This window comes from Microcoleus sp. PH2017_34_RAT_O_A (assembly GCF_020737885.1).
Lineage (GTDB): Bacteria > Cyanobacteriota > Cyanobacteriia > Cyanobacteriales > Microcoleaceae > Microcoleus.
Genome location: NZ_JAEQDD010000062.1, coordinates 1 through 48,308 on the forward strand (window position 1 = coordinate 1; position 48,308 = coordinate 48,308).

Annotated in this window: 25 protein-coding genes; 10 read left to right on the forward strand and 15 right to left on the reverse strand. The window is 44.3% G+C overall.

Translation table 11 applies throughout. The features are described from left to right. Nucleotides 1-77 precede the first annotated feature (77 nt). From dpdH to dpdF, 3 genes are read right to left on the reverse strand one after another with little or no spacing between them, the layout of a single operon-like run. Nucleotides 78-2,888, reverse strand: a complete 2,811-nt coding sequence (gene dpdH, locus JGK11_RS20655; RefSeq protein ID WP_293212654.1) for a protein DpdH — start codon at nucleotides 2,886-2,888, stop codon at nucleotides 78-80. Beyond that, nucleotides 2,885-3,769 carry a protein DpdG gene (gene dpdG, locus JGK11_RS20660; protein ID WP_293196931.1) on the reverse strand — a complete coding sequence of 295 codons (885 nt, stop codon included), beginning with the start codon at nucleotides 3,767-3,769 and terminating at the stop codon, nucleotides 2,885-2,887. Before dpdG ends, dpdH begins: the two co-directional genes overlap by 4 nt. Beyond that, nucleotides 3,766-6,132, reverse strand: coding sequence for a protein DpdF (dpdF, locus tag JGK11_RS20665; RefSeq protein WP_293212656.1), 2,367 nt, complete (start codon nucleotides 6,130-6,132; stop codon nucleotides 3,766-3,768). The genes dpdG and dpdF overlap by 4 nt, the downstream gene beginning before the upstream one ends. A gap of 426 nt (nucleotides 6,133-6,558) precedes the next feature. Here dpdF and JGK11_RS20670 point away from each other — a divergent pair, with 426 nt between their 5' ends. Both JGK11_RS20670 and JGK11_RS20675 read left to right on the forward strand, forming a co-directional pair. Beyond that, the gene (locus JGK11_RS20670; RefSeq protein WP_293181701.1) at nucleotides 6,559-7,338 is read left to right on the forward strand and encodes an ABC transporter ATP-binding protein; all 780 of its coding nucleotides are present in this window, start codon (nucleotides 6,559-6,561) and stop codon (nucleotides 7,336-7,338) included. Between the two features lie 60 nt (nucleotides 7,339-7,398). Further along, nucleotides 7,399-8,106, forward strand: a complete 708-nt coding sequence (locus JGK11_RS20675) for an ABC transporter ATP-binding protein (protein WP_293181702.1) — start codon at nucleotides 7,399-7,401, stop codon at nucleotides 8,104-8,106. A 454-nt stretch (nucleotides 8,107-8,560) separates the two neighbouring features. Here JGK11_RS20675 and JGK11_RS20680 read toward each other — a convergent pair whose 3' ends face one another. From JGK11_RS20680 to JGK11_RS20695, 4 genes are all read right to left on the reverse strand, one after another. Next, the gene (locus JGK11_RS20680; protein WP_293212658.1) at nucleotides 8,561-14,065 is read right to left on the reverse strand and encodes a response regulator; all 5,505 of its coding nucleotides are present in this window, start codon (nucleotides 14,063-14,065) and stop codon (nucleotides 8,561-8,563) included. A 524-nt stretch (nucleotides 14,066-14,589) separates the two neighbouring features. After that, entirely contained in the window at nucleotides 14,590-16,053 is a 1,464-nt protein-coding gene (locus tag JGK11_RS20685) for a hypothetical protein (RefSeq protein WP_293212660.1), read from the reverse strand. Nucleotides 16,054-16,086: 33 nt separating this feature from the next. Beyond that, complete coding sequence (locus tag JGK11_RS20690; protein ID WP_293212662.1) at nucleotides 16,087-17,379, reverse strand: glycosyltransferase family 39 protein; 1,293 nt, start codon at nucleotides 17,377-17,379, stop codon at nucleotides 16,087-16,089. Between the two features lie 445 nt (nucleotides 17,380-17,824). After that, nucleotides 17,825-18,697, reverse strand: a complete 873-nt coding sequence (locus JGK11_RS20695) for an alpha/beta hydrolase (RefSeq protein WP_293181706.1) — start codon at nucleotides 18,695-18,697, stop codon at nucleotides 17,825-17,827. 105 nt (nucleotides 18,698-18,802) lie between these two features. Between JGK11_RS20695 and JGK11_RS20700 the strand changes: the two genes are divergently transcribed. Further along, nucleotides 18,803-19,297, forward strand: coding sequence for a GAF domain-containing protein (locus JGK11_RS20700; RefSeq protein ID WP_293212664.1), 495 nt, complete (start codon nucleotides 18,803-18,805; stop codon nucleotides 19,295-19,297). A 78-nt stretch (nucleotides 19,298-19,375) separates the two neighbouring features. Then, nucleotides 19,376-19,909 (forward strand): hypothetical protein, encoded by a 534-nt coding sequence (locus JGK11_RS20705; RefSeq protein ID WP_293212666.1) that lies wholly within the window; start codon nucleotides 19,376-19,378, stop codon nucleotides 19,907-19,909. 536 nt (nucleotides 19,910-20,445) lie between these two features. On the opposite strand, the gene JGK11_RS20710 is transcribed toward JGK11_RS20705, so the two are convergent. Both JGK11_RS20710 and uvrA read right to left on the reverse strand, forming a co-directional pair. Next, entirely contained in the window at nucleotides 20,446-20,799 is a 354-nt protein-coding gene (locus JGK11_RS20710; protein WP_293181709.1) for a hypothetical protein, read from the reverse strand. Between the two features lie 385 nt (nucleotides 20,800-21,184). Further along, nucleotides 21,185-24,151 carry an excinuclease ABC subunit UvrA gene (uvrA, locus tag JGK11_RS20715; protein ID WP_293181710.1) on the reverse strand — a complete coding sequence of 989 codons (2,967 nt, stop codon included), beginning with the start codon at nucleotides 24,149-24,151 and terminating at the stop codon, nucleotides 21,185-21,187. Between the two features lie 347 nt (nucleotides 24,152-24,498). Between uvrA and JGK11_RS20720 the strand changes: the two genes are divergently transcribed. Further along, nucleotides 24,499-26,280 carry an SWIM zinc finger domain-containing protein gene (locus JGK11_RS20720; RefSeq protein WP_293212668.1) on the forward strand — a complete coding sequence of 594 codons (1,782 nt, stop codon included), beginning with the start codon at nucleotides 24,499-24,501 and terminating at the stop codon, nucleotides 26,278-26,280. Between the two features lie 244 nt (nucleotides 26,281-26,524). On the opposite strand, the gene JGK11_RS20725 is transcribed toward JGK11_RS20720, so the two are convergent. Continuing rightward, a complete protein-coding gene (locus tag JGK11_RS20725; RefSeq protein ID WP_293212670.1) occupies nucleotides 26,525-28,330 on the reverse strand; it encodes a serine hydrolase in 1,806 nt (601 codons plus the stop codon). 197 nt (nucleotides 28,331-28,527) lie between these two features. Further along, entirely contained in the window at nucleotides 28,528-29,262 is a 735-nt protein-coding gene (locus JGK11_RS20730) for a calcium-binding protein (RefSeq protein WP_293181713.1), read from the reverse strand. Nucleotides 29,263-29,545: 283 nt separating this feature from the next. On the opposite strand from JGK11_RS20730, the gene JGK11_RS20735 reads away from it, so the two are divergent. Continuing rightward, on the forward strand, nucleotides 29,546-30,901 hold the full coding sequence (locus tag JGK11_RS20735) for an AAA-like domain-containing protein (protein WP_293212672.1): 1,356 nt from the start codon (nucleotides 29,546-29,548) through the stop codon (nucleotides 30,899-30,901). Nucleotides 30,902-30,951: 50 nt separating this feature from the next. On the opposite strand, the gene JGK11_RS20740 is transcribed toward JGK11_RS20735, so the two are convergent. Together JGK11_RS20740 and JGK11_RS20745 are read right to left on the reverse strand one after the other, a co-directional pair. Beyond that, nucleotides 30,952-31,452 carry a hypothetical protein gene (locus JGK11_RS20740; RefSeq protein ID WP_293196939.1) on the reverse strand — a complete coding sequence of 167 codons (501 nt, stop codon included), beginning with the start codon at nucleotides 31,450-31,452 and terminating at the stop codon, nucleotides 30,952-30,954. A 251-nt stretch (nucleotides 31,453-31,703) separates the two neighbouring features. After that, the gene (locus JGK11_RS20745) at nucleotides 31,704-32,522 is read right to left on the reverse strand and encodes a hypothetical protein (protein WP_293190862.1); all 819 of its coding nucleotides are present in this window, start codon (nucleotides 32,520-32,522) and stop codon (nucleotides 31,704-31,706) included. Nucleotides 32,523-32,813: 291 nt separating this feature from the next. Between JGK11_RS20745 and JGK11_RS20750 the strand changes: the two genes are divergently transcribed. Next, the gene (locus JGK11_RS20750) at nucleotides 32,814-36,470 is read left to right on the forward strand and encodes an AAA-like domain-containing protein (RefSeq protein WP_293212674.1); all 3,657 of its coding nucleotides are present in this window, start codon (nucleotides 32,814-32,816) and stop codon (nucleotides 36,468-36,470) included. Between the two features lie 161 nt (nucleotides 36,471-36,631). On the opposite strand, the gene JGK11_RS20755 is transcribed toward JGK11_RS20750, so the two are convergent. Both JGK11_RS20755 and JGK11_RS20760 read right to left on the reverse strand, forming a co-directional pair. Further along, a complete protein-coding gene (locus JGK11_RS20755) occupies nucleotides 36,632-42,136 on the reverse strand; it encodes an ATP-binding sensor histidine kinase (RefSeq protein ID WP_293212676.1) in 5,505 nt (1,834 codons plus the stop codon). 226 nt (nucleotides 42,137-42,362) lie between these two features. Then, a complete protein-coding gene (locus JGK11_RS20760) occupies nucleotides 42,363-44,756 on the reverse strand; it encodes a GAF domain-containing protein (protein WP_293212678.1) in 2,394 nt (797 codons plus the stop codon). Nucleotides 44,757-45,462: 706 nt separating this feature from the next. Here JGK11_RS20760 and JGK11_RS20765 point away from each other — a divergent pair. From JGK11_RS20765 to JGK11_RS20775, 3 genes are all read left to right on the forward strand, one after another. Further along, nucleotides 45,463-46,242 carry a calcium-binding protein gene (locus tag JGK11_RS20765; RefSeq protein WP_293181720.1) on the forward strand — a complete coding sequence of 260 codons (780 nt, stop codon included), beginning with the start codon at nucleotides 45,463-45,465 and terminating at the stop codon, nucleotides 46,240-46,242. Nucleotides 46,243-46,457: 215 nt separating this feature from the next. Then, nucleotides 46,458-47,063, forward strand: coding sequence for a Uma2 family endonuclease (locus JGK11_RS20770; RefSeq protein ID WP_293212680.1), 606 nt, complete (start codon nucleotides 46,458-46,460; stop codon nucleotides 47,061-47,063). A gap of 164 nt (nucleotides 47,064-47,227) precedes the next feature. Next, a complete protein-coding gene (locus tag JGK11_RS20775) occupies nucleotides 47,228-48,259 on the forward strand; it encodes a trypsin-like peptidase domain-containing protein (protein WP_293212682.1) in 1,032 nt (343 codons plus the stop codon). Nucleotides 48,260-48,308 lie beyond the last annotated feature (49 nt).

Consider the following 48,308-nt stretch of genomic DNA (forward strand, 5'->3'; position numbering starts at 1 on the left):
GACAAGGGTATGGCTTTTCTAATTTTGATAATTTTAGAAATCGCGTATTAGCTTGTTTCTTGCATTAGATAAAATTATCACCATAAGTTCTGGAGAGCCACTCGTTTAAACTGTTCCAATACTAATTTTAGGTCATCGCCACTCTTTCTCCCTCGAAATACACCAGCTTCTTTTGAACTATCGATCGCCTTTTTGACTAAATCGATAACATTTTTTTTCTTGATGTCTTCTCCTAATTCAGATATGAGAGAATTGTAAACAGCAAGTTGCCGATCGCACTCTTCTTGAATCGCTGTTTCTAGCATTTCATCCGCAGCTTGACGCGCTTTATTGATTTCGGGAAACTTTTCTCGAACATCGACCGGAATTTCACATTGAAGTTGCCAAGATTTGCTAACCTGTTGCAATGGATCGAGGATTTGTACAACATCAATAATCTGAAATTGTTTAGAACTTCCTTTTGTGCAAGCCGTGCGGCTGGTAACAATTTCTAGTAAAGCCTCGCGCTGGTTTTTCAAGCTATTAAATAGCTTTTTCCAGTTAGCTGAACGATTTTCTAAATCTTTTGCTTCTAAGTCGAGAAACAAACTATTAATCAAATCTTCCATCGAATTTGCAGGATTTCCGGCCATTGTTGCTGCGATCGCCAGTAGCTCAACTGCCGCAGGTACAGGACTCCAGGGTTCCCCAGACTCGCGGGGATACAGGCGAATCTGGCCAACAACATACTGACTCCATCTTTCCAGTTGTTTGGCGTAGGTGCGGAAGTAGCGATCGCCCTCGGGGAACTTCCAATGCTTGTAATGATTGTACTGCAAAATGGCTTGAAAGGCGATCGCGCTTTCTCGAAACTCATCTGCATCATCAGGATTAAGGGGAAGAGATAATTTAACTCCAGAAATCGTCTCCCTTGTCACTTTTGGACTGAAAAAAGTAATATTTCTGCTTTTAAAGTATGTTGTCCCACTACTAGCAAAACTCCCCTTAAGCAGCATTTCTGTGTCCCATTCTATCCGCTCGCCGATCGCTGAGTAAATCAACGGTCGCAGTTCTCCACCGATATCTTGCGGGAGAATATCTTGGTTGTTCCAGCGATCGAGATTTTGGAGTTGTTTTGTCAGTTTTTCGGGAAATTTTTCAGTTTGAGATTGCGGCTCAACTTGATAATTATTAACCGAAGTTCTAGACTCTTTAGCCCGCGAAACAGATGGTGAAACTTTAGTCGAATGTACCTTCAGGCCCAGTGCAGGAAGATCGAATGCAGAGTGAATTTCCGGGTGCAAATCGCAAAGCTCGTTACTATCAGTCCACAAATCGAGGAGAATTTGGCGGCGATCGTAATTTTGTTGGTCTTTGGCTTTAATATCTGCCTGAACCATTGCACTCAGCCGCATCTTACCAAAATGTTCTCGCAGAGAAATAGCAGGAAAGTCTCCATGCTTAAGATCGGAAATAGAATTTTCTAGAGTCCACTTGAGAACATCTCTAATCAAAAATCGAGGTTTAAAAGTTTCGGGGTTTACCCTGGCAAGCATCTGCTCTAATGCTTCAGGCGTGAAGGGATACAAACCAAAACCGTCCGCTTCTCCAAAACCTGCATGACAAGCTAGTTTGTGTTCGCATTCACTGCAAGCACTACTTAAAGCTGCTTTATCTGAATCTTCATCATTGCGAGACTTAGCCCAATCTTGAATTATTTTATCCTCCAAACGCACCGCGTTGAGATATCGCGCCACAAATTGTTTGATATCTGAATAATTCACTAAAGATTGTTGTTTTCCAACTGTACCGACATCGAGATTAACGCTAAAAGTAATCCGTTGTTTTACAGTATCTAACCTCAAACCGTCAAAATAGCCCGTAGTACAAGCTAGCGCCGTTCGGATCGCGCACAAAGATTTACCTCCGGCTTGTTGCGGCCTCGCTAAAACTGCTTCTAAAACTTCGCGATCGATTCCTTGAAATTTCGCAAAATCTTCAATTAGCAAAACTAATTCTACTCCTTCTTCGGCTAAAGTTTCGCGAACTTCTCGCATTAATCTTTGCAAATCTTCCCGCCCGAGGCTCAAAACTTGAGCGATCGCTTCATCTAAATGTCGGTTCAACCAATCTACAGTTTCCTTTTGGATATCATCATCGCCGATTAACAAGCTATAAAATTCCCGCGATCTCTCCCCAGCTTTTTGCAAGTCTAAAACATTTAGAGGCAAGTCCTCAAGGGAAAATTGCCGCCGTTCTTCCACAATTTCTACCGTATCTCGATGTCCGAGAATGTGGATAACTAATTGATGAATAATTCCTCCATCCTTTAGCCAGTGTTCTCGGAAAAATGGATCGTATAAAAAAGAGTCAATTACATCAACTAGGTAATCTTGTGCATCAGAAAGATTAGTGCGATCGCCCCGACCATTTGGGCCAACCGCAGCAGCAAGCTGATTCAGAGTTTGTTCCCGCGCTTGTGCTTCAGTCAAGGTGCTAGTGGCTCGATTTAAACGCTGCCGATATTCATCGAAGGTGGCTCCTGCCATCCCTTCTAATATTAAACTGATAATATCTTTGAGATTCGTTCCTATTTTGGGAATCAGCAAAACTCGACGCTTTTGTGTCGATTCAATATTGGCGGCTAGCCACCGAATCAGGTGAGATTTTCCTGTGCCAGAACTTCCTAAAACTGGTACGAAAGCGAAATCTTGTTCTGCCAGAAAATCCTTCAGAAATTGTTCCTCACTGTAGCGAACTTGCGACGGTATTTCGATAAGTTCCTGGCGGTACATGGCGATCGGATGGTGAGTTGCCAGAAATATACTATCTGCCGTTTGGGTAGCTTCCACACCCATCACGCGGCGAACGCGATCGACATCCCAGCAAACAAATTTTGTAAAAGTCATAGTTCTACTCCCGTCCAAATAATATGAGAAAATCCTGCTTCTTTGTCACCAATTGGAAGGATGAATAAATCGGCATCCGACTCTTTTATAAGCTGGATGCAGCCATCATCCTGAAGGCGGAATAAAGCAAAAGCCGTGCTAGTTGATAAATGATTTGGCAAGCAAGAACCGATTTTATCCTCAACTTGTTCTCGAAATTTGCCAGTTTCAAACAGAGGACATTTTTCGGCTAAACGATCTACAAACTCTCCAAGCGAAAGTTTAGCTTTTACTTCTCCTTGAAATAACTCTTTTAAATTTCGTTTGAGATAAGCAGTTGGTTCGGCAACTATTCTTTTATTTCCTCCTAAAGCATGACTCCAAGCAAACCCAAAATAACACATCCAGTCCGCGAGTTGACCGAACAAAGTATTGCTGGATATTTTCAAATCTAAAGACTCAGCAACTCCCTGCTCTGCGACAAGCTGTTCTACTTTTTCCCATGTATCGGGAGCATCATAAATATCTTGGGCTAAATACCATGCTATTAACCTGCCTAAATCTGCTTCATCTTCATTATCAGAAGCGAAAAATAGCTGTACCAGCGTATCCGGCAACAACTTATCGCCAGTTTGAGGATGTCGAGCTTCTTCAGTAAGATTAAAATTTATAGCAATATCCTCGTTTTCTTCGATTAATAAACCGCACTTGATACTTTCTCGCAGTGCAGCATCAAACATCGGATGTTCCGCACCTTTGTTTCTCCCTTCTGATAATTTATCGGGAGAAAGCAACCCAGTGAGTTTTTCCCTGTTTTCTCGCTGTTTGGGTGCTTGAAGTAAATATCTAAATATGCCTCGCATTCGGCTAGGAGCAGCCAAAGCAGTTTTTAATACGCTCATAAATTCACCTCCGTACAAAAGTGGTTAAACATAAAATATTTACCTGGAAAAATATCAATTAGCTTGCGGTCATTGCGACTGGGATCTGGTGTATCTACCGGAAGCACGATAATCAGCGGCGCGTCAGAAGTTCTGTTTGGTGACATATATTTCTCAGGAATAGCCTTTCCTGGTGGATGAAAGATCAGGGTAGGAATGCGCGGCATCAGAATGGGTTGGTATTTTTCAAACAAAAATATAAAAGCATCTGAAATTAGATTTGGTTCTTTAATTAATGTACTATAAAATTCGCGAGTAACAACTAAATTCTTAATTCCTTGCTCCGTCAACCATTGAAAAACTTGAGGGCTTTTGCGTTTCCAACTTTTCTCCTCCATAGATTCATAGAAAATCAGCATTAAGTTATCTCCTGCTAGCAATCGTTCTAGTTCTTTACCTACAAAAAGTTTAGGGTTTTGCCATACAGATATCGGCGCGGGCATAATTCCCGAAAATATTGATTCCCGGTTTTTTCGGCAAACAGGACATCCGCCGCAAGCACGAGAAACTATCACCTGCTTTCTCTGTTCTGGTATTGTACGATCGCCTATTGTGTAAGCTTCAGCTAAGATTTCCGAAATACAGCGTTCGGGTCGCAAAGCCTCGCGCATCAATTCCAAGTTTTTATAGCTCCTGTTTTGGCTTTGCTGGCGAATTGGTTCTACTTTCTGTTCCCAGGTTTGTTTTTTCAGATGCGATTCATCTAGAATCCGAATAAAGCGGGATTCTCGGTGCAGTTCCCAAGCTTTTTGATAAGCGTCTTTCGATTCAAAATTTTTGATAAGCGGCGGTCGATCGGCATCCATTTCGATTAAACTTGCCCGACTCATCAGCGTTAAAGTGCGGATGTTCCAAGCCTGATTCTGTTCGCTGTTCATGTCAATATCTGCTAGTTGTAAAGATGGAGGAATATTGACAAGAACGCGAAACCGACCATCGATCGAGGGTTCTTTTTTGAGAAACATACTTTCCCACCGCTGCAAACCCCGTTCGATCGTAATTGCAGATTTTTCGTTAAGATACTTGGCAATTTTTAGGTCTTCATCGGTATGCAGTGCGAGGGAAATTGCAGCCTTGCCGTCTCGACCTCCGCGACCGACTTCTTGATAGAATCGATCGATAGTTTCGGGGATGCAGGCATGAATTACGGCTCGAACATCTGACTGATCGACGCCCAATCCGAAAGCCGAAGTAGCAACTACTATATCAACTCGTCTCTCGCGCAAGTCTTGAATCAGTTGAGAGCGTTCTGTTGTGCTAGATTCTCCGGTCATCATCGCACACCGCTTGAATCCAGCACGCAACAAATCCTGTTGCCACCGCCTGACATCTTCGCGTTTGGTGGCGTAAACAATCAGAGGGCGAGGGAGATGATAAACAGCTTCAATTAGTCGCTGTTTTCTGATTTCTGCACTTTGACACCAAGCAAACCAGTAAGAGGGTTCTGGTCGCAATTGCACGGCAGATATCACTTGAAACGGGCCGGGTTTTCCGAATAAAGTTTCCAGGGTATCTAAAATCAGGAAGCCCAAAGCGGCATTCGGGCTGACTCGATCGACATCCTCTACTGCAAGTACCTGGACGCGATCGGCAAATTCAGAGAGAAAGTCAGAGAGATAGAATTTATTTTCTAATTCTTGAAGCCACTGTTCCCGCAGGTATTGCGGTACAATTACCACTGCACGTCCCTGGGGTTCATCGAGGAGATACTGGCGCAGAATAGCACCTGCTTCGATCGTCTTTCCCAGTCCAACTTCATCAGCTAAAAGATAGCGTTGAATCGGGTCTTCGAGCACGCGGCGGACAACTTCAACTTGATGGGGATAAAGGTCAATATTGGCAGAAATCAGCCCTGTCATCCCGCGACTGACGGCGCCCTGTTGGATCAGACACCGGACAAAAGCTAAACGCCGATCGTGAAAGTAAGGCGTTTCCTGACCTTTCATCGCTAGAATTTCGATGGGATCATCGATGGGTAGGTTGCAGCGAACGTAAATTTCCTGTTCGGCAACTAATGCTATCTTTTTATCGGGTAGATCGATGCGATACAGACTTTTATCTTCGTCCCAGTCAAAAATTCGACCAATTATCCATGTATCCTGGTTTTCTGGCTGGATGTAACATCGTGTCTGAGGCGGGAGTCGAACTCTAGAAAGCGAAGTTAAGGGTAAGATTTTTTCTAGGCGTTGCCCGATCGAGCAGAAGTATTCAACCGTTGCTGTAGAGTAGGATAGCTCGGTAACTTTTCCGATTCCTAAGTCGTTGTTTGGAGATTTTTCTGCGGAGAGGTTTTGCGATCGCACCAGCAAACCAAGCTTCATCATAATTCCGACCTCAACAATACCCCCTACTATAGTAGCCGATCGCCCGCGACCAAATATCAGTGTAATTTAATTTTCCACCCTTTTTGTCGTCGTTAAGCTGAAACCCAGTTATAAAGCTTAGCCTAAGACTTTATGTAACGCATTCCGAGGCCCTAATTTTTCCTTGTCGTAACGAGCATCCCACCACAGCCAAGCTGACGCACTTTAACAGATCAGATTTGGTATTATATAGAATCCGAACTCTCTTACCAATTTAATGTGAAGTTGCACATATCCCGATCCCCCTCGCATCCCCCGAATAGTCGGGGGACTTTGAGTAACTCTTGGCCCCCCCGACTATTCGGGGGGTTAGGGGGGATCAGATTCTATGCACCCTCATAAAAAATTGGTATCACAGCTTAACTAATATTAGGAAACACAACCAAAATGTCACTATTAGAAGCACAGCAACTGACAATGCGATTCGGCGGCTTGACTGCGGTAAATCAAGTCAGCTTAACCTTAGAAAAAGGATCGATCGCCAGTTTGATTGGCCCCAACGGTGCGGGTAAAACCACATTCTTTAATATGCTGACCGGCATCTACAAACCGAGTGCGGGCCAGTTGGTACTGGAAAATAAAAATATCACAGGTTTACCGCCCGATCGCCTGACAACTTTCGGGATTGCTAGAACTTTTCAAAATATCCGATTGTTCAACAACATGACTGTGTTGGATAATATTTTAGTAGGCAGACATTGCCGTTTAAAAGCTGGTTTGTTGGGTGCAATCCTCCGCCCTCCGACTGTGAATTCGGAGGAACGGGAAGCTAAAATAAAAGCGCTGACTATGCTAGATTTTGTCGGTTTAGGCGTGAAGAAAGCGCCGGAGTTGGCAAAAAACCTTTCCTACGGCGACCAGCGCAGATTGGAAATTGCGAGGGCTTTGGCATCTGACCCAAAAGTTTTGCTGTTGGACGAACCGACTGCGGGGATGAACCCGAATGAAACGGCCGATCTAACTCGGTTTATTTACCGGATTCGGGATGAGTTGGATTTGAGTATTTTGCTGATCGAACACGATATGAAAGTGGTGATGGGAATTAGCGATCGCGTGAGTGTAATGGAGTACGGTACTAAAATTGCTGAGGGAACTCCCGATGAAGTTCGCGCAGATCCTCGCGTGATTGAGGCTTATTTGGGAAAAGAAGAAGATGCCAACGGGTAATGGTAAATATGTCCGTGTTTTGATTAAAATCTATATAAAGATAGCCGACAAAGAGTAATTATGCTAGAAATTCAAGATATTCATACCTATTACGGAAATATTCACGCCCTCAAAGGAGTCTCATTAACGGTTAAGGAGGGAGAAGTTGTGACTTTAATTGGTAGCAACGGGGCGGGGAAAACTACCACTCTCCGCACGATTCAAGGATTGCTGCGCCCGCGCAGCGGCACTGTATTATTTGAGGGTAAGCCTTTGGAATCGCTGTCTACAGAGGCGATCGTCCGTTTGGGCATTTCTCAAAGCCCGGAAGGAAGGTTGATTTTTCCGCGGATGACGGTGCAAGAAAACCTGGAAATGGGTGCTTATCTACGCAACGATACTCTGGGTATCAAGTCGGATATGGAAAAAGCTTTAAATTTATTTCCCCGTTTGCGAGAAAGAATTAGTCAAAAAGGGGGCACTCTCAGCGGCGGGGAACAGCAAATGCTGGCGATCGCCCGCGCTTTGATGTCCCGCCCCCGTTTGCTATTGTTGGACGAACCGAGTATGGGTTTGGCGCCGATGTTAGTGAGTCAAATTTTTGCGATCGTCCGCGATATTAATGCTGAAGGTACAACTATTTTACTCGTAGAACAAAACGCTCGCATGGCTTTAAGTGTAGCCCACCGCGGCTATGTGATCCAAACTGGTGAGGTTGTAGTCGCTGGTAGTGCTAGCGATTTGCAGTCAAATGAAACTGTTCGGAAAGCATATTTAGGTGAAAGTTAAATATGGGAATTGGGCATTGGGAATTGGGAATTGGGCATTGGTGATTGGTTATTGGTTAGGTGCATCTCAATTTTGTAAGGGCGAAGCATTCCGGCAGACAATTTATTAGCGATCGCCAGAGATTTACTGCCGGAATGCTTCGCCCCTACGAATATATTTGCAAAAAAGAGATGCACCCTATTGGTTATTGAAACTGGGAGCATCTCAGTTTTGCAAGAAGCATTTTTTATGGTAGTGCGAGCTTAAGAGCTCGCGTGCTTGTACAAGCACGCGAGCGGGGACAGCACTGTAAAAGCACGCGAGCGGGGACAGCACTGTAAATGCAAAACGGAGATGCTCCCATTGAAACTAACAACTAACAAATAACAACTAACAAATAACAACTAACAAATAACAACCAACAAATAACAACCAACAAATAACAACTAACAAATAACAACCAACAAATAACAAATTACCCCATTTGCGATCGCAAATTCCCCGTTTTCAATTCCGTCTCAAAAGCCGATCGCACCTTTTCCCACTCAGCTTCGGCTTCCAATAGGCGATCGCGCGCCGCCCTCGCATCAAAAACCTGTTCCCCTCCAGACTCAACCGCCACGCGGCCCATCAACTCCAACTCCTTGCATACTTCCGAAAAAGACACCGCTCCTAAATTGGCGCTGCTCGACTTCAGCGTGTGAGAAGCTAGCTTCAAACTGTCAGCGTCACCTAGAAAAATAGCTTCCTTAATTGTTTCTAAATGCTGCTGTGCGTCTAACAAATATATCTTAATCAACTCCCCCAAAAAATCCGGATCGTCCTCATCGTCTAGCTCGCGGAGATTGTGCAAAACCTCAAAATTAATCGGAGAATTTGCTGGCGGTTGAACGCTCGAATGTCTAGTAACATGACTGCCATTTTGATCGGAAATATCTGGATTTTTTGGTTCAGTAACGGCATTCAATTCATCCCGACGCAGAGGTTGGCACTTGCTGAGGGCGAGGGCCAACTCTTCCCGGCGCACGGGCTTAGTAATATAATCGTCCATACCCGCTTCTAGACACTTTTCGCGATCGCCCTGCATGGCATTAGCCGTCATCGCAATAATTCTCGGCTTCTTGTTAGCTGGCCATTCCGCACATATGCGGCGCGTCGTTTCCAAACCGTCCATCTCCGGCATCTGCACGTCCATCAGCACAACATCGTAAGATTGCCGCTTGCACGCCTCCAAAACCTCCAAGCCATTAGCCGCAATATCGGCCCGATATCCTATCCTGTCGAGCAAATGCGTAGCGACTTTTTGATTCACCACATTGTCCTCTGCCAGCAAAATCCGAATCTGATTAGCATTACTTGGATCGTGTGGGGCTGAATTGCTCGGAACCTGCCTCAAAACCGCAGGCGTCCGCTGCGCGCGGTGCTGTTCTTGAGAATTTTCAAAATACTTCAATCCCGAAGTCAAAGTCGCCACATTTGAAAGTTCTCCCTTGCTGCTTCTACCAGCAACATACCCAAAAACTTGCAGCAATACATTATAAAACTGGGACTGTTTTAGAGGCTTAGTTAAAAACGCCGAAAAATGTACTTCTGTAGTTTCAAGTTTTTTCCAAACTTCCGCCTTGCTCAAATAAGTAAACAGCACCAAAGGTAGCGTAACTTTGCGAGGGCTTTTAACTTTGATGACATTCGGATTTAGCGCGTCGCCATTAGATAAATTGCTCAGCTCAAATTTCCGAATCTCCACAGCCAAAGCCACACCGTCCATATCTGGTAGATTCATCGCCAAAATAGCCAAATCGATCGCCGAGTTTCCTTTGATGATTTCCAAAGCCTCAGCGCCTGAAGTTACAGCCACGGGTATCATGCCCCAAGCCTCAGCTTGCCGGATCAAAACTTGGCGGTTAATGGCATGATTCTCGGCAATTAACAAACGCTTCCCAACAGTAAATTCCGGTTTTTTTTCTTCAGCCGCGTTTTGATTAGCTTCAGCAATCACCGTGAAATAAAAAATCGAACCGGAACCCGATATCGACGGTGCAGAAAATCCCGCAGGTGGGATTCCTGCCGTACTTTGTCCGATCGCAGAAACAGCAGGTTGAGACTTGGAACTGCCCGGAGCTACCTGACTGACAACCCACATTTTACCGCCCATCATATCGCTCAAACGTTGGCTGATAGCCAATCCCAGCCCAGTCCCGCCGTAATGTCGCGTTGTCGAGGCGTCTACCTGCGAAAAAGCTTTAAACAGGCGATCGATCCGGTCTGGCGGAATGCCAATGCCCGTATCTTGGACACCAAATTGAATCTCGTATAGTCTCCTACCTGCCAACTTTCCCTGGTTAATTGCTAGCGGTTGCGGCTCTAGAATATTGCTAATTTCCGGCGAACTCTTAGCAGGTAATTGTTCAACTTTCCGAGCCGTACAGCAGACAACAATTTCTCCAGACTCTGTAAATTTAACTGCATTGCCCAGCAGATTTACTAAGATTTGGCGCAGCCTTGTGACATCTCCTAAAATGTTTTTCGGAACAGAATCATCAATAAAATAAGCCAACTCTAAACCTTTTTCCGACGCTCTAGGAGCTAGCAATTCCAGAGATTCTTCTATACAGTTTTGCAGATCGAAGGGGCTGCGTTCCAAATCCATTTTACCCGATTCAATCTTGGAAAAGTCGAGGATATCGTTAATAATAGTTAGCAAAGCATCGCCACTGGTGCGAATTGTCTCAACAAAATCCCGCTGTTCTGGAGTTAGTTGCATATCCAGCAGCAAACCCGTCATCCCGATTACCGCATTCATCGGAGTGCGGATTTCGTGACTCATAGTTGCTAAAAATTCGCTCTTAGCTCTGTTAGCTACTTCGGCCGCTTCTCGCGCTTGCTCCAAAGCTTCATTTTGCTCTGCTAACTGTCGCTGGCGCTGAACTTCCGTTTCTAAGAGTAGTGCTTGAGCTAAGGTAATTCCGACTTGAGCGGCAACATCTTCTAAGAGTTCAATTTCGTCGGGAGTCCACTGGCGAGTTGCATCGCACTGGTGCAAAGTAATAATGCCATTCGGTTCTCCTTGATAGGAAGTGCGAACCGCCAACATAGATTTTAATCCGATGCGGCGGCACATTGGTACGGAAGATTCGAGCAAAGGATCGGCAAACACGTCGGGAGATGCCAGGGCGATATCTTCTGCGAGTAGTTTTTCGGTGTAGGGGTTGTAAGTGACAGAAAGTTCTAAATCTAAAGCCGATTCGTGACCTGGTTCTAGGTATTCTGCGACGCAAGGAAGGTGGGGATAAGGTTGGGAAAGATAGGTGTGAATTGTGCAGCGATTGACGCCGAATACGCGGCCGATTTGGGTGGCGGTAGTCTGAAAAATTTCTTGAGTGTCTAAGGTCGATCGCACTTTTTGAGTAATTTGTTTGAGCAGCAAGACGCGCTGGTACTGTCGCTGCAAAGTTCGCTCTCGCTCTTCCCTGGCAATTTCCGCCCCGATGTAATTGCCCATCAGCTTTAAAATTTCAAAATTCAGCGGTTTTAAAGGAGATTTAGGGGTGCGGGAAGTAAAGCTCAAGGTGCCAAAAACTCGCCCTTGAACTATTACCCTGGTGCCGACAAAAGCCTCCAACCTCCGCACGGCGTAAGCGGGATGCTGCTTCCACTGAGTAGTGCCGGCTGATTCGATCGAAATAGGTTCGATCGATCGCAAAACCTCTCGCTCGAAGGTTCTGCTTAAAGAAAAACCGTCTCCTTTAGCAAATCCGAAGGGAAAATCTTGCGGTACATAAGCCGCGAGCACTTCGTAGCGATCGCCCAAAACCCTGCCCAACAGCCCGATATCCATCCCAAACTGACTGCAACCCATTGCCAGCAACCGGGCCGTTCGCTCGTCAAAAGAGCCGGACGAGCCTACCATTACCTCGTAGAGCGATCGAATTGCCCGCTCGCTTTCCCGCAGTTCCTCAACTCCTTCAACGCGGTTGCAGACATCGTGCAAAGTCCCTAAAATTCCCAGTATTTCACCTTGGGAATTCAGCCGGACTTGGGCAAATATTTCAACTGAAACAAAGCCTGAATCAATCTGAATTCCCAATTCGTTTTTGCCAGATTCCAACTTGTATTTAAATCGCAGTTCTCGCCGATAAAATGGTGAATTACCAGACAGCAAAGACTCCAATAAATTTTCACAATGCGAGCGCTCATCTGGATGCACCCAATCTAAAAAATTAGTTGTCAAACTTTCAGCCACCGAAAAACCCGTTATTTCAGTCCAAGCACGGTTGAGAAATGTCCAAATCCCCGCCGCATCCATCTGGAAAATTACTGTTGCTTTCAAAGCATCAAATACTTGGAATTCCTCGACGCCATCGGAGTTTTTGAGTTCTAACTGCTGGTTTGGAGTAATATCTGTATGAGTTCCGACTACCCGCAGCGGTTTGCCCGTAGCGCTACGCAAAACTTGACCTCGGTTCAGCACCCAGACAGTGCTGCCGTCTTTGCAGTACATTCGATATTCGGCTGCAAAATCCGCTGTTTTTTGTGCGAAGTGATCTTCTAAAGCTGCCTTTACTCCGTCAATGTCGTCTCGGTGGATGCGACTCCACCATTCCGATCGCCGATTCGAGATTTCCCCTTCTTTGTAGCCGAGCATTTCTTGCCATCGCGCCGAATAAAAAAACTCATCTGTTTCGAGATTCCAATCCCAAATCCCCTGATTGTTGACGGTAGCGGGGAGATTTGGGGGCTGCGCGACGCTACTGTTTTGAGCAATTTCTGCATCTGGGTAGGGATTGGCTGCCGGAATTTGTATTTGGGCCAAGAGTTTTTTGTACTGCGCGTTGCTAGATTCTAGCTGGCGCTGCAAAGCGAGCAAGCCTGAATGCAGAGATTTTGAGTCCAGTGCTTGTAACAGGATAGTTTGAGGATTGACAATCCCGATCGGGTGATTGCTGTCGTTGATGACTAATAGAGGTAACTGGCAGTAGTGTTTTCGCAGCAGGGCGATGGCTGCTTCGAGGGTAGAGTGCGATCGTACCAGGGCTGGCGAACTGCTGCAAATCGCTCCTGCTTTAATTCTGCTAGAGTCTCTCCCCGTGGCTTGCAACTGCACGATGTCCCGCGAACTTACCACCCCAACCAGTTTGTGGAGGTTGGGATTTGTAAATTTGGCATTTTGAGCTGCACCATTCGAGTTTGGTTCCGGGGTTTCAGTGATTAATACATAGCTAACATTGTGTCGGAACATCAGTTGCGCCAAATAGCGAACTGAAGCAGTAGCCGGAGCGTGAATAATTCGCGACGCTGCGATTTGAGGGATTTGATCGAGTTTAATTAAATTTGCGGGGATCTCTAATTTCGGATGTAAAATTGGCAGTGGCGGAGGAAATGGCAAGGGCGAAGCAGGTGGCGAAGGGCTGCTAATGGGTTGTGGCGATTCCCCAATTTCCTGCAACAGTTGTACCAAGCTTTGAGAGCTAATTAAACCGACAAGTTCTTCAGCGTCGTTGACGACTGGTAAATGCCCGATCAGATGTTTGTCCAGCAGATTGGCTAAGGCAAAAAAGTCGGGAATTTCCGATTCTCGGGCTACAGTTACGGTTCTGATCATGATTTGCTCGATCGCAAATCCCCTCAAAGCAGCGCCGATCGAATTTAGCTGTACGACATCTTGCGCTGTAAAAATCCCCAGCACCATCTGGCCACCGGTATCGTCGGCTTTTGAGCCGTTGAGGCCGTTGAGACTGAGCCTGTTAGCACCTGCGTGTAGCGCACGCGGTAGGCCTTTGTAGAAACCTAACTGTTCCCGCGACTGCGGGGAAGTCCCGTTGGTGGGATTTCCCAGTTGAAAATTTCCGCGCGGTTCTACCACAAGGACGTAACTGGCTCCTGTGCTGCTCATCAGCTCGATCGCCTCTTCTACGGGCGTCCCAGGGGTGACGGTGAGGGGATGGCGGTTAATGACCTGACTGAGAGAGGGAATAAACATCAGCGGGCATAAGAGTGATATTTGTTGGAAAAACCCGATCGCCGCGGGTAGCAGGTTGATTGAGAGGCTTTGCCCGCGAGGTTACCTGTGCGCGATCAAAGTTTCTGTAAGATTAAAATCACCCCTACTTCTAGCATCTTGGCATTAAAAATTAATTCCGTGCCAAATCCTGACAATTGACGGGCGCTGAAAGTCAGAACCAATGCTATCTAGCAGAGGGCGGACATGAAGACTGGCCGGCAATTCCTCGCCTAACCTAACTACTGCGGGTTTACGAGCAAGAATTTCTGCGATGTCTAGACTTCGGCTACCTTCTCGCGCTCAAGGGAATTCTCGATCGGATTCTGTTGGAGGCAAGATACTTACACGCTACCAATTTACCAGCGACAGGAGGGGAATCACAACACGATTTAGATATTTCAACTGTCTAATTAAGGGTTCGAGGGTTCGAGGGCACAAAATAAATAATTGCGATCGTAACTAATTCTATCTTATCCCAATTCTGAACTCCGAGAATTTGACATTCAATTCGGGCGATCCTCTTCGAGGGCTGCGCTAACGAACTTGATGAGAATAGCACTGTTCCCCGGCACCAAAAAAGTCGCCTTACCACCCTTCAGGGTCAAGCTGCTAACAACCTCATCCATTGACTTCAAACTAAACTCCCGCACCGTCCCATTACCAGCTTCGATTAAAGCTGAAATATCGGCACGAACAGTATAAGATTTTGCTCGATCGTTGACAGCCAGCAAGTAAACATTCTTACTAGAATCGAGAGTTGCAACTGCCATTAAATCGGAACTATTAGCGATCGGAAAAAAGCTAGCCCTACCCCCTTGCAAAGCCCGAATTCCCATCCGCAAAGCATAGTAGCTCACGCGCCGTTTTCCCCCGTCCCCCAGCAAACCTTCCGCCAGTGCCGGCTTTCCCCAGTCGTACAAACAGAATATGTGACTCCCGTAAATATAATTATCCCCCGGTTGGGAACCTCGGATCAAATTTTTAATCAAACTTAAAGCTAAAGGGAAATCGTTATAGCTAATTTGATAACTTCCCCATTCTCCCACCCAAACCTCCGAGTTAGCACGGACTGTCCCCTTCATCCAGCCGCGCACTTTGCGGGTGTAGTTAGAAATATCTGCATCGTAATTGTGGAAGTTGACAGTATCGAAATAATTAGGAATTTCTCGCAAAGCCTCAGCAGGCCAAATGCTGCCACCTACGCTTGTCGGGCTGTGGATGCGGTAAGCGCGCCCAGGCAAATAACTTTTGTACACAAAGTCGATCGCATCTTTGGTCACTTTCACCAACTCAAAATAGTCAGCCATAGTTCCACCCCAACCCTGTATGCGGTAGTCCGGTTCGTTGTGAATTTCCCAATCATCAACGCGGTAATCGTTGCGTACATTCAACCAATAAACCGTAGCAAACACGTGTTCCCACCACTCGTTCCAATCTTCTTTAGTTCGGGGCGGATTTAATTGCAGCGCCCAGGACGGATTCCAGCTACTGTCCACATTACGAATACTCACAACCGGGCGAATCTTAGCCTGTTTGAGAGCATTAAAAATAGTCCTAGCATTGCCTTCCCAAACTTTACCACGTTCTCCCGACCACGAATAATCGCTACCCCGGGGCGGATCGGTCATAATTTTATCCCAATGCGCCCAATTAATAATATTTGGATTTGCCTTAATTTGGGAGATTTCCGGCCAGCCGTATTTACCGTCATCGTCTTCCGGTTCCCATCGAGACATCCCGCCGTAAATGCGGTATGTATTAATTCCCAAATCTTGCAAATCTTTGAGATCAAAGTTAATGTTGCCCTCGACTGCACCGATGTAGCGAGTGCTGACACCCGCAGCAGTACCGGAGAATTTAATTGTTGCGATGTTTTGAGCAAAAGTTGTCGTTGGGCCAAACAACTCTAGGCCGATGGCAATTAAAAAGGCGAGGGTGAAATTCCGAATTAGAGTTTTTGATAACACTGGGTTAATAACTAAGGACTAACTGCTTAAGACCTACTGATTAATTAACTTCAACCGACGCTGAATCTGTCCTGCCGCCGCGGCGATTACGATCGCCAAAATCGGGTGCAGTGGCTCGCTGTGGCGAACTTCTGCATAAGTGAGCGCATGGATCAAAGTAAAATAGCCGCAGACTGCCAGCAGTGGCAAAAACTCCCGCCAGCGATGCCGCAAAACTATCATGCCCAAAGCCGCAAATACAGGCAAAATTCGCGACGCTAAAATGCCGACAATCCGTTGCGGCGAAAAGAATTTCCGCATTGCCTGCACATTAAACATAGCGTGATGAGGCCAGTCACTTATAGGGTTTCCCAACCACAAATAAACTGCCTTTTGCAAACAATACCAGAGATAGACAGCCGGCTCGCAGAGTATTGAAGCGATCGCCCGTTTGGTAAAATAGCGATCGCCCTCAATGGTAAAAACATCGTGTCCGCCATTCCGAGCCGGATTGAGTTCTTCCTGCCAAATTTTAGTGATATGGCGTTTTGGCAGTTGTTCGTAGGCAAAATGATAAAACTCTGGACTTCCTTGCCACAGCAGCCCCGTAGAAACACTGTAAATCAAAAAAGTCTTGTGAGTTCGATAATTGTGGTAAGTCCAAGGTGTGGTAATGATGATAATTGCGCCCAAATAAGCAAGAAACAAAGCAATCTTGCGCTTAAAAGACCATTGGCGCGGCATCAATAGTGGGACAATTACCGGAAACAACATCGCTGTCGGCCGACAAAGATTCGTAATTGCCAACAACCCACCTGCTAATGAAAAATTTTGCCACTCCGGCTGTTCCAATGCTCGCAGCAAGCCCAGTATTGTTAAAATCATTAAAGGCGCGTATAAAATCTCTGTTTGCAGCAGCCTGACATGAAGAATCAGGGAGGGATGTAGCGCAATTAATCCAGCGGCGACTAAGGAACTTTGAGGGCCAGTAAAACGCCGTGCCAGGATAAAAGTTAGGGGTATGATTGTCGCCCCCAAAAAAGCTTGTACGTAGACTACAGATGCGGGAGAACGACCGAAAATTACATAACATCCAGCTACAAAAAAGGGATACACTGGTGTCCTGCCCGGCCAATCAAAAAATTTACCCTCTAGCAAAGAGTGTCCCAAATACTCGTAACCTGGTTCATCGCCTGTGAGACGGGCGGGGGTATCGGGGAGAGTTTGGTTGGTGCGCCACGCCAAATAGAGCCGGAATGCTAGTCCCAGCAGCGTCAGAAAAATCAGCGCCAAGACAATTATGCGGTCATTTCTTTGCTGCTGCGTTGCCAAGATATCTCGTGTCATCAAAGCTGACTGCGAAAATTTGATTGGTTTCCTCTCAATTTTTTAGGTTGGGAATGTCAAAAATTATATCGTTTTAGATACATTTTTTTCGAGAATTGATATTTTTCACGCCATGTCCGATTATTCCAGCGGACGATCGCATTTTGAGAATCTTGGGTGCAAGTAGATCTTTGGGCCAATCCATGCTGCAAGCTTTCCGTGTCGCAAAAGCTAACGCGCTCCGGGCGATTGTTCCCCACTCCTATCAGACGCCACAGAGTTGAGTAGAGAGTTGACAGCGGCTCTTGAGAGTCAATCGATTTTAGATTTTAGATTTTAGATTTTAGAGGCGACCCCACGGATAAATTCGGGGGAAGAGAGGATTTTCGATTTTCGATTTGGGATTGAAGTTATTGATAATATTTCCCTATAATTGATATTCAAATGCGATCGCCCGCAACACCAATTAAATGAACTTACTCGCCAAAAAATCTCTGATGTACCGATTGACTAACTGCGGCTGTTCCTGATGCACCCAGTGGCTGCAATTGGGAACGTAATGAATCTGAAAATCCCGCACGTAATCTGCGGTTCCGTAGGTTAACTCTTTGCCGAGGGCCCGATCATTTTCGCCCCAAATCATCAACGTCGGAACTTCGAGGATCTCTCTATGCGGGCGATCGACAAATCCGCGAGCAATATTGCGGTAATAATTGATAGTAGCAGTCAGAGCCCCCGGTTTAGCTGCCGCATCTTTGTAAGCTTGGATATCGGAGGGGGTAAAGCTGCTTTTGTCAACTGCCATGCCTTGCAAAGCGCGATCGATCGCCCGATAGTCGCCCAACTTAATTAAAAATTCCGGCAAAAATGGCAACTGAAACAAAAAGATGTACCAACTTTTCAGCAATTGTTGGCGAGTTCGCAACCCTTCAGCAAACTTTGCCGGATGCGGTATATTCATCACAATTAATTTATCCACCATCTCAGGATAAGCATAAGCAAAACTCCAGGCGATCGCGCCTCCCCAGTCGTGGGCAACTAAGACGCAGCTTTTGTATCCAAAGCCTTGAATAATTCCCTTGATATCTTGTACAAATTCTGCCATCATATAAGCAGATTTATCCTTAGGTTTGTCGCTGTCATTGTAACCCCTGAGATCCACAGCAACAACTTTACGATCTGATGCAAATTCCGGGATTTGATGGCGCCAAGAATACCAAAACTCAGGAAATCCGTGCAGCATCAGCATCAGCGGCCCAGAACCTTGAGTGACACAGTGCAGTTTGATGCCGTTTGTAGCGATAAATTCGTGTTTCCAAGCAGCTTCTAGCACAGACATAAATTTTCACTCTAGATGTAAACTTATACTAGCAGTTGCTATCTTCAATAGAGGTAAACTGAAGACAGAGCTCAGCCAAAACTAGGAAGTTAAGGAGTCATTACCATGTCTGGCGATCGCCTGCAAACAATTGTCAACCGCTTGACAGAACGTCTCAAGCGCGACGTATTAATTGAAAAATCCCTATACGACATTCGAGAAGTGGTGCAGAGCGATCGCGCGGTACTGTATTATTTTTACAGGCAGTGGCAAGGTCGAGTGACTTGTGAGATGCTAAGTGCGATCGAACTGTCAATCTTGGGTTCTACTGGCCCAGACGAGTGTTTTAACGACGAATACGCTGCTTTGTACGAAGCGGGCCGAGTCAGAGCAATTACAGATATTGAAACAGAGCCAATCCACCAATGTCACCGACTGTTTCTGCGTAGCCTGAAGGTTCGCGCCAATTTAGTCGTGCCAATTTTAACCAAAAAAGGACTGTGGGGGCTGTTAGTTGCTCATCAGTGCAGCGGGCCGCGCACTTGGTTGCGATCGGACATTGAATTCATGCAGCAACAAGCAGACAATATAGCCATGTCTCCTACTGTTCAAGATAGTTAACTAATTAAAATTGACATCAGATGCTGTAGATGCTAGCGTAGAATTATAAATTTATCGGTTATATTTACCATGTCACTTTTGAATATTCAAGCTTTAAACAAAGCATTGCCTACCGTAATCTTAGGGTTATTCCTTAGCAGTTATACCACCAACATTGACCGCGGCCAAGTGCCTAACATTGACTCGAAATTAAGCAACAATCAATTAACTACACCTATACTCATAAACTCAACAGAGATTCTAGCTGATAACACCAGCGATCAAGCAGCAATCAAATTATTAATCGATCGGCAGTTCAAAGCTTTGAATGAAAGAAATCCTGAATCCTATATGGCGACAGTAGATCCAAACTCTCCTGGTTTTCAACCAACAATAATTACAATTGCAGAAGTCTTCAAAAGAAATTTAAAGTACGAACCAACAAAAATTGAAATTGTGGGAATTTCAGGAAACGAAGCCAAAGTAAGAATCGAACAAACAACCACAAAGATTGACGGGTCATCTTCAACTTTCAGAGATAATAAGATGATAATATTACATACGTTACGCAAATCAAATGGAGAATGGAAATTTTTTAGTTCGGTACCGGAAAATATTCAGTATTTGAATTAGGCTAACTTATACCATGAGAGCAAAAGTCGCCCTAGGGCGCCGGTACAGTAGAATATTTTGACAAAAATAACGAAATATGTATTATGTAGGGCGAAGGATGAGGGTGACAGTAGATCGCGATCGCCAACCATTTTTTTGTCCTCATGCGAGAGCCCTGCCAAGGTCTACTTTTGCAAAAGCCCTTTTAATCAAATTGTGGGACGCTGCTGGGAGAAACGTCCCACAATAAAAAAGATTTTTGTGGGACGTTGCTCCCAGCAACTTCCTAACTATTTTTGCAAGAAGTCTATTCCCCCTCTGACAATTAATCCACCCTGGGTTAACTGGGTTTAAAGGGGGTTGCTCTCAGTTTATTGTGCTGTTGTCGGAATGGTTTTTTGTAGGATGAGTTGAAAGGTTTTTTCAATGCTTTGTACTGTCATAACTCAGAAACGAAACGAGATAACTGTTTGCTTAATCTGCTGCAAACTACCTCGTAATGTATCAGGATTTCTCGCCAGTACGGTACACCACAATTGTTAGACTACAACAGCATATTAGATAGAGCTTGGATCGACTCCCATGAATCCGACTTTTATGCCAGCAGATTTCATTGCTTTCATTGCTTTATCGTGTACCAGTAGACTCAGAATTGGCACAAGTGAACCAACAATAAGCCAAATTATCCATGCAGAAAGCTTGAGGGATCTTACCAGCTTGTATAGCGCAAATATCCGAAATCCTGTTGCTGCAAAATGTGCGAGTAAACGTATAGGTTGTAGATTTATAGCTTGATTTTGTAAAGAAACATGAAATAGGTTAATAACTATCAAGGCGAGGATAGACCATAAAAACAATCTGTGATCCTCGGCAATTTTCTGAAGTTCTAGACGCGAAAAAGTTGTAGTCATTTACGACTCCTTAAAGATGATTTAATGGTGGATATTTCAATTTATTGATTGATGAACTATATCGAAAATTGCGATTGCCAGATCAAATATAGGTTCTTCCTTTGTGATTTGAGCGATCGCTCTCTGCTTTATAGTATTCCTTTTAATATTATTTTATTGTAAGGCTCTAAAATATAAAGATTTATGACCTACATTCCGCACTTCTTAACATAGCCAGAAGTGTATCCGCTCAATAATCCGGGGTAAATCGCTCAACGATGCACCTCAAATGACGCAAAATCGTTCCTGAGTGGGTAGCAGTAGGGTGCGTCAGCCACTTCTGCCTCTCCACCTGAAAATTAGGCTAATCGCTGACGCACCCTACAATATCTATCCTGACCGAGTATTAGCTAACAGCTACAGCACTCCCTAAAGGATGCTGCTCTAAAACAGCTTTCAAATACTTCCCAGTATAAGAACGAGGATTTGCCGCCACATCCTCCGGCGTCCCCGCCACAATAATTTCCCCTCCCTTATCTCCCCCTTCTGGCCCCAAATCGATCGCCCAATCGCAGCACCGAATCACGTCCAAATTGTGTTCGATGACCAAAATTGAATTACCCTTATCCACCAATCTTTGCAGCACATTGAGTAAGTGGTGAACGTCATAAAACGACAAGCCAGTCGTGGGTTCATCAATCAAATAAAGCGTCTTCCCAGTAGCGCGACGCGACAGTTCCGTAGCCAACTTCACCCGCTGCGCTTCCCCGCCAGAAAGCGTCGGCGCAGGCTGTCCCAACTGAATGTAACCCAAGCCAACATCCACTAACGTTTCCAGTCTGGCGCCCGCCCTCGGAATATTTTTAAACATTTCCGAAGCTTCCTCCACAGTCATGTTCAAAACATCAGAAATTGACTTGCCTTTATACTTCACTTGCAGCGTTTCCCGGTTGTACCGCGCACCTTTACAAACCTCGCACTGTACGTAAACATCCGGCAGAAAATTCATCGAAATCACGTTCACGCCTTGGCCGCCGCAAGCTTCGCACCTTCCCCCTTTCACGTTAAAAGAAAACTGCCCGGCTTTGTAACCTCTTGCCTTCGCTTCAATGCTTTCGGAAAACAAATCCCGAATCACATCAAAGACTCCCGTGTAGGTAGCGGGATTGGAACGCGGAGTGCGGCCGATGGGAGATTGATCGATGACAATGACCTTATCAACCACATCATCTAGAGAGCGTTCGCCCTTGGTTTTTAGGGCGTCCATATCGGGTGGTAAAGGAACTTTTTTGGTCAGATAGTGTTGCAGTGACGGATAGAGCAATTCATTGATTAAAGTTGATTTTCCAGAACCGGAAACACCTGTCACGCAGACAAGTTTTCCCAGGGGAATTTCCACATCGACGTTTTTTAAATTGTTGCGACTCGCATTTTTGAGCGAGAGAGCTTTGCCGTTGCCTTTTCTCCTTTCATTGGGAGTTTCAATTACTCGTTTTCCCGACAGATAAGCACCAGTCAAAGATTCTTCGGCCGCTAGCAAGTTTTCTAAACTTCCTTGCGAGATGATTTTGCCGCCGTGAACGCCTGCGCCGGGGCCGATATCGACAATGTGATCGGCGGCGCGCATGGTTTCTTCATCGTGTTCTACGACAATCAAAGTATTGCCTAAATCGCGCAATTTTGTTAAGGTTTGCAGCAGGCGAAAGTTGTCTCTTTGGTGCAGTCCGATGCTGGGTTCATCTAAAACGTAGAGGACGCCGGTCAAACCGGAACCGATTTGAGTTGCGAGGCGAATTCGCTGGGCTTCTCCGCCGGAAAGTGTCATGGCTGCACGGTCTAATGTCAGGTAATCTAATCCGACATCGAGCAAAAATTGCAATCTTGCTTTGATTTCTCTGAGGGCTAAATCGGATATTTGAAATTGCCGATCGCTCAATCCCAAATTATTGACTCGTTCCCGACATTCGCGAATCGAAATCCCCGTCAAATCCACAATTCCATAGTTTCCTAACCGTACAGACAGCGCCTCTGGTTTCAAGCGTTTGCCGTGACAACAATCGCAAGAGCGATCGACTCGATACTGTTCCAGCTTCTGTTTGATCAAATCAGAACCTGTATCGTCGTACTGGCGCTGCAACATGGAAATTACGCCCTTAAAATCTCTCCTCAAATCGCTGGCGTTGCTGTCTCGCTTCTTGCTTTCTGCGGTTTGTTTTGACTCATTACCGTACAAAATCACTCGCTGGTGTTCGGGCCTCAAGCGGAACCAAGGAGTGTCGATATCAAACCCGCAACTATCGGCAACGCTGCACAGCAAAGAGAGATAATAGGAGTTGTCTTTGTCTGACCAAGGGGCGATCGCACAATAAAGAGGTGCTTTCTCATCAGGAATGACTAACTCCGGTGCAAAAGTCCGCAAACTCCCCAAACCGTGACAGTTGGGACAAGCGCCGTAGGGCGAATTAAACGAAAACAACCGGGGCGAAAGTTCTTCCATCACCGCGCCGTGTTCGGGACAAGCAAAGTTCTCCGAAAATACGATCGGCCCATTGGCTGGTTCAGAATTTTCGTCAGGCGGTAACTCTTCTACGATCGCAATTCCCTCAGAATGTCGCAAACAAGTTGCCAGAGAATCCACTAAACGCTCTTCTAAACCCGGTTTTTTAACTAACCGATCGACAACTATCTCGATATTGTGGATATGATTTTTATCTAATTCGATATTTTCCGAAAGTTCTAAAATTTCTCCGTTAACTTTGACGCGAATAAATCCTTCGGAAGCTAAACTCGACAATAATTTGCGGTGAGTGCCTTTTTTTCCGCGCACAACTGGGGCCAGAAGGTGAAAGCGAGTACCGTCTGGAAGTGCCATAACTCGATCGCACATTTCATCAATTGTCTGCGGCGCAATGCAGCGATCGCAAATCGGACAGTGCGGTTCGCCAGCTCTGCCGTAGAGCAATCTAAGATAATCGTAAATTTCTGTAACAGTGCCGACAGTCGATCGCGGGTTGTGCGAAGTTGACTTTTGGTCGATCGAAATAGCAGGGCTCAACCCCTCTATCGCATCGACATCCGGCTTATCCAACTGTCCCAAAAACTGGCGGGCGTAGGCGCTGAGAGACTCCACGTAGCGGCGCTGTCCCTCGGCAAAAATTGTATCGAAAGCCAGGGAAGACTTACCGGAACCGGAGACACCGGTAAAAACTATCAGTCGATCGCGCGGCAGTTCCAGATCGATATTCTTAAGGTTGTGCTGTCTCGCACCGCGAATCCGAATCGTATTTTGGCTGTTGGAGTTAGAAGTCATCACATGATGCCCGTTGTCGGATGCACTTGGCTGGCTGTGTGAGGTTTTGGCGCGTTGGGACATGAGAGTAGTGCAAAACAGTGCTTAACCATCTTAGCGCTGCCTTTGGACTAGCTGGCATCCAAACTCAAGAATATCGAATAATTTTAAACAGTTGACAGTTGACAGTTGAGGGTTGAGGGTTCAGTTTTATTTTCCGCTGCTGTTTGCACAGTAGACTGGATAATGTTTACTTCCCCTGCTTTGAAATTCATATTAAAGAATCTTAAAAAATTGACAGTTAACAGTTGACACTTGAGGGTTCAGTTTTAATGCCCGCTGCTGTTTGTAGAGCAGACTGCATATCGTAGACCAAGTGCATTTCTGAAGTAAAATCGAGTCTAATCCTTTAATTGCTGAGGTCTGGTGTGATGCCAATTCCCAAACTTAGTGAAACGATTATCAAGAATAACAGTTCTGAGCGATCGCTCAACCGAGCCGAAGATTACTATCTCGGTGGCAATGTTGCTAGCGCAGTTCTCCGCGGCCATATGGTGCAAGCAAAAGTATACGGTTCTCAAGTTGAACCTTACGATGTTACCTTGCCCTTTACTCATGCCGGATTAACATCTGGAGTATTCTGCACTTGTCCTTACGATGGCGATGGATGGTGCAAACACATTATCGCTACGCTGTTTTTGTGCCTGCGAGAACCAGAAAAAATTGAACGGGGCGAAACGCTGGAAGAGTTGCTCTCTCGCCTCAATGACGCCCAAATCTATGAGTTATTAGAGCATTTAGTGGACAACGAACCGTCGCTGATAAGTGCGATCGAACTATACGTCAACTCAAACGCTGTGTCTGGGCCGACAAACCAACTGGCGACAACACATCGGCGAAGTGCGATCGATCCTGCTCCTTTTCGGCGACAAGTGCGAGAAATTTTCCGACAAGCTCAGAATCATTGGGAGGATGAATATGCTTATGATGAAGAAGACCCGATTACAGAAGAAATTTTAGAACTGATTCAGCAAGCCCAGGAATTCAGCGAACATGGAGACGGCAAAAATGCTTTAGTAATTTTAGAAGCCATTACCTCAGGTTGTGTTGATGATTGGGATGACGTAGCAGAATATGGTTGTGAAAGTTATGAAATCACTAATGCTTTGGATGAAGCTTGGACAGAAGCCATTTTGACGGCTGAGCTAACTGCTGAAGAAGAAATAGATTTCGAGGTGATGTTAGAAGGTTGGAAAGATGAATGGGATTGTGATTTCAGTATGAGCTTGGAAGCTTTACGCCAAGGTTGGGACTACCCGCCACTCCAGCAGATATTGGAAGGAAACCTTAGTGGACAAGGGTTTTGGGAGGTTGACGCACCAGATTATGCTCATGACTTAACCTTGACTAGATTGCAAATTCTCGATCGGCAGAATCGCGACAAAGAATACTTATACTTAGCCAAAGCAGAAGGCTGCATTCAACAATATCTGACAATGTTAGCTCGTTTGGGGAGAATAGAAGAAGCTGTGAAAGCTGCCACAACCGACATGACATCAGTGGAAGAAGCTTTTGCTCTAGTTCAAATTTTACAAGAAGACGGATACTCAGAAGAAGCTCTAAAGATTTGTCAAGCTGGGTTAAATTTACCCGGCAATTCTACCTACAAACTGGCAGTTTGTATGAGTGAATTAGCCGATGGATTGGGTCAAAAAGAAGCTGCGTTTAATGCCAAACTTAAAGTCTTTGAGATTCAACCTTCCTTGAATAATTATCTTTCATTGCAGGAGTTATCAGGAGATAATTTGTCAACTTTGAAAGCAGATTTATTGGCAATTTTAAGAGCCAGTCAAAGCTACAATTCTACCGAAGCGAAGGTGGATATTTTTCTGCATGAGAAACTGATTGAAGAGGCGATCGCCCTTGTTGACACATCCTACGGTTCACAACTGGTTCATCGAGTGATGGTGGCGGCAATTTCCCATCGCCCCGATTGGGTAATCGTCAATGCTAGTCGCCGCGCTGAATCGATTCTAAATCAAATGAAATCAGCCGAGTACGATAGTGCGATCGAGTGGCTAGAAAAAGCCCGTGCTGCCTATATACAAACTGGGCGAAATGTTGAATGGTCTGCTTATCGCGCTCAACTCATGGAAGTACACAGTAGGAAGCGGAAATTCATGGGCTTGTTCAAAAACTCATATTTAAACTGAGTCTTAACTTTACCTTCATTCAGTTCACAGTTGACAGTATTTGTAGGGTGCGTCGCCACCAACAATCTTTGCATCAAGACCGACAATTTGATAGCGATGCACCTGACACAATTCCCATGTATGAGGTGCATCGCTTGCTAGATAATTGATTGAATTATGGGATTAAAGAAGGGAGAGGCACCCTACGAACAATCTGCGTTTATCTGTGTTTATCTGCCTCGCATCTGCCGTTGACTTATCAATATTATTTGACAACAGCAGTCGGTGCAACCATATTCCAATTTACCCGTGAAGCACCGTACAAAATAAAATTATTCAAAAGCCCGTAAGCATCCCCGCAATTGTAACCTTTAGCCTCAACACACTTCTTATCAGCCCTCTGATTCACAGCCACAAAAATATCAACTCCATCCGGCAACAAACCCGCATACATCTGCAAATTAGCAAAATCATCAAGGATGCGACCTTTATCGTCCACAGGCGGCAATTTCCACTCTTTCGGATTGTTACTTCCCCCTAACTGAATTGCCCAAGCCTCAGTACCATCGAGCGCTCCGTTATGAGCAGTATATCGATTCCAAACATTATTTCGCCTTTCCCCAATGCGCGGATTGTTTTCATAACCGCCCACCCAATATTGTGACATGAATTTGAGAAAAACTCCAGCTTCCGGAGCAAGCGAACCAGTTCCTGGACTCAAATCTGTACTTCTTCGGGAAAAAGGAACCTGGCTTAAATTCCAAGACCAGTTAATCTTCCCTGGCTGCGGATTTATCCAGCTAGAAAAGTCGCAAAAATTACCATTCCAAATACAGTGCGGTCGCTTCAAATCCCATCCCTTACCGTAGTAATTTTTGCCGTTCCAGTGGCGTTTTTCCGGCTCGCGATCGCCAAAATTTTCTACTCCTTGGCTCATGAAAATTCCCTTGGTAGCCGTAGTAGGAATTCCCAACTCGGTTTTGAAGAAAACCTCCAAAGCAGAGCCTTGATGAGTTTCTAGTTTACCCGTTTTAGCAGCAAATCTGCCGGAAGCTACCAACTGCTGCAAAATAATCGTAGGAAATGCCGGACTGGTATTGGAATAATGATATTGACCGAGAGGATACTGAAGGCATCGCCCAGCCAAAACCATCATAGTTTCTTCTAAATTAGGACTAGGCAAAAAATAGCCTGCATTAGCAGAGATGCCGAGTTGATTTTTAGCAGAAATGACAGATTTGTTCCCCCATTCATTGACAAGTAGCTGTTCTTGGGATTTAAAATCTGCTGGGGTTTTCAGATTTCGCAGCACTGGCAAATTTGCCGTCATATCTTCACCGTATCTGGGCGCGCTCCGCTGAAGTCCCGAGCGATGGGATAATAAATTTCCGAGGGTGACGTTTTGCCACTGTTTGTCTGCAAATCCTGAGTTAAGATTGCCACAATTACTGTCTTTAATAGCAACTGGAAATTTGACTTTTCCCGAAAATGCCGCGTGCAATTTTTCCGGGATAATGGCTATTGGATATTGCTTGTTCAAACCGGGAATTAGCGGCGGATAATGTTGGGGGTCGAACAATTTCATCCCTTCAATTTGGTCGTCAGTCAGTTCTAAATTTGCCCGATCGCGCGCCGTCTGTTTTAGCGCCCAGCGCACCATGGCAAAGGTAACAGGCTTGCTGATACTGCCGATCCGCATGGGGGTATCTGCGGGTACGATCGCACTTAGAGGGGTCTGCATATCGTCACCGCAAGCCGGATTTGAGTTATTGGTCGATCGGTCTTTCATGCGCCCCAAACCCCAAACACCCACGGGCTTACCTTTAACAGAAACACCGAGTACGGCGGCACCGACGCAGCGGTGGCGCATAAATTCTGTCAGCGATTGTACAATTGGCTGGAGTTGTGCGTCGCCGCTACCGCTAACGGGGATGCTTTCTTGGGCCAAAGCTATGTTGTTGTTGGACTCGAAAACCTTTCCCAATCCTCCTAAAAGGATAGCTGAAATTAATATCAAAGTTGTGTAGAAAAGTCGGTGGTATTTCGGTCGATCGTCCGCAATTTTCATCATAAAAACTCCTATTTTAAAATAGTGAGAAATCCTCAATTTTCGCCCTGAGGTAGCGAAGCTTAAGCGTGCATTTCAGAGTGGCAAATGTGTCTGGTAGGGGCGAAGCATGACCGCAGTAAATATCAGATCATAACTAATAACTTATATGCGGTCATGCTTCTTCAGGCTTCAAAAACCAGATGCACCCAAGCTTAAGACTATTGAGGGATTGGAGGCGCGGACAAGAATACTTGATTCGGGTTAACATTAGTTAAGTTTGTCTCTAAAACAACACCAATCAAATTGTCCTTGTAGAAGATACCAGTATCTTGAACCTTGTTATTGCTCCAATCGCCAGCTTTCAGCGAATAGCCGTCTGCTAGATTGCCTTTAATTTGGATTTTATCAGTACCTAACGTAAAATCCGTAATCGTAGCGTAGCCAGTGCCGAGATAGTAAACATTATTAACATTACCGAGTACAAATGTGTCCGCACCCGCGCCGCCGGCGAGAGAATCGGATTCACTACCTGCGCCGATACCGTTACCAGCACCCGAAAAATTAGCACCGTCAAGGTAATCGTTACCGTCGCCGCCGATTAGATAATCTTTGCCGCTTCCTCCGAATAGATAATCGTTGTGAAGGCCGCCAGACAGTGTATCTTTGCCACTACCTCCATACAGGAAATCCTCGCCAGCTTCGCCGTATAATTTATCATTACCCGCGCCGCCATCTAGCTTATCCCCCCCGAAGCCACCGTAGAGGATGTCATCTCCGCCGCGACCTGACAAGATATCATCGCCTTTATAGCCGTAGATTATATCATTTGAAATCTGAATTTGACCTTGACCGTCGATTGTCCAATCATCTCCCACTAACGATTTATGGAGTTGACCGTCGCCGTTGACAGTGTTGTTGTCGTCGTAGTCAGTACCTTTGATAAGTGAGGACATTTTTGTTGCTCCTTGTGGTTTTCCAATTAGTGCAAGAATGAGAAAGACTCAACTAACTGGCTTGATGTATTTAGTTTCTCCTCTCGTCAAAGAACCGACAATGGGAATAAAATCAGGTGTTTAAATAAACACAAATATGGCCGGCACCACTGATTTACAGTAAAAACCAAAGTTAATCAGTTAAAATAGGGAAAAGTCAGGGTGATTTCCCGATAGAGGAACAACTCCTCTCTTGCCATAGTCTGCATACTTACGTGTATATTTAATTACCCGTGTCCAGCCCATGAAATCAGAATTAGAATTCTCTTGGAACAAAACCAAAGAATCTGCCGATCGCATTTTTGCCCAAAACACCGGCAAATATCTCAGCGACATCGAAATGAAAGTCCTGCAAGGTTCTTGGGAAGGCAAAAGTTACGATGAAATCGCCACAACTTACGGCTATAGTGCTGAATACCTCAACAAAGATGTCGGCAATAAATTGTGGCATAAGCTTTCCGAAGCTTTGGGAGAAAAAATTACCAAGAAAAATTTCAAAGAAGCTCTAAGAAGAGCTTATGAAGCAGAATGTAGTCAATCTATTCAGACAAATCCACCTTTACAAACATTACCAACTGCGGTAAATTTGCAGTTTCCCGAAGGTTCAGTAGCCTTAGATTCACCTTTTTATATAAAACGTTCCACCATCGAATCACTCTGCGACGAAACAGTTGTCAAACCCGGTTCTCTGATTCGGATTAAAGCCCCGGAAATGATGGGTAAAACTTCACTGATGAACCGCATCTTAGCTCATGCAAAACTGGAAAACTATCACGCAGTTTATTTAGACTTGAGTGCAGCAGACCGAGGAATATTAACAAATCTTGATAAGTTTCTGCGCTGGTTGTGTTTGATGGTCAGCCGACAGTTAAAATTAGAAAACAAATTAAACGAATATTGGGATACGGATATCTTAGGTAGCAACGATAACTGCACAGTTTACTTTGAAGAGTATTTGCTAGCAGAAATAGAAACTCCCCTAGTGTTGGGATTGGATGAAGTCGATCGCCTATTTGGCTACACTGAAGTAGTGGAAGACTTTCTGGGGATGCTGCGAAGCTGGCACGAAAAAGCCAAGATTTCGGATATCTGGCAAAAACTGCGGTTGGTAATGGCGCATTCTACCGAAGTTTATATTCCTTTGGACATGAATCAATCTCCGTTTAATGCGGGGGTTCCCGTGGAGTTGCAGGAGTTTGACAGCCAGAAAATTCACGATTTAGCGCGGTTGCACGGCTTGGATTGGGATGAAGGGCAGTTGGGAGAGTTGATTTGTGCGATCGGCGGACATCCTTATTTAGTCAGATTGGCAATGTATGAGATTAGCTGTGGCAACATTACCTTAACCCAGCTATTAAAAAATGCTGCTTCAGAATCAGGAATCTACAGCAATCATTTACGCAAGCATTTGGAAATCCTGCAACACAATCCCGAATTAGCTTTAGCTTTGAAAAAAGTTGTGAATTCTGCCGAACCAGTTGAATTAGATTCCATGCAAATTTACAAATTGCACAGTATGGGAATTGTGCGGCGGCAAAACAATTATGTCCTGCCGCGTTGCAATTTGTACCGCGAGTATTTCTGCCGTGTTTTAGGTTAAAGAAAACACGCTCACCTTTCGGTGAGACGTAGGGCTTCTCGCGAGTTAAGCTAAATCTTTTTCAAAGTGAGCTTAGTCAATGTATTACCAACCTTTTCGCAAGAAAGCTTGGTATTGTTTTGAAGTTTGCATTTGAAAAACCAACTAGGTTTTTTGTTTTCTTGCTTGAATTCCAAAGTTGCATTATTAGGACTCAAAGAAGCAACTACTGCACCACTTTCAAAAGGAGTATTATTTTCTCCTATAAATTTCCATGTTCCTTGCTGGTTTGCTCCCTGTTTGATAACCATTTCAACAGAAGTTACTACATCATCACCTTGAGAATAAAGACTCCCTTTCCAGTTACCGACAATCGAAGATGGGGAAGTAATTATTTCATTAATTTGAAGGTGATTAACCTGTTGTGATTTTAAGGGGTTGGCAAAAACTTGAGAAGTGTTACCTAAAATTGCCATTGTGGAACAAAAAGATACTGCCATCAAGGTGGCAAGGATTATGGATGTTACAGGCCGTACAACTGAGAGGCTTTGGTTTTGAATGTTGTTATCCATGATGATTCTCCAAGTAATGTTGTTCGGTAATAAAATTAGGTATTAGAGCGTATTAGATGCGGAGATAAACACCTGATTTAGGTTAAGTTTGGTAATATTTTGGTCTTGCATAACACCAATCAAATCACCCTTGTAGAAGATTGCCGTGTCTTGGACATTGCTACCTTATTTTCCCGATCGCTCTTCGAGGCAGAGACTCTGGATATCGGTTCCCAGACAGAACCTGCGAACCAGTTACCCTACAGATAAAATTAGACGAAGGAGAGGGTTAAATCCGCAGCCATGTTATCTGAAACCACGGCAATCATGTCACCTTGATAAAAGATTTTCGTGTCTTTGGTTGACTGATTTCCATAACCGTAGTTGCCAGACGTAAATTCGTAATCTTGCTTTTTACCCAGCATCAAAATTGCATCTCCATCTGCTTTCTTAAAGTCCCAAATAATCGCATAAGCAGTCTCGCCCAGACCATCTAAGTAAGGAAGTTTAGGGTCTGGCCCCCCGTTCATAACTAGCGAGAATTGATCGGCTCCCGAACCACCAATTAAGGTATCGACTTCATAAGAATCATATTTTCCTTGATCGTTGGTGTGACCAACGAGAATGTCATTCCCACTATTGCCTTCCAACCAATCGGAACCGCGACCGCCATAAAGCTGATCTTTACCACTACCGCCAAACAGGAAGTCGTCACCATCAAGACCTTTGAGTGTATCTGCACCGCGACCACCAAAGATGGCATCACTAACCTGATTGTCATCATTTCCTACTAGGTAATCATTTCCTGGTGTTCCATTTATGTTGTCATTGGGTAAGCCACCTATTTTATCGATGCTACCAAACAAGCTGTTAGTAAAGTGACGGTCAGAGGCGATTACTTCACGTGTTTCTAGCATTAAATTATCATCGGGGTCTGTCCGAGGAACATCGGTCAAGTCTTCAATAAAACGGGGTTTGTTAGGCTTAGGTTCGCCATCGGGGTCTGTCCAGGGAACATCGGTCAAGTCTTCAATTAAACCGAATGTAGCGGTAGAAATGTTAGCATCGGCGATCGTTCTAAGGGCTGTCATGGGAGTAGTTCCTATTTTTGACTATTGTTTAAGTTTGCGGAAGCAATCGGCGTTTGTATTTTGTTTGCTGCACCTTTTGCTTCCTGTTATCAGTTTGTTGCTAAAAATCCTGAACCGCAATGGTGATATAATCAGGTGTTATAGGAACTGATAAATAGCTTTCGGTTGTGAATTTATAGGAAAAAATCAGGTACAGCCCGATCGCAAATCAGTAAAAGTCAGGTTTTTTGCTAAATCTCTACATAGTCAAGTTTGCGATCGTACAATCAAAGCTAGATTTGGGTACAAGCAATGACCAGAGAATTTCCAGTTAGTTATGAATATCAGATTGGCGGGAGTCTCCCAGCAGATGCGTCGTGTTACGTCACGCGCCAAGCAGACTTGGACTTTTACGAATGCTTGAAAGTTGGTGAGTTTTGTTATGTTTTGAACTCGCGCCAAATGGGTAAATCTAGTTTGCGGGTGCGGGCGATGCGAAGGCTGCAAGCGGTCGGTACTGTTTGTGCTTTTATCGATTTAACTGGGATTGGTAAGGAAGATGTAACTCCCGAAAAATGGTATGCGGGAATGATCAATTCTTTGGTCAGTAGCTGTCAGTTAGGTGATAAAATTAATTGGCGCAATTGGTGGCGAGAACGCCGGGATTTGTTATCGCCACTCCAGCGGTTTAGTTTGTTTATTGAAGAAGTGGTTTTAGTTGAGATAGAACAAAATATAGTTATTTTCATTGACGAGATCGATCGAGTGTTAAGCATGAATTTTTCGGCAGATGAGTTTTTTGCTCTAATTCGCTGGTTTTACAATCAAAGAGTTGACAATCCTCTATACAGTAGGTTGACTTTTGCGCTGTTGGGAGTGGCGACTCCTTCGGACTTGATTGCGGATAAAACTCAAACTCCTTTTAATATTGGTAAGGCGATAAATTTAGGCGGTTTTAAAATTGATGAAGTGCAGCCTTTGATTGATGGTTGGCAGGGGCGGATTGAAAATCCTGAAAGCGTTATTGCTGAGATATTAAATTGGACGGGCGGACAACCTTTTCTGACGCAAAAGCTGTGTAAGTTGGTGTTGGAGGAATCAGCATTGGGTAATTCGCGATCGGTTGAACAGGTGGTGCAGTTGCGGATTGTGGATAATTGGGAATCCCAGGATGAACCCGAACATTTGAAGACAATTCGCGATCGCATTCTGAGAAATCAGCAAAAAGCCGGACAGTTATTGGGGCTTTACCAGCAAGTTTTGGAATCGGCTAACCCCCCCCAACCCCCCCTTGCTAAGGGGGGGCTAAATACCGCTATATCTCCCCTAGGAATGGGTGAGCTAAATTCTGTTCTTGCTCCCCCCCTTACCAAGGGGGGGCTGGGGGGGGTTATTACCGATGGCAGTCCCGAACAAACCGAATTGCGACTGTCAGGTTTAGTGGTGCAACAGCAGGGAAGATTAAAAGTTTACAACCGAATTTATGCCGAAGTTTTCAATCTGGAATGGGTGGAAAAACAGTTAGGCAAGCTGCGGCCTTATGCGGAAAGTTTTAATGCTTGGGCTGCTGCTAATTTTGAGGATAATTCGCGGCTGCTGCGGGGAAATGCGCTGCAAGAGGCTCTGGAATGGTCGATCGATAAAAATTTGAGTTATCTCGATTACCGCTTTTTAGCAACATCTCAAGATTTGGAAAAACGAGAATTTAAATTAGCTTTAGCCATTCAAGAAGAAGAAGGTCAGATATTAGCAAAGGCGAATGATACTTTAGTTTCAGCTCAACAACAAGCAAAAGTAAAATTAACTCAAGCCCAGCGGAGGGCTACCCGGATTATGGCTATCGGTTCTATAGTTCTGGCAGTTTCTATCATCACAGCAATCTCGATCCAATTACAAGTAAAAAAAGCCCAACAGGAACTAGCAGAACAACAAGTAGTGCTACAAACTTCATTCTCTAAAGTAGCTTTAGTTTCCGATCCTTTTGCAGCACTGCTGACAGCATTACAAGCAGCACAAAAGATGAAAAAATTAGAACCATCAGCTACCAAAGATACACAGATGCAGGTAATGAGAACCCTGCAACAAGCAATATATCATGTCAGAGAACGCGATCGCGCGATCGGTCATCGTGGCGCTATCAGAAGCGTAACTTTCAGTCCCGATAGCAAAATTTTTGCTTCTGCTAGCGAGGATGGTACGGTAAAACTGTGGAATGCCAAACCAGCGACATTGATATCAACCCTGACAGGACATACTGGTAGAGTTACGAGTGTGAGTTTTCATCCTAATGGCAAGATTTTGGCTTCTGGCAGTGAAGATGGTACGGTCAAGTTGTGGGATGTAACGCGCAGCACTTTAATTAAAACTATTAAGGCTCATCATAGCTGGGTAAGAACTGTTAGTTTTAGTCCTGATGGTCAAATTCTCGCTTCCTGTAGTTCCGCTGGTTTTATTAATTTGTGGAAAACAGCCGACGCTACATTATTAAAAACTCTGAAAGGACATACCAATATCGTTACTCATATTAGTTTTAGTCCCGATGGTAAAACTCTCGCTTCTGCAAGTTTCGATACAACCGTGAGGCTGTGGAATATTGGCGATGGAACTATCATAAATACTCTGAAAGATCATAAAAGTAATACCAGAAGTGTCAGTTTTAGTCCCGATGGTAAAACCTTAGCTTCTACCGATCAAGAAGGCCTAGTCAAACTGTGGAATGTATCCGATGGAACTTTGCTACAAAACCTCCCAACTCATCGCAGGGCTGTCTGGAGTGCGATTTTTAGTCCTGATGGCAAAACTCTAGCTACTATTAGTTCCGATAGTACCGTAAAGTTGTGGAATTTAGATGATATAAACGACAATAGAATTGAACCGCAACTTCTCAAAGGACATCGCGGGAGAATTGAGAGTATCGGTTTTAGTCCAGATGGCAAAACTCTGGTTTCTGGAAGTTTTGATAGTGCAATCAAGCTGTGGAATTTAGAGGTTAGGGAACCGCAAACTATTAAAGGAAATAGCACTAATGTTCAAGCTGTAAGTTTTAGTCCCGATGGTAATACGTTGGCTTCCGGTAGCGACGATTTTAAAATAAAGCTGTGGAATAGCAAAAATGGTACTTTACTCAAAACTCTTAACGGTCATCAAGGTCGGGTGTTAAGTGTTAGTTTTAGTCCCAATGGTAATATGTTAGCTTCCGGCGGTGATGACAAAACAGTAAAGTTGTGGAATGTGCAAGATGGTAGATTGCTAAAAACTCTCAACGGCCATCGTGCTTGGGTAAGGAGAGTTCGCTTTAGTCCAGATGGGAATACCGTTGTTTCTGGTAGTTCTGATAGTACAGTAAAACTTTGGAATGTCGCAGATGGTAGGTTGCTGCAAACCTTTAAAGAACCTCGCAGTATTGTCACCGATTTAAGTTTTAGTCCAGATGGAAAAGCTCTAGCTGTGGCTTGTTCTGACGGTGATATAATGCTATTAAATTTAAAAACAGCTACTTTGATGCAGGCTTTTCCAGCCCATAGTGGTTGGGCAAATACCATTAGTTTTAGTCCCAATGGTAAAATTTTAGCTTCTGCTGGTTCGGACAGTATCGTCAAACTATGGAATGCCGAAAATGGCAGCTTATTGTTCACTCTCAAAGGACATTTATCGGGTGTAACTAATATCAGTTTCAGTCCTGATGGCAAGATTTTAGCTTCATCTAGTGAGGAGGGTACTGTGAGGCTGTGGAATATAGAAAATGGTATGGAAATTTCCACGTTAGAAGGGCATCTCGGTAGCGTTAATAGCGTTATGTTTAGTCTCGATGGTAAAACACTGGCTTCTGCTGGGCTTGACAATACTATCAAGTTGTGGAACTTAGAACTTGATTTAGATCGTTCTATTAGTCAAGGTTGCTTGTGGTTGGAAGATTACTTTGCTTCCTATCCTGAAGAGGCGATAAAATTTAGCCAAATCTGTAAATAAATAATTTATGGCTGAGCGATTATATTGCCAATTATCCTGAAGAAAGGGCGATCGCAGATTTGTGCTGTTCAAAAAATGCCATAAATTATCACATAATTCAGGGCTTGTAGATACTGTCTTGACCTTGTATCTTAAAAGAGTGAGGGCGATCGCACCGACAATCAGTCGATCGGCACTTCGATCGCAAATTCCGTACCTGCGCCCAACACAGATTCGCAAGTCAGCTTACCACCGTGGGTTTCCTCCACAATTTGGCGGCTGATAGACAGCCCCAAACCCGTACCCTTCCCGACTCCCTTCGTAGTAAACAAATGGTCAAATATTTTCGCCCTCACATCCGGCGACATCCCTCCCCCGTTATCTTTGATGCGAATCACCACGCTGTTGTTATCCGGCGAGACATGGGTGATAATGGCGATCGTATTAGGTACAGCCTCAACAGAAGCATAACTGCGACCCCGATTGAATTCGTCAAAACAGTCGATCGCATTTGCCAACAAATTCATAAACACCTGATTCAACTGTCCCAAATAACACTTAACTTTCGGAATATTTCCATACTCCTTAACCACTTGAATCAGCGGGCGGCCTGGATTAGCTTTCAAGCGATGCTGTAAAATCATTAAAGTGCTGTCAATTCCTTCATGGATATCCGCCGACACTTTTTGGCGGGTGTCCCCACGGGAGAACGTGCGGAGAGATGTGCTAATATTGCGAATGCGATCGCACCCAACTTTCATCGACCCCAACATTTTCGGCAAATCTTCTATAAGATACTCCAAATCAATATCCTCAGCATCCTGTGCAATTTTTGAGCTAGGATCGAGAACTTCTTCCTGATACAGTCGCAAGTGGCTAATTAAATCGCCCACAGCCGCAGTAGCTTCGGTAATATTCCCCGAAATAAAACCGACTGGATTGTTAATTTCGTGAGCGACACCAGCAACTAAATTGCCCAAAGAAGACATTTTTTCACCTTGAATTAATTGCAATTGCGCTTGTTGCAGTTCCGCAAAAGACTTTTCTAACTGTTGGGATTTTTCTTGCTCGCGCGCGTACAAACGAGCATTCTCGATCGCAATAGCGACTTGACTAACTAAAACCTTTAAAACTTCCACCCTGTCTGCGGTAAAAGCTGCTGCCGCTAACTTATTTTCCAGATAAATAATCCCTTGCAACTGGGATTGATAAATAACTGGCAAACACAGGATTGATTTAATTTCAAATTCTCGAATGTACGCATCCGCATTAAAAGGTGCAGTAACAGTCGCATCATCCAATACCAGAGGCTTTTGAGTGCGAAAAACATAGTTTATAGCAGAAACAGGCAAATCTTGACTATTTTCAAATGGTATAGATCGTAAAACTGTAGCCTGGGTATCAGTAGAATTTCCTACAGCTTCGATGTAGAGTTTATTATCTTTTAGCAGCAGCAGCGCAACTTTTTGAGCCGCCGCATTTTCTAAAATGATTGTGATTAATTTTGTCAGCAAGTTGTCCAGGACAATTTCACTGTTAATGGCTTGCGAAGACTTAATAAAAGTAGCCACGTCTAAAAAATCGCCTAAACTGTTGCTGGTAGTGCTTCCAGTATTAGTGCGCGTGACATCGATGGGTCGAGTTTCTGTTGCGCGCGTTTGTGCTACTAAGAAAGGATGTCTTGATTCCAAGTGTTTAACTTTCGCTAGAGCTCCCCAGCGGATATAGCCGTAATAAGCCTTAGTCAGATATGCTTGAGAAATTATCTGTTTTCCCAGAAATTGATAGAATTCTCCGGCTAATTCATAGGCTAATGCTTCCTCTTGAATATAACCATTTTTGGCAGCTCCAGCAATTGCGCGATCGTACAAATCCATTGCTTGCGTATCATACCCCAATACCCGCGCTTTCTCCGCTGCTACCAAGTCATATTTGTGTTGATAATTCATTGGAGCATCAACAGCCCATTTTTTCATTTTATTTTGGTTTTGTACCAATTTATTTAAATATAGCTTTTGCCCCTCTTTGTCAGATTGGGAATACAAAGCTAGGAGACTGAGAGAGTAGTAAAAATTATTCAAGGAAACTAGATAAAATCCAGAAACTGATTCTTCATATTTCTCAAATAACCTTGAATTTTCTGAAGCTTGTGCATAATTGCCGAAGAAGAAATTAATCATAGATTTGGCATTACAAATAAAACAAACTAAAAAAAAGTTTTTAGTTTCAATTGCAGCCGTAACAATTTGGTCTTCATTAAACTTCTTATCTACCAAGTTACATGATTCTACAGATTGACCACGCAAAATTATGGCTGTATATCTCAATATACTAATACATTGTGAAGAGCCTTCTTGTTTAAGTTTCTGCATTAATTTTAGATACTTACTTATTTCCTCTTCAACCAGTTCGAGAGGCTCTCCCATCCACAGTTTATAAGTACAATATCCATTGACAGAATAACCAACATACGGTAAATCTCCAGTTTCGATTGCAGCCTTAAACCCTTCCATCATATAACTCAAGGCTAACTTGATATCTACTTTACGGTGTTGAATTGAACAAGTAAGTATTAGATAAACTCTACTTTTGATAGAATCAGATGGAAATCTATCTAAAAGCCTAATTGCCAATTGACCAAATTGGTATCCTAAACTAATGTCTCCTATTCCACACAAAATTGCACCATAAAAAACGTAAGCGACACTAGCATAAGGCGAATTTCCATATTTAATGGACAGCTTAACCATCATAAATACTAACAATGGTAATAGTCTGGGCTTGACCGCCATCGCGGTACCCAGAATCCCTGATAAAATTCGCATGGTTGCTTGTTTTTTAGAATCTGTCATTTCTGGCAAATTAGCTAAATCCTCAATTCCTTTCAACCCCAATCTCAGTTTTGTATTAATCAATTCCACCAAGATATTCAATAATTTGGGATTTTGAGGAAAATAAATCCCTAACAATTTTAGGACTTCCAGCCCTGTATTTACTGCTTCACTAACTCTATTTTGAACAGTATAAGACTGAATTTGCAGCTCATAAACATTGAGTTTGTCCAGTAAAGTTTTAGCCCGACTTAGAATAACATCAACTAATTCTTTTGAGATTGAATAGTTCGTATTTAAGTATTCAGCTCCCGCTGTTGATTCATAAATTGCTAACGTTAATTGATACTGACTGTCCCAACTCTCCTCTGGCAATAATCCCATCGCCACCCGCAAATACCTCACAGCAGCTTCATAAGCATTCGCTGATTTTGCTTTGCGTCCCGCAGTTAAATTTAATTCGGCTAACTGCGTCTTTTCTGCTGGCTGGCTAATTGTGTCAATTCCCACATTCAACTGATTGACAATATCAAAGATGTTTTCTTCTAGCTTTTCGGGTGGAGTATTCTGTAACAGTAATTCGCCAATTTTTAAATGAGTGGATTGCTTTTGATTTTCGGGAATGAGAGAATAGGCGGCTTGCTGGACGCGATCGTGCAAAAATTTGTAACTAACCCGCGAAGTATCTAATTTGAGGTCGATCGATTCAGCGCGATCGAAAACCAAAGGAATGCGATAAGCATCGCTCAACGGCAGAATCAACCCTGCTTGCAAAGCTGAATAAAGTTCAGTAGCTGTAACATTCACTGACTCTTCGCTGACAAGTGACAGTACATCTAGAGCAAATTTATCGCCCACGCAAGCTGCTAATTTTAACACTTCTTGCGTGGCTGCGGGCAACTTTTCAATGCGAGAAGCTACGAGTTCGACGACACTTTTATCGGTGATTCCAATCGCTTGAATTTCATCAATACTCCAATCCCAGCCTCCTTTACCTGCTAGATAATCGAACTCGAATTTTAAAAAGTTTTCTTGATAAAGTGCTTGTAACAGTTGCGTTAAAAAAAAAGGATTTCCTCCCGTTTTATTGCAGATTAATTCGGCTAAATCGTTGGCTTTTTCTGTGAAATTGCTAAGGGTTTCAAAGACTAATTCCGTTACATTTTCTAACTCTAGCGGTTGCAATACAATATTGTTGACAACCGTACCCGTTTTTTCAATCTCTTCTACTGTCTGAATTAACGGGTGAGTCGGACTAACTTCATTGTCTCGATAAGCACCGATTAGCAACAAATATTGCTGGTCGGGGTCAGTTATCAGTGTTTGCATTAACTTTAATGTAGCTGAATCTGACCACTGCAAATCGTCTAAAAAGATAACTAGCGGGTGTTCTTTTTGGGCGAAGACGCGAATAAATTCTTTGAATACGCGATTGAAGCGATTCTGCGATTCTACAGGGGAGAGTTCTGCTACTTCTGGCTGTTTACCGATAATCAATTCAACTTCCGGAATTACATCGGAAATTACTTTGCCGTTAGTTTCCAAAGCTGTTAAAATTTTAGTGCGCCATGTTTCTATAGCAGCAGTGCTTTCTGTGAGCAATTGGCGCAGCAGCGAGTTGAATGCTTGAATTAATGATGCGTAGGGAATGTTACGTTTGAATTGGTCGAATTTGCCGCTGATGAAGTAACCTTTTGAGCGAGTTATTGGTTTGCTAACTTCGTTGACGACTGCTGATTTGCCGATGCCAGAATAACCGGATACTAGCATTAGTTCGCTTTGGGAACGGGCGGGTTTTTCTGTATTTTGGTTGGGTGGTAAAGATTGGGGCGAAAGGGTTTCGGCGTTGGGGGGGGCGGGTTTTTCTGTATTTTGGTTGGGTGGCAAAGATTCGGGCGAACCCGCCCCTACACGTTCAAAGGCTGCTAATAGTTCGTTGACTTGGTTTTCTCTACCGTATAATTTTTGGGGTATCAACAATTGGCTGAGAATATCTAAGCGTCCGGGGATAAAATCGATTATTTCTCCTGTTGCTTCTAACTGATGCAAACAATTTTCTAAGTCTGCCAATAATCCGGCTGCACTTTGATATCTATCTTCGGCATTTTTTGACATCAATTTCATCACTATTCCTGAGATTGATGTGGGGATTTCCGAATTGATTTGAGCGGCCGAAATTGCTTGAGTTGCGATGTGGCTGTAAACTATTTCTAAAGGGTCTTTACTCGGAAATGGCAGTTCACCTGTCAGCATTTCATACAAGGTAATTCCGAGTGAATAAAAGTCGGTGCGGTAGTCGAGGGTGCGGTTCATTCTCCCGGTTTGTTCGGGAGACATATAAGCTAATGTGCCTTCGACGGAGTTGGGATTGTTAAATTGTGGGTTTTCTTTGTTTAGTTTTGTCGCAATCCCGAAGTCGGTGAGTTTAACTTGTTTTGTTTGGGAGTTGATAATGATGTTGCTGGGTTTGATGTCTTTGTGAATAATCTGATTTTGGTGCAGGTATTCTAAGGCTTTGACGATTTGGATGGCGATGTTTAAAGTTGCTAGCAAACTCAGCCTTGCTTTTTCGAGTAGTTGTCCGAGAGACTCGCCGCCAAAGTCCTCTAAAACTATGCCTAATCGGTGGTTAAAGGTTTTGAGACTGATGGCTTTGACGATTTGTTTGCTATCTAAATTTTGGCGGATTTGATATTCGTGTTTGAGGCGGGTAATGGCTTCGAGTGTGGGATATTCGGCTTTGAGAACTTTAAGAATTGTTGCGGACTCGTCGCTCGCTCTCTGTCCGTGATAAATAATTGTTTCGGCACCTTCGTGCAGAGTAGAATGTATTTGGTATTCTGAAAAAATTTGCATAGGTTTATTTTAAAAATTTATGGCATCTAATTTAGCCTAGACTAGCGCTAATTTAGGGGAAATTTATGTGATGCCGATCGCACTTTTTGACGCTACAAATCACAAGCAACGTACAAAAGCTTGATGAAAACCTTGCTGGGTCAGGCTTGCACTCATCAATAGACATTTTGTAGGGTGCGCCGCAGCGCACCTTACTCGTAGTAATTGCTGTTTAAATTAGCGATTTTCAATCTTGTACGACCGTAACTTCACTGATATGAACAATTGATTCGGGTTCCGGTAAAATACGGACGCGGGCAAATTTTAAACCGCTGACTCCTTGCAGTGATTCTACCATCCCTGTCTGCACTTTTGCTTCTACCCAACCTTCGCGAGACAAGTAGCGCAGGTATTGTTGGTACTCTTCCCATTCGTCTTCGGTTGAATAAACTACGGTTAGCATTCCTGATTGGGTAATTCGCTCTTGTGCGTCTTTGTCAACGGCTTTTTCGATGCGCTTTTTGACGAGTTCGTAGCGGATGTCGCGGGTGCCTTTGACATCAAACATTTTTTCGGTATTTTCATTATGAAAAATGTCGATGGTGGTATTTTGTACTAAGACTAAATGGGCTAGTTCCATGTTAATTTGAGACTCGGCTTGCAGGCGAAAAACTGTGCGACCGCAGTCGCAAATTGCTCGCAGTTGTTCGTACCGCAAACTGTGCAAATGAAATTGGCTGAATTTGGGATCGATCGCCTTTCCGACATATATCATGTGATCCATGCCGTCGGTGCATTCGATGTCGCAGTAGTGGGGGAGGATTTGCTGCATTTTTTCTTGCCAGCGAGTCCAGGTTTCTTGGAGTTTGGTGCTGATTAGGTTTAACATTTGATCGTAGCGGTTACGATCGCCATAAACGCAGTTGTGTTCGTTATCGCAGGCGGCTTGGTAAGCTTCAACTGCTGCCTGAACCGTGGGGCTACACTGCACAAAGTAGTCAAAATACACTTCTAAACGCTCGTTTAAATATTCGGCTGCTCGCACCTCCATATCGACTGTGACTTTTTCTTTTAAATGCTCGATGTAGTCGAGCAAGTCGAGCCGCAGTTGCTCGCCGAGGTGGGTAGTTTGTGTTTTACAAACGGCATCGGCTATGGCTAAACCCAAGCGGAATTGTTCGAGCAAATCTGTTTGAATGGCTCGGTTTCTTTCGTCGCTGGAACCGCGGATGTCGGAAATTCCGTAGAGGGGATGAACGTCTGCAAATACGATCGTCTCTTGGGGCAGTCCCCAACTTCGCCTTTCTGCTTCTTGGGCGAAGCGCCACTCGACTGCGGGATGAATGTTGTGAATGTGGGTAAACCGCTGCTGGATGGCTTGCCGCAGGGCTGCAATGAAGGCGGGAATGAGTTCTTGGGCGTGTTGGGCGTCAATGTTGTTGAAGTGGTTGGGGCGATCGCACAACAGCCCCACAACGCCCAAAATCCGCAGCCCGCAGCCCTCGCGGGTGACTGATTTGACTACCAGGGGCACCAGCAGCATCGATTGAGCGCCCATTTTCCGCAAAGTTCGCTCGCACTCGGTGCGGCACTCCCGGCGCAAGTCTGGGACGTTCCAAACTTGATTTGCTGCGGTAGCCTTGAAAAAGTGAGAAGTTTCTAGGGACTCCATTGAATAAGCAACCGGCTGCAAATGATGGCCGTCTTTAGCAACTAATAGCTGTACCTGTTCGCCGTCGGGGCGCAAAAGCAAAGTGCCGTCAGCATTAAAGAGCGATCGCAAATAGCGATCGATTCTCTCAAATTTGTCAGGGCGCAGCATGGAATCGCGATCGATCAATAACTGAGTCAGGCGGCGAATTTGCTCCTGTACCGTGACATCAAAACCTTCTAGCAGCAGCAAACCTTCGATGCGGTAATTATCTAAATTTAGTCGATCGGCTAAACTTCCCAATTGATTAGGCTGCATCAGCCAAGCTTCCCGTTCTGCAACAGGCATTAAATTTAAGGGAAGATCTGCAAATTCATCTTTTTTTGAATTAATCTGAGTAATTTTTAACTGTTCCGAACCCAGCCAAAATTCAATAAATCTAGATTCATCCTGTTGCGGATTTTTAATGCTCACCGTGACAGGTTCATCTAGCACCCGCAAACCATCGAGGCTTATTTCATAAAATTGCTTAAATACCCAGTGTAAAAGGTGGCGGCGGTACAATTGTTCTACTATTTTTGCATCACAATCCTCGAACAGTTCTAGCAAACAGATCCCAGTTTCTGTAAACCAACCGTTATGAGATTGAGTTACCAAAGGCGTTCCCTCCCAGCCCGCCAAGCGACAAAATGCCGCGTTAGCGTAACGCAGAGCAAAAGTTCCCGGTTCCATCACTGCGATTAAAACGCGGCGATCGCCCAGAAATTGAAACAGTCGCTCTAAATCTTGTTTCCAAGTTTTCAAGCGTTCAATTTCAGCAGATTGAGTCGGTACTTGAGCCGTCAAAGCTTCGAGTAGCTGTTCCACATCTGGTTCGTTGGGCAGATTCTCACTGTCTTGCTCTGTCGCAATGATATCTGGATCTGCCGTTGGCAGTGATTTTACGGAGTTGTTATTGTTTTGAGAGGAAGATGATTTAGGAGTAGGCATGAGGAAAACACCTGAAAGCAGTAGATTTTGTTAAACAATGTGAGCGATCGGCGATTTATGGATTTGTCAAGAACTTAGAGCCTGTTTGTAAAGTTTCTGTGTATGTATCCGAAACTAAGTATTTTCTCGGACGATATGTTCCTAAATTTTTACTTTTCTTCACAAACAAGCTCTGAGTCTTGACGTTATAAGTGATATTAACGTGTTTGCGACCTGGCTGGTAACACCCATTATAAGTGGTGTGCCGTAGTGGATAGTGTCAGCGACTAATGCTATAGCGGTTCTCAGAAATATCAGGTACGTTGTTGGGCTTGGGCCCTCTTTTATGTGGTTATAGAAGCCGTCAGCCATACCTCATCTTTTTGAGAAAGGCTATATTTGACTCACAGGCGAGATATATGGCAGCTTTCGGTTGAATGAAGAACAGGCCCGGTAATTGGAATTGGGCATTGATAATTGAATTGGTAATTTGTAATTGGCAAGTGGCAAGCAGGTTGCGAGCCACGAATTTAGCCAATCAAACGGGAGCATCTCAGTTTTGTAAAAAGCATTTTTTTTATAGTGCGAGCACTTCAAGAGCTCGCGTATTCTACAAATCGCGAGCGGGGACAGCACTATTAAAAGCAAAACCAATAAAGTTGCTATTGGGCAATGGAATAATTAAAATATATAATACAGGTAGGAACACTTTTGAAAGGACATATCTATGGCTTTAACGCTTAACAATCTCATCGGCGATTTCACCGGATTTCCTGTATTTTCTGGCGGCGGGCCGCGTCTTTTGGGATTCGCTACATCAGATGACATTGACGTAGAGAATGGAAATTTGTCGTCTTTTCCCTGGGGAGTTTGGGGACTAGACGGCAACGATACGATCGCAGGTTCGTCGGATTCCAACGAGCGCCTATTAGGGAATAATGGGGACGATATTATCGGTGGTGGCGGCGGAAATGACATCATTTACGGCGGTAAAGGTAACGATGGTGTGGATGGAAATGATGGCAACGACGTAGTTAGGGGCGACAGCGGCAACGACCTAATCTTTGGGGGGGCCGGGAACGATATCCTGCGGGGAGGGCAAGGAGACGACGATTTAGAGGGCAATGACGGCAACGATTTCTTGGCGGGCGATCGGGGAATTGACGTACTCACGGGAGGCCTTGGTGCTGACATATTTATCCTCAGAAGCAACGAACAGCCTGGAGTCAATGGAGCCGATGTCATTACCGATTTTAACTTTGACGAGGGCGATCGCATTGGTTTGACTGACGGTTTAACAGAATTAGACCTCATCTTCACTGACGACAATTTGATTGCTTACGACAATGACGGAATTATCAACGACATGGTGATTGAAAACGCAATAAATGGACAGATTGTGGGGATAGTTTTAAACACGAATAACTTTGAACTTATCGGTGCATTTGAACCGGCGAGTCCGTTTGCTCTGGCAGTTAACGGTTCTCAATTTCAGTTTTTGGCTTAGCTATTGATAATTCCAGGTAGGGAAACGGCACTGCCGTGTCCTAGTTCCAGGTAGGGAAACGGCACTGCCGTGTCCTAGTTTTGGGTAGGGAAACGGCACTGCCGTGTCCCTACAGATATCGCGGATTTGGCAAGATTGATATTAAAACAGTTCTCCATTTAGATAGTTTTTAAGCTAATCTAGAAGTAGGAAACTCAAACTCGGGGAAAGTATAAATGACCGCTACAATTCACCCCCCATTGACTGCACTCCCAGAACAGCGGTTGATTTTGCCGCTATCAATGACTTGGGAGCAGTTCAAAGCTCTCGATTCCTTGCTAGAGTACACTCGCAGTGTTCGCTTGTCTTACCTCGACGGATATGTAGAAATTATGACACTTTCGCCGGAACACGAAACCATTAAATGCCTGCTGGCATTGCTGCTAGGTCAATTCTTTTTAGAAAAAGATATGAGTTTTAGACCGACGGGTAGCGCTACACTCCAAGGGGAAACAAAAGGCAGCAGCAAGGAACCAGATTTATCTTACTACTTTGGCGAAGACCGGCGGAGGCGAGAAACACCCGATTTGGCGATCGAAGTTACTTTTACTAGCGGAACAATCAACAAACTGGAATACTACCGCAGATTTAACGTAGCGGAAGTTTGGTTTTGGGAAGACGGAGTGTTTTCGATTTACCAACTGAACTCGGAGGGTTACGAGCTAGTTTCTCGGAGTATGCTGTTGCCGGATTTGGATCTAGAATTGCTGGGGAGATGTCTGCAAATGTCGGAAGAAAAAGAAGCTTTGAAAGTGTTTCGGGACGCAGTGCGAGGCTGCTAACCTAGAATATCCACAAGTAAAATATGGCAAAATTACGAAATGTACGAAATGTCATAAAAATCGCGATCGCCTAAAAATTCCCTCCAGGCTTTCTGGTTTTAAAATATTAGATTTTCATCTATACTATTCGGAGTATAAAAAATCTTAGTCTTCAGCAATCATCTATGAATAGGGATTATTCGCGGTTTGATTCCCTCGCCAGCATCCTAGCAGGAACAGTAACGGTGGCAGGAATAGTCGTCTTTGCAGCAGCACCAGTTTTCGCAAAAACTCCCCAAGAAATTGCTAAAATTGCTGAATCAGTCACCCTTCAAATTAATGGAACAGATGGTCGTAGCGGGACGGGATTTATCATTGCCAAACAAGGCACGACTTACACGGTTTTGACAGCTAAGCACGTTGTTCCAAATAGTAAAGCTACCTATAAGATTCGCAGTTCTACGGGAAAAGAACATCAAGTAACCCGTGTTATACCATTACAAAAAACCGATAACGAACTGGATTTAGCAGTCGCAACATTTAACAGTACAGAAACTTATCGAGTTGTAACTTTAGGCGATTCCCTACAAGCAGAAAGCGGTACACAAATTTTTGTGATTGGCTATCCAAATAATAGATCGAGAAATCAGCCGAATCCTGAGTTTACACAGGGTTTTGTTACCAGTCGTTCTCCGACTCATAAGCGCGGTTATACCTTGCGTTATACTGCCATAACTCAAAAAGGAATGAGTGGAGGGCCTGTATTTGATGGGGAAGGGCGCGTAGTTGGGATTCATGGAGAAGGCGAACTAGATTTTTCGACAAATGATACAGGAGCATCTATAGATGCTATCTCCAAAACGGGATTTAATTCAGCAATTCCTATCAACACTTTTCTATCTAAATTATCCGAGGCTGGGTTAAATCGATCGGCTCTTTTAATCAATACAAGTCCCACCGCTAATGCGCCTCTGAAACTCAACAATCCCCAAGATGCTAAGACTTATTATGTTCGGGGTTTAACTCGGTTTGATAAGGGAGATGCGTCAGGGGCTGTTGCCGATTTTAGTAAAGCGATTCAAACTCAATCTGATTATGTAGAAGCTTATTTTTATCGAGCACTGGCTTATTTTGATTTGAGACAAATGCCAAAAAGTATCGCTGATTATATAGCGGTTCTCGGAAAGATGAGGTATCATGTTACTGACACTAACTGATGAGGGTCAAACAGAGAAGACACGATCGAATGAGCTATAATTACATGGT

What these genes read in the sequence shown, in the direction of transcription:
- JGK11_RS20765 (WP_293181720.1), top strand. Translation starts at nt 45,463, where the DNA reads ATGGCTTTAACGCTTAACAATCTCATCGGCGATTTCACCGGATTTCCT.
- JGK11_RS20695 (WP_293181706.1), bottom strand. Translation starts at nt 18,697, where the DNA reads ATGTCTGTGCTAGAAGCTGCTTGGAAACACGAATTTATCGCTACAAAC.
- uvrA (WP_293181710.1), bottom strand. Translation starts at nt 24,151, where the DNA reads ATGTCCCAACGCGCCAAAACCTCACACAGCCAGCCAAGTGCATCCGAC.
- JGK11_RS20760 (WP_293212678.1), bottom strand. Translation starts at nt 44,756, where the DNA reads ATGCCTACTCCTAAATCATCTTCCTCTCAAAACAATAACAACTCCGTA.
- JGK11_RS20720 (WP_293212668.1), top strand. Translation starts at nt 24,499, where the DNA reads ATGCCAATTCCCAAACTTAGTGAAACGATTATCAAGAATAACAGTTCT.
- JGK11_RS20755 (WP_293212676.1), bottom strand. Translation starts at nt 42,136, where the DNA reads ATGCAAATTTTTTCAGAATACCAAATACATTCTACTCTGCACGAAGGT.
- dpdH (WP_293212654.1), bottom strand. Translation starts at nt 2,888, where the DNA reads ATGACTTTTACAAAATTTGTTTGCTGGGATGTCGATCGCGTTCGCCGC.
- dpdF (WP_293212656.1), bottom strand. Translation starts at nt 6,132, where the DNA reads ATGATGAAGCTTGGTTTGCTGGTGCGATCGCAAAACCTCTCCGCAGAA.
- JGK11_RS20770 (WP_293212680.1), top strand. Translation starts at nt 46,458, where the DNA reads ATGACCGCTACAATTCACCCCCCATTGACTGCACTCCCAGAACAGCGG.
- JGK11_RS20730 (WP_293181713.1), bottom strand. Translation starts at nt 29,262, where the DNA reads ATGTCCTCACTTATCAAAGGTACTGACTACGACGACAACAACACTGTC.
- JGK11_RS20690 (WP_293212662.1), bottom strand. Translation starts at nt 17,379, where the DNA reads ATGACACGAGATATCTTGGCAACGCAGCAGCAAAGAAATGACCGCATA.
- JGK11_RS20775 (WP_293212682.1), top strand. Translation starts at nt 47,228, where the DNA reads ATGAATAGGGATTATTCGCGGTTTGATTCCCTCGCCAGCATCCTAGCA.
- JGK11_RS20710 (WP_293181709.1), bottom strand. Translation starts at nt 20,799, where the DNA reads ATGACTACAACTTTTTCGCGTCTAGAACTTCAGAAAATTGCCGAGGAT.
- JGK11_RS20740 (WP_293196939.1), bottom strand. Translation starts at nt 31,452, where the DNA reads ATGGATAACAACATTCAAAACCAAAGCCTCTCAGTTGTACGGCCTGTA.
- JGK11_RS20675 (WP_293181702.1), top strand. Translation starts at nt 7,399, where the DNA reads ATGCTAGAAATTCAAGATATTCATACCTATTACGGAAATATTCACGCC.
- JGK11_RS20680 (WP_293212658.1), bottom strand. Translation starts at nt 14,065, where the DNA reads ATGTTTATTCCCTCTCTCAGTCAGGTCATTAACCGCCATCCCCTCACC.
- dpdG (WP_293196931.1), bottom strand. Translation starts at nt 3,769, where the DNA reads ATGAGCGTATTAAAAACTGCTTTGGCTGCTCCTAGCCGAATGCGAGGC.
- JGK11_RS20745 (WP_293190862.1), bottom strand. Translation starts at nt 32,522, where the DNA reads ATGACAGCCCTTAGAACGATCGCCGATGCTAACATTTCTACCGCTACA.
- JGK11_RS20700 (WP_293212664.1), top strand. Translation starts at nt 18,803, where the DNA reads ATGTCTGGCGATCGCCTGCAAACAATTGTCAACCGCTTGACAGAACGT.
- JGK11_RS20725 (WP_293212670.1), bottom strand. Translation starts at nt 28,330, where the DNA reads ATGATGAAAATTGCGGACGATCGACCGAAATACCACCGACTTTTCTAC.
- JGK11_RS20750 (WP_293212674.1), top strand. Translation starts at nt 32,814, where the DNA reads ATGACCAGAGAATTTCCAGTTAGTTATGAATATCAGATTGGCGGGAGT.
- JGK11_RS20670 (WP_293181701.1), top strand. Translation starts at nt 6,559, where the DNA reads ATGTCACTATTAGAAGCACAGCAACTGACAATGCGATTCGGCGGCTTG.
- JGK11_RS20735 (WP_293212672.1), top strand. Translation starts at nt 29,546, where the DNA reads ATGAAATCAGAATTAGAATTCTCTTGGAACAAAACCAAAGAATCTGCC.